General features: G+C 51.2%; 63 protein-coding genes and 4 pseudogenes (1 of these 67 cut by a window edge). 47 read left to right on the top strand and 20 right to left on the bottom strand.

Features of this window, described 5'->3' with window-relative positions:
* From pgpB to yciH, 5 genes are all read left to right on the top strand, one after another.
* Positions 1-202, top strand: the 3' portion of a protein-coding gene (gene pgpB / locus VF709_RS00335; protein ID WP_038420925.1) for a phosphatidylglycerophosphatase B. 566 nt of this gene lie to the left of the window's left edge; the window shows 202 of its 768 coding nt (coding positions 567-768); its start codon lies beyond the left edge, outside the window; it ends in the stop codon at positions 200-202.
* A gap of 148 nt (positions 203-350) precedes the next feature.
* Positions 351-659: a LapA family protein gene (locus tag VF709_RS00330; RefSeq protein WP_013096374.1), complete on the top strand. Its 309-nt coding sequence runs from the start codon at positions 351-353 to the stop codon at positions 657-659.
* A gap of 6 nt (positions 660-665) precedes the next feature.
* Complete coding sequence (lapB, locus tag VF709_RS00325) at positions 666-1,835, top strand: lipopolysaccharide assembly protein LapB (protein WP_013096375.1); 1,170 nt, start codon at positions 666-668, stop codon at positions 1,833-1,835.
* Between the two features lie 186 nt (positions 1,836-2,021).
* Complete coding sequence (pyrF, locus tag VF709_RS00320) at positions 2,022-2,759, top strand: orotidine-5'-phosphate decarboxylase (protein WP_028027957.1); 738 nt, start codon at positions 2,022-2,024, stop codon at positions 2,757-2,759.
* Positions 2,759-3,085 (top strand): stress response translation initiation inhibitor YciH, encoded by a 327-nt coding sequence (yciH, locus tag VF709_RS00315; protein ID WP_013096377.1) that lies wholly within the window; start codon positions 2,759-2,761, stop codon positions 3,083-3,085. Before pyrF ends, yciH begins: the two co-directional genes overlap by 1 nt.
* Before the next feature lie 102 nt (positions 3,086-3,187).
* On the opposite strand, the gene osmB is transcribed toward yciH, so the two are convergent.
* The 3 genes from osmB to VF709_RS00300 form a co-directional block, all read right to left on the bottom strand.
* Complete coding sequence (gene osmB, locus VF709_RS00310) at positions 3,188-3,406, bottom strand: osmotically-inducible lipoprotein OsmB (RefSeq protein WP_008501216.1); 219 nt, start codon at positions 3,404-3,406, stop codon at positions 3,188-3,190.
* Positions 3,407-3,667: 261 nt separating this feature from the next.
* Positions 3,668-4,420, bottom strand: coding sequence for a DNA-binding transcriptional regulator YciT (gene yciT, locus VF709_RS00305; protein ID WP_038419677.1), 753 nt, complete (start codon positions 4,418-4,420; stop codon positions 3,668-3,670).
* Between the two features lie 43 nt (positions 4,421-4,463).
* Positions 4,464-4,646, bottom strand: coding sequence for a YciZ family protein (locus VF709_RS00300; protein ID WP_020690946.1), 183 nt, complete (start codon positions 4,644-4,646; stop codon positions 4,464-4,466).
* 193 nt (positions 4,647-4,839) lie between these two features.
* On the opposite strand from VF709_RS00300, the gene VF709_RS00295 reads away from it, so the two are divergent.
* Positions 4,840-5,709 (top strand): crotonase/enoyl-CoA hydratase family protein, encoded by an 870-nt coding sequence (locus tag VF709_RS00295; protein WP_045903104.1) that lies wholly within the window; start codon positions 4,840-4,842, stop codon positions 5,707-5,709.
* Here the strand turns inward: VF709_RS00295 and pdeR are convergent.
* From pdeR to crrC, 7 genes are all read right to left on the bottom strand, one after another.
* Entirely contained in the window at positions 5,706-7,697 is a 1,992-nt protein-coding gene (gene pdeR, locus VF709_RS00290; protein ID WP_013096381.1) for a cyclic di-GMP phosphodiesterase, read from the bottom strand. The genes VF709_RS00295 and pdeR overlap by 4 nt on opposite strands.
* Positions 7,698-8,022: 325 nt before the next feature.
* Entirely contained in the window at positions 8,023-9,957 is a 1,935-nt protein-coding gene (locus tag VF709_RS00285; RefSeq protein ID WP_038419676.1) for an exoribonuclease II, read from the bottom strand.
* 88 nt (positions 9,958-10,045) lie between these two features.
* Positions 10,046-11,032 (bottom strand): CMD domain-containing protein, encoded by a 987-nt coding sequence (locus VF709_RS00280; protein ID WP_149896342.1) that lies wholly within the window; start codon positions 11,030-11,032, stop codon positions 10,046-10,048.
* Between the two features lie 154 nt (positions 11,033-11,186).
* Positions 11,187-11,975, bottom strand: a complete 789-nt coding sequence (gene fabI, locus VF709_RS00275) for an enoyl-ACP reductase FabI (protein ID WP_013096384.1) — start codon at positions 11,973-11,975, stop codon at positions 11,187-11,189.
* Positions 11,976-12,246: 271 nt separating this feature from the next.
* The gene (locus tag VF709_RS00270; RefSeq protein ID WP_149896343.1) at positions 12,247-15,342 is read right to left on the bottom strand and encodes a multidrug efflux RND transporter permease subunit; all 3,096 of its coding nucleotides are present in this window, start codon (positions 15,340-15,342) and stop codon (positions 12,247-12,249) included.
* Positions 15,343-15,377: 35 nt separating this feature from the next.
* The gene (locus VF709_RS00265) at positions 15,378-16,280 is read right to left on the bottom strand and encodes an ABC transporter six-transmembrane domain-containing protein (RefSeq protein WP_149896344.1); all 903 of its coding nucleotides are present in this window, start codon (positions 16,278-16,280) and stop codon (positions 15,378-15,380) included.
* Positions 16,281-16,408: 128 nt separating this feature from the next.
* A complete protein-coding gene (gene crrC / locus VF709_RS00260; protein ID WP_044158342.1) occupies positions 16,409-16,795 on the bottom strand; it encodes a colistin resistant protein CrrC in 387 nt (128 codons plus the stop codon).
* A gap of 314 nt (positions 16,796-17,109) precedes the next feature.
* Between crrC and VF709_RS00255 the strand changes: the two genes are divergently transcribed.
* Both VF709_RS00255 and VF709_RS00250 read left to right on the top strand, forming a co-directional pair.
* Positions 17,110-17,814, top strand: coding sequence for a response regulator (locus tag VF709_RS00255; protein WP_020690953.1), 705 nt, complete (start codon positions 17,110-17,112; stop codon positions 17,812-17,814).
* Positions 17,811-18,878, top strand: a complete 1,068-nt coding sequence (locus VF709_RS00250; RefSeq protein WP_029883563.1) for an ATP-binding protein — start codon at positions 17,811-17,813, stop codon at positions 18,876-18,878. The genes VF709_RS00255 and VF709_RS00250 overlap by 4 nt, the downstream gene beginning before the upstream one ends.
* Positions 18,879-18,890: 12 nt before the next feature.
* Here the strand turns inward: VF709_RS00250 and VF709_RS00245 are convergent, their stop codons facing one another.
* From VF709_RS00245 to sapC, 4 genes are all read right to left on the bottom strand, one after another.
* On the bottom strand, positions 18,891-19,805 hold the full coding sequence (locus VF709_RS00245; protein ID WP_149896345.1) for an ATP-grasp fold amidoligase family protein: 915 nt from the start codon (positions 19,803-19,805) through the stop codon (positions 18,891-18,893).
* A gap of 197 nt (positions 19,806-20,002) precedes the next feature.
* A complete protein-coding gene (gene sapF / locus VF709_RS00240) occupies positions 20,003-20,809 on the bottom strand; it encodes a putrescine export ABC transporter ATP-binding protein SapF (RefSeq protein ID WP_013096393.1) in 807 nt (268 codons plus the stop codon).
* 1 nt (position 20,810) lies between these two features.
* Entirely contained in the window at positions 20,811-21,803 is a 993-nt protein-coding gene (gene sapD, locus VF709_RS00235; RefSeq protein WP_013096394.1) for a peptide ABC transporter ATP-binding protein SapD, read from the bottom strand.
* On the bottom strand, positions 21,803-22,693 hold the full coding sequence (gene sapC, locus VF709_RS00230) for a putrescine export ABC transporter permease SapC (protein ID WP_038419668.1): 891 nt from the start codon (positions 22,691-22,693) through the stop codon (positions 21,803-21,805). Before sapC ends, sapD begins: the two co-directional genes overlap by 1 nt.
* A 134-nt stretch (positions 22,694-22,827) precedes the next feature.
* Between sapC and VF709_RS00225 the strand changes: the two genes are divergently transcribed.
* Positions 22,828-24,057: a tyrosine-type recombinase/integrase gene (locus tag VF709_RS00225; protein WP_440231014.1), complete on the top strand. Its 1,230-nt coding sequence runs from the start codon at positions 22,828-22,830 to the stop codon at positions 24,055-24,057.
* A gap of 221 nt (positions 24,058-24,278) precedes the next feature.
* Here VF709_RS00225 and VF709_RS00220 read toward each other — a convergent pair whose 3' ends face one another.
* From VF709_RS00220 to VF709_RS00200, 5 genes and pseudogenes are all read right to left on the bottom strand, one after another.
* The gene (locus VF709_RS00220; protein WP_323283236.1) at positions 24,279-24,521 is read right to left on the bottom strand and encodes a DUF4060 family protein; all 243 of its coding nucleotides are present in this window, start codon (positions 24,519-24,521) and stop codon (positions 24,279-24,281) included.
* A gap of 49 nt (positions 24,522-24,570) precedes the next feature.
* Positions 24,571-24,657: pseudogene (locus VF709_RS00215) on the bottom strand (hypothetical protein); the annotation flags it as partial.
* Between the two features lie 333 nt (positions 24,658-24,990).
* Positions 24,991-25,368 carry an ASCH domain-containing protein gene (locus VF709_RS00210; protein ID WP_046887732.1) on the bottom strand — a complete coding sequence of 126 codons (378 nt, stop codon included), beginning with the start codon at positions 25,366-25,368 and terminating at the stop codon, positions 24,991-24,993.
* Entirely contained in the window at positions 25,346-26,407 is a 1,062-nt protein-coding gene (locus VF709_RS00205) for an N-acetyltransferase (protein ID WP_440230624.1), read from the bottom strand. The genes VF709_RS00210 and VF709_RS00205 overlap by 23 nt, the downstream gene beginning before the upstream one ends.
* A gap of 67 nt (positions 26,408-26,474) precedes the next feature.
* The gene (locus VF709_RS00200; RefSeq protein WP_063149580.1) at positions 26,475-26,885 is read right to left on the bottom strand and encodes a helix-turn-helix domain-containing protein; all 411 of its coding nucleotides are present in this window, start codon (positions 26,883-26,885) and stop codon (positions 26,475-26,477) included.
* Between the two features lie 72 nt (positions 26,886-26,957).
* Here VF709_RS00200 and VF709_RS00195 point away from each other — a divergent pair, with 72 nt between their 5' ends.
* The 37 genes and pseudogenes from VF709_RS00195 to VF709_RS00015 all read left to right on the top strand — a co-directional run bounded on the left by VF709_RS00195 (position 26,958) and on the right by VF709_RS00015 (position 54,738).
* Complete coding sequence (locus VF709_RS00195; RefSeq protein ID WP_046887735.1) at positions 26,958-27,185, top strand: transcriptional regulator; 228 nt, start codon at positions 26,958-26,960, stop codon at positions 27,183-27,185.
* A 2-nt stretch (positions 27,186-27,187) separates the two neighbouring features.
* A complete protein-coding gene (locus tag VF709_RS00190; RefSeq protein ID WP_440230623.1) occupies positions 27,188-27,739 on the top strand; it encodes a toxin YdaT family protein in 552 nt (183 codons plus the stop codon).
* Positions 27,740-27,823: 84 nt separating this feature from the next.
* Entirely contained in the window at positions 27,824-28,741 is a 918-nt protein-coding gene (locus VF709_RS00185) for a replication protein (protein WP_440230622.1), read from the top strand.
* Positions 28,738-29,424, top strand: coding sequence for a replication protein P (locus VF709_RS00180; protein WP_440230621.1), 687 nt, complete (start codon positions 28,738-28,740; stop codon positions 29,422-29,424). Before VF709_RS00185 ends, VF709_RS00180 begins: the two co-directional genes overlap by 4 nt.
* 276 nt (positions 29,425-29,700) lie before the next feature.
* Complete coding sequence (locus tag VF709_RS00175; RefSeq protein WP_440230620.1) at positions 29,701-30,150, top strand: carboxymuconolactone decarboxylase family protein; 450 nt, start codon at positions 29,701-29,703, stop codon at positions 30,148-30,150.
* A 303-nt stretch (positions 30,151-30,453) separates the two neighbouring features.
* Complete coding sequence (locus tag VF709_RS00170; protein ID WP_014832178.1) at positions 30,454-30,672, top strand: hypothetical protein; 219 nt, start codon at positions 30,454-30,456, stop codon at positions 30,670-30,672.
* Positions 30,673-31,055: 383 nt separating this feature from the next.
* The gene (locus VF709_RS00165) at positions 31,056-31,505 is read left to right on the top strand and encodes a VOC family protein (protein WP_048254464.1); all 450 of its coding nucleotides are present in this window, start codon (positions 31,056-31,058) and stop codon (positions 31,503-31,505) included.
* A gap of 366 nt (positions 31,506-31,871) precedes the next feature.
* Entirely contained in the window at positions 31,872-32,096 is a 225-nt protein-coding gene (locus VF709_RS00160; protein WP_014832176.1) for a DinI family protein, read from the top strand.
* A 106-nt stretch (positions 32,097-32,202) separates the two neighbouring features.
* Positions 32,203-32,445, top strand: a complete 243-nt coding sequence (locus tag VF709_RS00155) for a hypothetical protein (RefSeq protein WP_224065701.1) — start codon at positions 32,203-32,205, stop codon at positions 32,443-32,445.
* 39 nt (positions 32,446-32,484) lie between these two features.
* A complete protein-coding gene (locus VF709_RS00150) occupies positions 32,485-33,087 on the top strand; it encodes a DUF1367 family protein (protein WP_440230619.1) in 603 nt (200 codons plus the stop codon).
* A 4-nt stretch (positions 33,088-33,091) separates the two neighbouring features.
* On the top strand, positions 33,092-33,292 hold the full coding sequence (locus tag VF709_RS00145; protein ID WP_194302151.1) for a hypothetical protein: 201 nt from the start codon (positions 33,092-33,094) through the stop codon (positions 33,290-33,292).
* Between the two features lie 2 nt (positions 33,293-33,294).
* Positions 33,295-33,657, top strand: coding sequence for a crossover junction endodeoxyribonuclease RusA (gene rusA / locus VF709_RS00140; RefSeq protein WP_127732789.1), 363 nt, complete (start codon positions 33,295-33,297; stop codon positions 33,655-33,657).
* Positions 33,654-34,487 (top strand): antitermination protein Q, encoded by an 834-nt coding sequence (locus tag VF709_RS00135; RefSeq protein WP_440230617.1) that lies wholly within the window; start codon positions 33,654-33,656, stop codon positions 34,485-34,487. Before rusA ends, VF709_RS00135 begins: the two co-directional genes overlap by 4 nt.
* 525 nt (positions 34,488-35,012) lie before the next feature.
* Positions 35,013-35,204, top strand: a complete 192-nt coding sequence (locus VF709_RS00130; RefSeq protein WP_440230615.1) for a hypothetical protein — start codon at positions 35,013-35,015, stop codon at positions 35,202-35,204.
* A gap of 1,073 nt (positions 35,205-36,277) precedes the next feature.
* Complete coding sequence (locus tag VF709_RS00125; RefSeq protein WP_014832171.1) at positions 36,278-36,580, top strand: hypothetical protein; 303 nt, start codon at positions 36,278-36,280, stop codon at positions 36,578-36,580.
* The gene (locus VF709_RS00120) at positions 36,580-37,116 is read left to right on the top strand and encodes a lysozyme (protein ID WP_029882063.1); all 537 of its coding nucleotides are present in this window, start codon (positions 36,580-36,582) and stop codon (positions 37,114-37,116) included. The genes VF709_RS00125 and VF709_RS00120 overlap by 1 nt, the downstream gene beginning before the upstream one ends.
* A complete protein-coding gene (locus VF709_RS00115) occupies positions 37,113-37,631 on the top strand; it encodes a hypothetical protein (RefSeq protein ID WP_014832169.1) in 519 nt (172 codons plus the stop codon). The genes VF709_RS00120 and VF709_RS00115 overlap by 4 nt, the downstream gene beginning before the upstream one ends.
* Positions 37,632-38,021: 390 nt before the next feature.
* Complete coding sequence (locus tag VF709_RS00110) at positions 38,022-38,435, top strand: Ivy family c-type lysozyme inhibitor (RefSeq protein ID WP_014832168.1); 414 nt, start codon at positions 38,022-38,024, stop codon at positions 38,433-38,435.
* Between the two features lie 451 nt (positions 38,436-38,886).
* Positions 38,887-39,873: a terminase small subunit gene (locus tag VF709_RS00105; RefSeq protein ID WP_440230612.1), complete on the top strand. Its 987-nt coding sequence runs from the start codon at positions 38,887-38,889 to the stop codon at positions 39,871-39,873.
* Entirely contained in the window at positions 39,851-41,158 is a 1,308-nt protein-coding gene (locus VF709_RS00100) for a terminase large subunit domain-containing protein (protein WP_440230611.1), read from the top strand. The genes VF709_RS00105 and VF709_RS00100 overlap by 23 nt, the downstream gene beginning before the upstream one ends.
* A 1-nt stretch (position 41,159) precedes the next feature.
* On the top strand, positions 41,160-42,548 hold the full coding sequence (locus VF709_RS00095; protein WP_148790996.1) for a DUF4055 domain-containing protein: 1,389 nt from the start codon (positions 41,160-41,162) through the stop codon (positions 42,546-42,548).
* A 1-nt stretch (position 42,549) separates the two neighbouring features.
* Entirely contained in the window at positions 42,550-43,647 is a 1,098-nt protein-coding gene (locus tag VF709_RS00090) for a phage minor head protein (RefSeq protein WP_148790995.1), read from the top strand.
* Between the two features lie 80 nt (positions 43,648-43,727).
* Positions 43,728-44,498, top strand: coding sequence for a hypothetical protein (locus VF709_RS00085; RefSeq protein WP_038419635.1), 771 nt, complete (start codon positions 43,728-43,730; stop codon positions 44,496-44,498).
* A gap of 11 nt (positions 44,499-44,509) precedes the next feature.
* Positions 44,510-45,463 (top strand): major capsid protein, encoded by a 954-nt coding sequence (locus tag VF709_RS00080; RefSeq protein ID WP_440230609.1) that lies wholly within the window; start codon positions 44,510-44,512, stop codon positions 45,461-45,463.
* On the top strand, positions 45,445-45,744 hold the full coding sequence (locus tag VF709_RS00075; RefSeq protein ID WP_440231012.1) for an Ig-like domain-containing protein: 300 nt from the start codon (positions 45,445-45,447) through the stop codon (positions 45,742-45,744). The genes VF709_RS00080 and VF709_RS00075 overlap by 19 nt, the downstream gene beginning before the upstream one ends.
* A 36-nt stretch (positions 45,745-45,780) precedes the next feature.
* Positions 45,781-46,242: a DnaT-like ssDNA-binding protein gene (locus tag VF709_RS00070; protein WP_440230608.1), complete on the top strand. Its 462-nt coding sequence runs from the start codon at positions 45,781-45,783 to the stop codon at positions 46,240-46,242.
* Between the two features lie 69 nt (positions 46,243-46,311).
* On the top strand, positions 46,312-46,983 hold the full coding sequence (locus tag VF709_RS00065) for a phage tail protein (RefSeq protein WP_440230607.1): 672 nt from the start codon (positions 46,312-46,314) through the stop codon (positions 46,981-46,983).
* A 65-nt stretch (positions 46,984-47,048) separates the two neighbouring features.
* Positions 47,049-47,360, top strand: a complete 312-nt coding sequence (locus VF709_RS00060) for a phage tail assembly chaperone (protein WP_023344275.1) — start codon at positions 47,049-47,051, stop codon at positions 47,358-47,360.
* Positions 47,357-47,671, top strand: a complete 315-nt coding sequence (locus VF709_RS00055) for a DUF1799 domain-containing protein (protein ID WP_440231010.1) — start codon at positions 47,357-47,359, stop codon at positions 47,669-47,671. The genes VF709_RS00060 and VF709_RS00055 overlap by 4 nt, the downstream gene beginning before the upstream one ends.
* Positions 47,668-50,595 carry a phage tail tape measure protein gene (locus tag VF709_RS00050; RefSeq protein ID WP_040022266.1) on the top strand — a complete coding sequence of 976 codons (2,928 nt, stop codon included), beginning with the start codon at positions 47,668-47,670 and terminating at the stop codon, positions 50,593-50,595. The genes VF709_RS00055 and VF709_RS00050 overlap by 4 nt, the downstream gene beginning before the upstream one ends.
* A gap of 35 nt (positions 50,596-50,630) precedes the next feature.
* Entirely contained in the window at positions 50,631-50,978 is a 348-nt protein-coding gene (locus VF709_RS00045) for a phage tail protein (protein WP_025913012.1), read from the top strand.
* Positions 50,975-51,730 carry a phage minor tail protein L gene (locus VF709_RS00040; protein ID WP_038419616.1) on the top strand — a complete coding sequence of 252 codons (756 nt, stop codon included), beginning with the start codon at positions 50,975-50,977 and terminating at the stop codon, positions 51,728-51,730. Before VF709_RS00045 ends, VF709_RS00040 begins: the two co-directional genes overlap by 4 nt.
* A gap of 1 nt (position 51,731) precedes the next feature.
* Positions 51,732-52,442: a C40 family peptidase gene (locus VF709_RS00035; protein WP_029882041.1), complete on the top strand. Its 711-nt coding sequence runs from the start codon at positions 51,732-51,734 to the stop codon at positions 52,440-52,442.
* A 32-nt stretch (positions 52,443-52,474) separates the two neighbouring features.
* Positions 52,475-52,615, top strand: a pseudogene (locus VF709_RS00030) (tail assembly protein); the annotation flags it as partial.
* A pseudogene (locus VF709_RS00025) lies at positions 52,614-53,804 on the top strand (phage tail tip fiber protein); the annotation flags it as partial. The pseudogenes VF709_RS00030 and VF709_RS00025, both read left to right, overlap by 2 nt.
* Positions 53,798-54,100 carry a hypothetical protein gene (locus tag VF709_RS00020; protein WP_038419704.1) on the top strand — a complete coding sequence of 101 codons (303 nt, stop codon included), beginning with the start codon at positions 53,798-53,800 and terminating at the stop codon, positions 54,098-54,100. The pseudogene VF709_RS00025 and the gene VF709_RS00020, both read left to right, overlap by 7 nt.
* A gap of 38 nt (positions 54,101-54,138) precedes the next feature.
* A complete protein-coding gene (locus VF709_RS00015; RefSeq protein WP_248062011.1) occupies positions 54,139-54,738 on the top strand; it encodes a hypothetical protein in 600 nt (199 codons plus the stop codon).
* Here the strand turns inward: VF709_RS00015 and VF709_RS00010 are convergent.
* Entirely contained in the window at positions 54,703-55,065 is a 363-nt protein-coding gene (locus tag VF709_RS00010; protein ID WP_038985492.1) for a hypothetical protein, read from the bottom strand. The genes VF709_RS00015 and VF709_RS00010 overlap by 36 nt on opposite strands.
* 126 nt (positions 55,066-55,191) lie before the next feature.
* Between VF709_RS00010 and VF709_RS00005 the strand changes: the two are divergent.
* Positions 55,192-55,678 (top strand): annotated as a pseudogene (locus VF709_RS00005) (tail fiber protein); the annotation flags it as partial.

The raw sequence follows: 55,678 nt of genomic DNA, 5'->3' as shown, positions 1-55,678 counted from the left end.
TTTACTTCTCTGGGCGACGGGGGTGATGGGGAGCCGTCTACTGCTGGGCATGCACTGGCCACGCGATTTAGTGGTGGCGACGCTCATTTCATGGCTGCTTGTTACCCTTGCCACCTGGCTGGCTGAACGACTCTGCGGTCCGTTAACGCCGCCGCCGGAAGAGAAAGAAGAGATCGCCGAAAGGGAGCACAGTGGCGTCTGAAGGTTGATTTTGCGCATTTAGCCCATAAATCCATGACGGGCGCGTCACTTTTTCCGTTTCGCGCCCGTCGCTAAAATGGTAGTTTATAAGGCTGATTGCGGTAAGTTGAACACACTTTATTCGCTTGAACCACATAACGGGAAGTAATGTGAAATATTTACTCATTTTCTTACTGGTATTGGCGATTTTTGTCATTTCAGTCACATTGGGTGCACAAAACGATCAACAGGTGACGTTTAACTATCTGCTGGCGCAGGGCGAGTATCGGGTTTCGAGCCTGCTGGCGGTCTTGTTCGCAGCGGGTTTCGCCATCGGCTGGCTGGTTTGCGGTCTGTTCTGGTTAAAAGTACGTGTTTCGCTTGCGCGCGCTGAACGTAAAATTAAACGCCTCGAACATCAAATTGCGCCTGCGTCCGACATCCCGGAAAGCTCTGGTGTGCCGGTCGTCAAGGAATAATCGAATATGCTGGAGTTGTTGTTTCTGCTTTTGCCTGTAGCCGCTGCCTATGGCTGGTATATGGGCCGCAGAAGTGCGCAACAAACAAAACAGGATGAGGCGAACCGACTCTCCCGCGACTACGTTGCAGGGGTGAACTTCCTCCTGAGCAATCAACAGGATAAAGCGGTCGACCTGTTCCTCGACATGTTAAAAGAGGACACAGGGACCGTTGAAGCACACCTGACCCTGGGCAACCTGTTCCGCTCGCGCGGCGAAGTTGACCGTGCCATTCGTATTCACCAGACCCTCATGGAAAGCGCCTCGTTAACTTACGATCAGCGCCTGCTGGCAGTACAACAGCTGGGCCGCGACTACATGGCGGCAGGGTTGTATGACCGTGCGGAGGACATGTTCTCGCAACTGGTGGATGAAACAGATTTCCGCATAGGTGCGCTGCAGCAGCTGCTGCAGATTTACCAGGCCACCAGCGACTGGCAGAAAGCCATTGATACCGCTGAACGTCTGGTTAAGTTGGGTAAAGACAAACAGCGCGTCGAGATAGCCCATTTTTACTGCGAACTGGCCCTGCAGCAGATGGGGAACGACGACATGGACAAAGCCATGGCGTTGCTGAAAAAAGGGGCCGCCGCAGACCGCAATAGTGCGCGTATTTCCATCATGATGGGGCGCGTGTTTATGGCAAGTGGCGACTATGCCAAAGCCGTTGAAAGCCTGCTGCGCGTCATTGATCAGGACAAAGAGCTGGTCAGTGAAACCCTTGAAATGCTGCAGACCTGTTATCAACAGCTGGGTAAACAGGATGAGTGGGTAGCGTTCCTGCGCCGCTGCGTGGAAGAGAACACCGGAGCCACTGCGGAGCTGATGCTTTCCGATGTGGTTGAGCAGCATGAGGGCAGCGACACGGCGCAGGTTTATATTACGCGTCAGCTGCAGCGTCATCCTACCATGCGGGTTTTCCATAAGCTCATGGATTACCACCTGAACGACGCAGAAGAAGGGCGTGCTAAAGAGAGCCTGATGGTGCTGCGTGACATGGTGGGCGAACAGGTGCGTAGCAAGCCGCGCTACCGCTGTCAGAAGTGTGGTTTTACCGCGTATACGCTGTACTGGCACTGTCCTTCGTGCCGGGCCTGGTCAACCATCAAGCCCATTCGCGGTCTCGATGGGCAGTAATTTTTTTAAAACACCTCACTTTAGTTACAACATACTTATCACTTTTATAATCCCGTTCAGTATCGTGCGGCTTGCCAGCCTGGCAGGGAATAAAACGATCCTGTCAATTTGTGGCGCTGGCAGGTAGAATGCACGCCGTTTATCTGTTCCGCGCCGCTGCGCGCCCATAGACGAAAAGGGCTGGTCATGACGTCTGTTACTTCCTCCACTTCCCGCGTAGTTACTGATTCTCCTGTTGTTGTTGCTCTTGATTACAATAAACGTGACGCTGCTCTGGCTTTTGTCGACGGTATTGATCCTCGCGACTGTCGCCTTAAAGTGGGCAAAGAGATGTTTACGTTATTTGGACCGCAAATCGTTCGCGATCTGCAACAGCGCGGTTTTGACGTTTTCCTCGACCTTAAATTCCATGATATTCCAAACACCACGGCGCATGCCGTTGCCGCGGCTGCCGAATTGGGTGTATGGATGGTTAACGTGCATGCATCGGGTGGGGCGAGAATGATGACAGCCGCGCGTGAAGCGCTTCTGCCGTTTGGCAGCGACGCCCCCTTGTTGATTGCGGTAACGGTGCTGACCAGCATGGACGAAAATGACCTGCGTGACCTCGGTGTGACGTTGTCACCGGCTGAACATGCAGAGCGTCTTGCGCGACTGACGCAGAATTGCGGCCTGGACGGTGTTGTCTGTTCCGCGCAGGAAGCGGTGCGTTTCAAAACGGAGCTGGGCCAGAATTTCAAACTGGTCACGCCGGGTATTCGCCCAGCGGGTAGCGAGGCTGGCGATCAACGCCGTATTATGACTCCTGAGCAGGCGCTGGCGGCAGGCGTGGATTACATGGTCATCGGCCGTCCGGTGACACAATCTGCCAATCCGGCAGAGACGCTTAAGGCTATCAACGCATCACTGAAAAAGGGGGCGTAATGACCGACTCAAACAGCCGTCTGGTCTATTCAACCGAAACCGGGCGCATTGATGAACCGAAAGCGAAAGCAGAGCGCCCGAAAGGCGACGGTATTGTCCGTATCCAGCGCCAGACCAGCGGGCGTAAAGGTAAGGGTGTTTGCCTTATCACGGGTATCGATCTGGATGATGCAGAACTGGCGAAACTGGCGGCTGAACTGAAAAAGAAATGTGGCTGTGGCGGTGCCGTCAAAGACGGGATAATCGAAATCCAGGGTGATAAACGCGATGTCATTAAATCGCATCTCGAAGCCAAAGGGATGAAAGTAAAACTGGCGGGCGGCTAAAATAAATGAGCCACGGTATTTACCGTGGCTCTTGTTTTATACGTGCGTAAGTCAGACCTGAAATGCGATAAATATCGCGATGCCCATCAGGGCGTATAATAATTATTTGCCGACCTGGTGACCGATAATACCACCAACAGCAGCACCACCTAATGTACCCAGCGTACTACCGTCTGTTAATACTGCACCACCCAGTGCACCAGCACCGGCACCAATAGCGGTGTTACGGTCACGTTTAGACCAGTTAGAGCATGCGCTCAGGGACATTGCTACAGTGATTGCCAGAACAGCGGCGGCTAATTTTTTGCTGGTTAAGGTCATAATACTTTCTCCTGAATTATCGATTCACGGAAAGATGCACGCTTTAAGTATAGACTAAACGAATACTTAAATTCTGTTCTCCGTGAAAGCTGGTCGCGCAGGTGTTACGTCATCACGCAGGTGATAGTCACTTCCTGTTATATCGCTAACATTAATTTTACGTCTTCAGGGTCAGTTAAACAGGTAAAAACTCTTAAAGGGGGGTTAGGATTCCTCTCAGAGAGAGGTTAAGAGGCGCCTGAAATTCAGGCGCTCGCGGTATCAGGCGGGTTTTTTAATAATGTCGACGATAAGTCCGTCTTCCTGGAGTTTATTCCGATGCGATTCGCTCAGACGGTCATCAGTAATTACGCGGCTGAACCGGGATATTGGCCCCATCGTATAAGGATGGACCGCGCCAAATTTTGAACTGTCGGTCAGCACGATTGCCTCACACTCTTTTTCCAGTACCGCGTTCACAACGTCTGAACGCATCATATCCCGACCGGTAAAGCCGGTTTCGGGCTGCCAGCCGTCAATACCGATGAAGGCCTTGCTGAAATGCACCTGCTGCACGTACTGACGCGTCAGTGGGCCGACCATGCTCTCACTTTTTTTCTGATAGATACCGCCCAGCAGGATGACCTCGCAGCGTGTCTCCTTCAACAAGTGAGCGATATAGCTACTGACGGTAATGATGGTGATGTCTTTTTGCTCGGCCAGGGTGCGGGCCAGCAGGGCGTTGCTACTGCCGTTCTCAATAAAGACCGTTTCGCCATTGTTCACTAAGGACGCGGCAAACTCAGCCAGCTCACGTTTGAGGGCATAGTTATTCATCATGCGGGTTTCTACGTCCTCGCTGTCCAGCGGGACCGCATACCCATGCGCACGACGCAGGTAGCTCTGTTTTTCGAGTAGATTCAGATCCTGACGGATGGTGACTTCAGAAACGCCTGTCGTTTTAGCGAGATCGACGACGCTCACGCGCCCCTGATCGATGACCATCTGCAAAATGATTTGTTGTCGGGAATTCATAGCATCCATTTAAAAAAGCGAAACGAGGGCGGATAGGGCGTGGTTAAACTTCCCACGGGGCTTTTGGCTGTCTGTTTTCTGACGCGGTTTCGGCGCCATTCTGAGCCAGAAGTTCAGACTTCAGGATCTCAAGGTTACGGATCGCAGAGTGATAATCGCCCGCCACCAGTATATCCAGCACGGTATCAATTCGTTGGGCTACGGCCTGCGCATCAATGTTAGACATAATCTCATCCCGGGTACGAAAAGTTAATATTTTCAATGATGCAGAAAATGGATTCAAAAGAGAAGGGAAAAAATGCAATAACTAAATTACATAAATGAAAGTAATAAATTTATTCCCCCGCATGCAGCGTGATGAATGAGTGGATTAGTCTAAAACTGCGCGCAAGGCGCTTTTTTATATGAGGAATTAGACTATGACAGTTATCAATCAGACTACCTGCACACTGTTTACCGATACTGAACGTTTCACTCAGTTGTCCGGGTATTATGAGGAGGAGCGCCGCACAGTCTGGATGATGTTGCGGGCGCAGCCACGACCTTGCTTCAACCATGCGTTAATCGAAGAGATCATGAACCTCTCCTGGCTTGTTCGCCAGTCCGGGTTTGCGGTCGATTTTTGGGTAACCGGTTCGCTGGTACCCGAGATGTACAATGCGGGAGGTGATTTACAGTTCTTTGTCGAATGTATCCAAAACGGACGCCGCGAAGCGTTAAGAGCCTATGCCCGTGCCTGCGTGGACTGCGTTCATGCGGCGTCACGAGGGTTTGATACGGGGGCTATTACCCTGGCGATGGTCGAAGGCAGTGCGTTAGGGGGCGGATTCGAAGCCGCGCTGGCGCACCACTTTGTGCTGTCCCAGCGCGATGCCCGCTTAGGCTTCCCTGAGATCGCCTTCAACCTTTTCCCCGGCATGGGGGGGTACTCGCTGGTTGCTCGCCGCTCAGGCATGAAGCTGGCGGAGGAGCTCATCTACAAAGGGGAGTCTCATACGGCAGAATGGTATGAACAGCATGGGTTAGTGGATGTCCTGTTCGAACCCGGGCAAAGTTACGTCTCCGTCAGAACGTTCATTGACACGCTGCGGCCGAAGATGAACGGCGTAAAGGCGATGTTACGCGCCCGTACCCGCGTGCTGCAGCTGCCTCGCAGTGAGCTGATGGATATCACGGAAGATTGGGTTGACGCTGCGTTCTGCCTTGAACCAAAAGATATCGCTTATATGGAGCGTCTGGTCATGCTGCAAAACCGCCACCAGGCGGCGGGTTTACGCAAAGCCAGTTAGTGCTGTTTACGCGCCTGATATCGCTTTAGCCATCGCTCGAATGCGGCAGCGGGCATGGGCTTAGCAAAGAGAAAACCCTGCCGTTCGTTGACGCCGTTCTTAGTCAGAAAGGCGTCTTCTTTTGCGTTCTCCACACCTTCGGCAATGACCTGCAAATTCAGTGCCTGCGCCACCGCGACGATGGCCCGCACCAGCGACTGGGAAATAGACTGTTTATGAATATCCCGGACAAATGACTGATCGAGTTTTATCGCATCGATGGGGAAGCGTGCCAGCTGCGACAAAGACGAGTAGCCGGTACCAAAATCGTCCAGATGGATTTGCGCACCAAGCTGGCTGAACTGCTGGATCACCGACAGCGCCAGCTCTTCGTTTTCAATGAGGCAGCTTTCCGTTAACTCAACGTCGATAGGGCAGTATTCAAAATCCAGATCCTTCAGGGCCTGTTTTAAGTCGCTGAAAATGGTTTGATCTGCCAGCTGACGGGCCGAGACGTTCACCGCCACGCGCAGGTTAATGCCTTTGTCGCGCCATTTCGCCACCTGGCGAACCACATCAAGCATGACCCAGCGGCCAAGCGGCACAATCAGCCCTGACTCCTCAGCATACGAGATAAACTCCAGCGGAGGAATCAACCCGCGTTCTGGTGATTGCCAGCGCACCAGCGCTTCAAGGCTTCTGACTTCACCGCGCCAGGTGACTTTAGGCTGGTAGTGGATCAGCAACTGATCGTTATCCAGCGCTTTGCGCAGGTTGGTATCCAGCCAGAGATACTCAAACACGCGCTGGTTCATTTCCGGCGAGAAGACGCAGAACTTACCCCGGCCGTTCTCTTTTGCGGTGTACATGGCGGTATCGGCATTGCGGATGACGCTTTCCCGATCGTTACCGTGCTGCGGGGCGAGGGCGATACCTAACGAGCAACCGGTATAAATTTCAATCAAACCAATTCTGAACGGCTGGCGCAGACGGGTCAGAATGCGTGATGCCATCGCTTCCAGAGAACCCTGAGAGGTATTGGTGGCCATGACAATAAATTCATCGCCGCCGAGTCGCGCCAGCACCTGGCCTTCTTCCAGACAGCTCAGAATGGCCAGTGCGACCGCCTGTAATAACTGATCGCCAAACATGTGCCCGTAGGCGTCGTTCACCTTTTTGAAGTTATCGAGATCGAGATACACCACGCCAACCTGCGTCTCACCGCGGCTGTCGATGGCGTCTGAAATCAGTTCGTGGATCGCGTTGCGGTTCGGCAACCCGGTGATGGTGTCGGTATTGGCCAGCACCCGCAGGCGCTCCTGGGCGCGGCGCTCCTCCGTAATATCGGTGCCGGAACAGATAAGAAAAATTTCATTTTTACCGCTACCGCTGTGGACAAATTTGTTTCTGAACAGAAACAATCGTTGTCCTTTTCGCGTTTTGATCCAGCGCTCGACTTCGTAAGAGCTGCCGTTGCGAAAGAAGCCGGTGATGTTGCGCTTAGAGGCTGCCGCTTCACTGCGGCTCATAAACAACTTAAACACGTTCTGGCCGATAACTTCTTGTTCTTTCAGGCCGGTGTACTCCTCGCTCAGGCGGTTAAACCGCTGAATATTGCCGTTCTGATCGAGGATTACGATAACGGAGTTGGCTTCCGAAACCACTTGTTCCGCAAAGGACAGCCCCTGAGCCAGGTCCCGGGCTACGGAAGGCGTATCGTTCCACGCAGAGGCTGTTCCGGCCCACTCATTACGGGTTATTTTGCGTCCGACAAGGTGTACAGGAACATCTTCGCCGTACAACGAGAGCGTCATAGAGATACTGGACGTAATGACGGTTAACTGGCGAATAAGTTCGGCCTGTTCATCGTCCAGCGCCACCACCTGAGTGACATCGGCATTTTCGCTGGTAGAAAGGTGCAGAGCATTGCTGTCTGCTGTCAGTCGCCACCAGGGGCTGTGAGTTCCCATGTAACGAAACAGCAAATTCTGCTCCAGATCGTCCATCATGTTTTCTCCTGCAGCTACCTGTTAGCGCACAATTTATTCCGTTGCAATCGGCTTTTTCGAGGTAAGACCACGGCCAGACCGATGTGAACTTATTGTTTTTTCCCGGGTTTCTTATAATAAAACGAGTCAGGTAAAAAAGGATACTTAGCAAATAAAAATTCACGTAACCGAATATAACGGCACTCTTTTACTGTAGATAATTCTGGCGAATTTGGGCGGGGGAAGTCTGAAAATAGTAAGAAAAAATGAAGAATTTGCAGCGTGGCGTAAAAGAAAAAATTGTCGGCCCGTCCGGTAAGGAAAGGGCCGACAATTGAACAGCTTATCAGGCGGCAGGGCGCGCGATGATGCTGCGGGTTTCCATGCGGACTTCGGCGATAGTTACGTCAATCACGTCGGTGACCTTGTAAACCGTTTCACCTTTGATTTGCACAGTCCCGTTTTCCTGGCTACAGACAAGTTCATCGCGAACGGCATGCAGGAACGGCGCAGGGATAAAGGCCACCGCCCCGTTATCCACCAGACGCACGCGCATCCCCCCACGGCTGATATCAATGATTTCTGCGGCGAAGCGAGTGTCTGTGCCGGCTTTGTCCTGCAGGAAGCGGGCGTACAGCCAGTCACCTACATCACGTTCCGCCATGCGGTTCAGGCGCCGACGATCTGCCATCTGCAGGGTCGTGTCATCCTGAGGACGCGCAATTGATTCGCCCTTAATGATCGCTTTCAGCAGGCGATGGTTAACCATATCGCCATACTTACGAATTGGAGATGTCCAGGTGGCGTAGGCTTCAAGACCGAGGCCGAAGTGTGGGCCAGGCTCAGTGCTGATCTCGGCAAAGGACTGGAAACGACGAATACGGCTGTCGAGGAAACCAGAAGGCTGTGCGTCCAGCTCGCGGCGCAGCTTGCAGAAGCCCTGCAAGGTTAGCACTTCTTCCGGGTCAACATGCACATCATGATTCTTCAGTAAGGCGGCCAGCGCTTCGGTGTTCGCCGGATCAAACCCGGTATGAACGTTATAAATGCCGAAGCCAAGCTTGTCGCGCAGCACACGTGCGGCACAAATATTGGCGGAAATCATCGCTTCTTCGACGATGCGGTTCGCAATACGTCGTGGTTCGGCCACGATATCCAGCACTTCACCTTTTTCGCCCAGAACAAAGCGATAGTCCGGACGATCCTTGAACACCAGCGCATGGGTTTGACGCCACTCGCTGCGGCTCAGACAGATGCGGTGCAGCAGACGAATCTGTGCGGCAATGGCCTCAGAGGCCGGTTCCCAGCTGCCCGTGTTCTCCAGCCAGTCAGAGACGTCGTCGTAAGCCAGCTTGGCTTTAGATTCAATGGTGGCCGCGAAGAATTCGATATCGTCTTCAATTGTGCCGTCCGCAGCAATGGTCATGCGGCAGGCGAGCACCGGACGCACTTCGTTCGGCCGCAGCGAACAGAGATCGTCGGAGAGTTCACGAGGCAGCATCGGGATGTTAAAGCCCGGCAGATAGTTGGTGAACGCACGGATTTTCGCGATATCGTCCAGCTTGCTGCCTTCAGCAATCCAGGCGGTAGGATCGGCAATGGCCACGGTTAACAGCCGTTTGCCGTCGGCAAGTTCTTCAGCGTACAGCGCATCATCCATATCTTGCGTACTGGCGCTGTCGATAGTAACAAACTCCAGGGCAGTCAGATCGCGACGCTCAAGACCTTCGTCCTGCATCTCGGTGGCGACGCCGTTCGGGGCTTCTTTCTCAAGATTATGGCGCGCAAGCGTAACCCACCACGGTACAAAATGGTCATCACCGAACGTGATGAACTGGGTCAGTTCCGCATAGAAACCGCGATCGCCTTTCAGTGGATGACGGCGCATTTCGGCAACGGCCCAGTCACCTTCTTTAAAATCATGCTCAACGCCGCGAGCGGCACGGCAGGGGATGGCGTCTTTCAGCAGAGGATGATCCGGCACGATGGAGAGACGATCGTCTTTTCTCTGCACCTTGCCCACAAAACGGGTCAGAAACGGCTCGATCAGTTCTTCCGGCTCGGCAGATTCACGCTCTTTTTCGGTATGAATAACCGCCATGACGCGGTCGCCGTGCATCACTTTCTTCATCTGCGGTGGCGGAATGAAGTAGCTTTTCTGCGCGTCGACTTCAAGGAAACCAAAGCCTTTTTCCGTGGCTTTTACGACCCCTTCTGCACGCGGCGTCTGGGAATGCAGTTGCTGTTTAAGCTGCGCTAGCAGCGGGTTGTCCTGAAACATAATGTTCTATTTTCGTAGCCATTGAGCGGCTGACAGTTTTACGCGATTCTCACTGCCACAGCAAGCGCTCTTTGGGTAAATAGTATGGTTATTCCGCTTTGCCAAGCGCCACTTTCAGGCGCTCCAGCCAGCCGTCTAACGCGCTTCGCGTAAGCAGTGCAATCGCCCGGCCAGCGGGAAGTCCTTCTTCCGTGAGCGGGTTAAACTGTGCTGCACTGAAACGGTCCGGTGAACGTGTCAACAACACCACGGCCGCTAAGAGCGCTGGCGACGCGGCCCGGTCTTCTACGCGGCAATGGTTCAGGATTTCTCCCGTCAGATCGAGCAGCGTGGGTTCGTGGCAGAGCACAGGCGTCAGCGCCTGAAGAGCGGGCTCGGCTTGCCAGCGTGAAAGCGACTCAAGTTGATGCGCACTGGCATAGCGCAGTTCCACGACAGGCAGTAGAGCGATCCAGGCGCCAGGCCTGGCGGGCAGCGTGTGCGGTTGAATATGGTGTCCCGGCAGCCAGCGTACGGGGTGGCCCAGCAGCGCCTGAAATACTGCTACCACGCGGGCCTGAAAACCGATAAAGCCAATAATCTGGCTGATGAGCACAATGTCATACGTTGTCAGACCCACCTCATCAAGCTGGTTCTGCGCTTTATCATCGATGACATCCGGTGAACTGGCAAGCTGGCGGGCATACTGCGTGATCTGGGCCAGACGGCGGTTACTTTCGCGAGAGGAGTCCGGGCCGGGAAGGGGGGCGAGAAGGGCGGCGTAGTGGTTACAGAGCCTTTGAACCCCGCAGGCCTGCGCCACCGTCAGCGCGGTACTCAGCCTGTCGTAGGCACTCAGCGTATACAGACGGTTGACGGCGATATCGAGTGGAAACAGCCGGTGACATAACGCCCGGGCAGGAGTAAGCCAGCCAGCACAGGCAGTAACAATCTCATCCGGTAAGGCTAAATCGAGCAAAAAACGATCGTCGACGTTAGCGGCTTCGGGCACCAGAGGCAGGACATCCGTCTGCGCGTGGTTTGACTGGGTTTCGTGGTACCAGTGGCCTTTGCCGGAAAAACGGCGTTGTTCCATGGGCGTTCCTTGATCTCAAAATGGCGATCAATATCCTGGCGTAAGGCGGATGAGGGGAAAAATATTGTTAGGTGATAACAAATAGCAGAACGGAATAACGAGAGAGGGCGGGGCGGGAAAAACTCTCTTCCCGGGCGGGAAGAGAGTCACAAACTTATTTAATTTCCAGCTCGTTCATTGCAGCGATGTTGAAGCCGCCGTCAACGTGAACCACTTCGCCGGAGATACCCGCGGAAAGGTCAGAGCACAGGAATGCTGCAGAGTTACCCACATCTTCAATGGTAACGGTACGACGAATCGGGGTAACCGCTTCGCAGTGTGCCAGCATTTTACGGAAATCTTTGATACCGGAAGCCGCCAGGGTACGGATTGGACCTGCAGAGATGGCGTTAACGCGCACGCCTTCAGGGCCCATTGCGTTCGCCATGTAGCGGACGTTTGCTTCCAGAGACGCTTTAGCCAGACCCATCACGTTGTAGTTAGGGATTGCGCGCTCTGCGCCCAGGTAGGACAGGGTCAGCAGGGCGGAGCCCGGGTTCAGCATGGCACGACAAGATTTCGCCATCGCAACAAAGCTGTAAGAGCTAATGTCGTGAGCGATTTTAAAGCCATCGCGGGTTACCGCGTTCACGTAGTCACCGTCCAGCTGGTCGCCAGGTGCGAAGCCGATGGAGTGAACGAAACCGTCAAATTTATCCCACGATTTTGCCAGTTCAGCAAACATGCCATCGATGCTTTCATCTTGTGCAACGTCACATTCCAGAACAATGCTGGAACCCAGCTGCGCGGCAAATTCTTCAACACGGCCTTTCAGCTTGTCGTTCTGGTAGGTGAACGCCAGCTCAGCGCCTTCGCGATGCATTGCCTGTGCGATGCCGTATGCGATGGACAGTTTGCTGGCAACGCCGGTTACCAGAATGCGCTTACCGGAAAGAAAACCCATAGCTTTAATCCTTATATTCATTGCTTATTTTGCCTTGTAATTCATAGCGTTACAGGCAGTATTTCAAAATTATTCGAAATCAGCTCGAAATTATAGCCCACTCACTGCCCCTTGTGTCACGCTATTTCTCGCGAATCTCCCGGGAATGAACGCGCGTAAGGGGCTGATATGGGAAACGCGGCTGTGAAAATTTCGGCATTCGTCCAGTATATCACCCGGCGTCAGGTTCACCTCATCCAACCAGCATCGAAGCGTGATCCCGTAAAGCGTTTCACCTTTTTCTGGCGTGCTCGATGAAACGCGCGACGACAATAAAGAAAACCGGGACGAAGAAAATGGCGAGAAATGTACCGCTAATCATACCGCCGAAAACCCCGGTGCCAATGGCATGCTGCGTGCTGTCACTTGCGCCACGGGCCAGCATTAACGGGACAACCCCTAGCGTAAAGGCCAGTGAGGTCATCAGAATGGGGCGCAAGCGTTGCCGGGCAGCCTGTAGCGTTGCTGCCACGATTGTTTCCCCCTCCCGCTGCAGCTGCCTGGCAAACTCGACAATCAGAATGGCGTTTTTTGCAGACAGCCCGATCAGGGTGATCATCCCCACCTTGAAGAAAACATCATTTGTCATGCCGGCAATGTGTACGGCCGCTACCGCGCCAATAAGACCCAATGGCACGACCAGCATAACCGCGAAGGGTATAGACCAGCTCTCATAGAGCGCGGCAAGAACCATAAACACAACGAGGATTGACAGCACAATAAGGCCGGGAAGCTGTGACTCAGACGCTTTCTCCTGCAATGAACTCCCGGCCCATTCCCCTGCGATACCCGCAGGCATCTCTCTTGTCAGCGCTTCCATGGTTTTTATTGCCGTACCGCTGGATTCACCCGAGGCGGCACTTCCCGTAATGCGTATCGCAGGATAACCCTGATAGCGGTTCAACTGCTGGGGCGCAACGTTCCATGAAAGGGTGGCAAACGTAGAGACCGGCACCATCTGTCCCGTCCGATTTTTTACCGATAAGGCTAACAATTGTTCGGGCTGCATGCGGTAGGGCGCATCGGCCTGAACAATCACCTGTTGAACGCGGCCGTTATTGGTATAGTCATTAACGTAACTGGAGCCCGTGGTCACAGACAAGGTTTGATTAATTTCGTCAAACGAGACGCCCATGGACTCGGCTTTTTCCCGGTCGATCTGAATTGCCAGGCTGGTGCCATCCGGCAGGCCATCTATGTAGACATCATTCAGTTCAGGCCGTTGATTTGCCTGCTGAACAAGGTCATCCGCAGCCTTTTTTAGAGCCTGATATCCCAGTCCTGCTCGGTCCTGCAGATAGTAAGTAAATCCGGATGAGGTCCACATATCCGAAATCGCCGGAGGGAGCAGGCTCATCGTCACGGCATCAGAAACGCTCTCCATGCGCGACTGGATAGCGTTTGCTTCATCCTGGGCGGTGATCCCTTGTCGGTTTTTCCAGTCCTTAAGCGTGGTAAAGGCCATGGCCGAGTTGGGGCCAGAACCTGAAAAGCCAAAGCCCAGGATCATAATGTTGCTCTCAATCGCCGGTCGCGATGCAATTTCCTCTTCAAATTTTTCAACCACTTTAAGGGTACGCTGCATGGTCGCATCAGACGGCAGTTGCAGGGAAGACATAAAGTAGCCCTGATCTTCATCCGGCAGAAACGAGGAGGGCAAAGACGACAGGCCAGCAAACAGGGCAGCGCAAAGGGCAATATACAGCAGCAGCATGCGGCCCGTTCGTTTTAATACGGCACCCAGGCTGGAGGCATACACTGCCGTGAGGGCGTAAAAATGCGCGTTAAACCAGATCGCAAATTTCCCGGCGCCTTTCTTGTTCGCCTCATGGGGCTTGAGTAACGTGGCACAAAGCGCGGGTGTCAGCGTCAGCGCCAGAAAGGCCGATAACAAAATGGAAATGGCCATTGAAATACAGAATTGTCGATAGATGATCCCCACCGATCCCTCAGCAAAGCCCATCGGGATAAACACCGCCGTGAGCACAAGCGTGATACCCGCGATGGCAGGGGTGATTTCCTGCATGGCCTGCCGCGTGGCTTCGCGCGGTGAAAGCGCTTTTTCTTCCATCAGTCTTTCGACGTTTTCAACCACGACGATGGCATCATCAACGATAATACCGATTGCCAGCACCATGCCGAACATGGTCAGGATGTTGATGGAATAACCGCTGAGCAGCATGATCGTAAAGGTGCCCAGGAGCGCCACGGGGGCGACAATCGCCGGAATAAGCGTGCAGCGTATCTTGTGCAGAAAAAGCAGCATGACCAGAAACACTAGCACCATCGCTTCAACAAACGTCTGTACCACCTTCATAATTGAAAGCTTTACGAAGGGCGCCGTATCAAAAGGGACGGTGAAGGTCATTCCCTCCGGAAGCACATGAGAGAGCTCATCAATGCGCGCCCGCATGCCTGAGGCGGTACTGATGGCATTCGCTCCCGGCGACAGCTGGATTGCGGCTGCCGTCGCCGGAACGCCGTTTTCGCGAATACCGTACGCATAGCTTTGCAGGCCGGATTCAATGCGGGCAACGTCCGACAACTGCAGGCGGGCCCCTGTGATATCGGATTTAAGGGTAATATGGCGAAATGCCTCGACCGAAGAAAGTTGTCCTTTAACCGTAATCGGATAAGTCACTCCCTGGCCTTCTGTTGCCGGTTCATCGCCCGTTCTGCCGGGGGAAACAATGGTGTTCTGCTGGCTGACTGCCGTAAGCACATCGCTCACCGACAGCCCATAGCTGTGAAGCTTCATCGGATCGAGCCAGATACGTAGCGCTTTCTCACCACCAAAAAGCTGGACTTTGCCAACCCCCGGCACGCGGCGAAGCTCATCGCTAATATTTCTGGCAAAATAATCGCTCAAATCCGCTTCCTGAAATTTCCCGGAGGTGGATTTTAACCCCACCATCATCAGAAAACTGGCGTTCGCCGCCTCGACGTTAATGCCGTTTTGCCGGACCGACTGAGGTAGACGCGGCTCGACAATTTTTATCTGATTCTGGAGATCCATCTGCGCAAGTTTAATATCTGTGCCTGGCTTAAACGTCACCGTAATTGAGGCTGAACCGGTGGTGTCACTCGAGGATTCAAAATAGAGCAAATTATCCACGCCGGATATTTCACGTTCGATAAGAGAGACGACCGATGTATTCATTACATCAGGGCTGGCGCCGGGATACGAGACAGTAATGATAATACCCGGCGGTGCAACGGCCGGATATTGCGCAACCGGCAGCCGGGGAATAGACAATACGCCCGTCAAAACAATAAAAAGTGCGACGACCCAGGCGAAAACAGGACGATCAATAAAAAATTGCGGCATGAGGATTACTTCCAGTCAACTAACAGTGAAACGCATTACGGGTGCAGTGCCTCGTCATCGGTCGATACCCGTTTACCGATGTCTCTGAGCTGTGAAAATTTCTCAAGGAGTTGCGGGGCGTCATCCAGGCTTGTCGCAAACATCCACATATAGGTCATCACGGAGTAGATATGACCCGCCGTAATACCCGTCGAGTGGGTCATCAGGATAATGGTCAGCGTAAAAAGCAGGGCAATCAGCGAACCAATCAGTAAATATCCCCACGCTTCGCGGTCAGAGAGCGCAATACGCAAGTGTGCAAGCGTAGAATAATGACGTTTAAGGGTCGCAGAGCTCGCTTTATGTACATAATCCACCTCTTTCTCGAGGCGGTTATTGAGGCGTCTGAACAGCAATTCATTCTTATGGGTGAAACCGGAAACAAATCCCATCAGGATTAAGACGATGATGGCGCAGACGATGCCAGCCCAGAATTCAATGATCAGCAGCATAATGGCTGCACCAAAAAGCGAACTCATTGAGGTAATGAGCATGGGCAGATGCATTTCAAAGAAATCCACGAACTCACGCGATAAGGTAACTCTCGCCGCGATTGTCGAATGATTAAGCTGATATTTTCGCTGAGCCAGCACCACAGAGACCGCAAGCCCGGCGTAAATCCGTGCGAAGGTGCGCGTGTCCACGCTGCGCCTGGCGGCACCAATGCACCAGATAAACAGGACCATTAGCCCATACAGTGCAGCGCTCACGGTATCCCCGGCGAGAATGGCATTTATCGCGATCCCCGCAAGTACGGGATAGAGTAAAAAGGTCACATTTTCGGCAATAACCAGAAAGAAGGTAATAAACAGCTTCTTGCTGTGCCGCACGGCAAGTGCCTTGAGCGAGCCAACAACCCCGGAAACGACCGGAGGACGATGAGTATTTTTAAGGATCATATTTTTCGAGTTATTAATGCCAGAGAGCAGGGGAATTCCGTCAGGAATTTATCCATTAACCGTTACTTTATACAGCGCATGTTTAGTACTGATGTGCGATTTGTGGAGGTTATATGGAGACAGTAAACTTAAATCATCCTTAACATGAGATAAATGGGTGAGCCAACAAAAAATATAATGAGAAAACATTCGCAGTAAAACACCAGATCGGCAATATCAGGTGCGATGTTTAACAAAATACTGAAAATGATGATCAGGTAGATAAAAATCAATGCCAGGCACAGGGCCATGACAAGGAGTTCCGTCAATCCGCCTCCTTTATGTTGAATCGCAAGAAAAAACGATGTCGCTGCGATACAACCATAAATAACAGGTGAGGAGATAATGGTTGCCGCCACTTTTTCATCGACTTCATGTATCAGGATCATCCAAAGATGCAATAATCCCCACGATACAATAAGAAACAAACATGACGTGCCAATGTTAGCAGGTGAGACATATCTATTAATATTCATGGTGAGTGTCTTCGGGTATTAATGAAAGCAATTGATAGACCGGGGTGCGTGCGAGAAGTTCAACGGTTTATTCTCTTTGGTCGTTTTTTTTCTGAATAAAAAAGATTACGTCTGTATATGGAGTATTTATTTCCGAAATGTGGAGGAAGTGTGGAGAAAATAACCTAAGGGGTTCGGTTGTGGCAGAAATGTTTATAAAAAGTCGTCGCCCAACGGCACTTTTTTGTCGTGCGTGGGTCTTAGACTTTTATAAAATGACGTATAGCGTATTTTCTCAACATAATAGAGACGCTTTCAGTTCCTGTGGAGATAAAATGTACAAAAATAATTTAATCCTTGTCGCCGAAGATGAAGATGAAATCGCCGATATACTGATGAGCTACCTGCAGCGGGCTGGGATGAAAACGTTAAGGGCAACTGATGGTGAGCAGGCGATAAACCTGACGCGTCTGCATAAACCGGATCTCATTTTGCTGGATATCCAGTTGCCGGTATTTGATGGTTGGAGCGTTCTTACCACGCTGCGCCGGGAGAGTACGGTGCCTGTTATTATGGTCACCGCCCTCGATCAGGATGTTGATAAACTGATGGGATTGCGCCTGGGCGCTGACGACTACGTGATCAAGCCTTTCAATCCCTCTGAAGTTGTCGCGCGAGTCGAAGCCGTACTGCGCAGGACGAAGGCTCACGTTCAACAGGTGGCTGCAATGCCGCTCAGGACGCCCTTCATCACAGTCTACCCGGATGATTTCTATATAGAAGTTACGGTGGGGGAAGAGGTGGTTTGCCCGGTATTGACCACCACAGAATTTAAATTGCTGACTTACCTGGTCAGGAACCCAAGAAAGGTCTGCTCTCGTGAGGAATTACTCAACGCCTGCCTGCCGGAAGGCGATACCTTAGACAGAACGGTCGACAGCCACATGAGCAAACTGCGTAAAAAACTGGAGCTTGCAGGTCTTCATGGTGTGCCAGAAAGCATTAGAGGAATGGGCTACCGGCTGGGAGAAAAGAAATGAGCAGAGAATCTGTTCTGAGCCGCCAGATTCTGACCTACATGTTAACGCTGGCATTGATGATTATCGCCATCGCTATCCTGGGGTCCTGGCTGTTTTACAGCTTCGTACTCGATTACCTTCCGGGCGGCGTAGCGGCCGGTAACGATGAAAATATGACGATGTGGGACTGGGTGTGGATCGTGACGGTCTCTGCAATCAGTGTGATGATTTCCCTCTTTTTAACCGTAAAGCTGTCATCGCGCATCCTCACGCCATTAAACGCGGTTGCCACAAGCCTGAAACGCATCTCGCAGGGCGAGTTGGATGCCAGGGCCTGGTGCGCCAGTTCCCGGCTTGGCGAGATAAATCATCTCGTCAACGACTTCAACGAAATGGCTGAAAAATTACAGACGCTGGACAGTCAACGTAAATCCTGGAATGCGGCGATTGCGCATGAGCTGAGAACACCCGTCACGATTTTACGCGGGCGGCTTCAGGGGCTCGTCGACGGTGTTTTTACGCCTGAACCCGTTCTGTTTAATAACCTGCTTAAACAAACCGAAGGGTTGGCGCGGCTGATAGAAGATCTCCGGGTTGTCAGCTCAGACGGCGGTGCCGGTTATACGTTATACAAGAGTGAAATCGATCTGAAGGAAACCCTCGAAACGGCGCTGGAAACCTTCAGACCCGAGTTTGAGCGTAAGCAATTTACTCTTCGTACCGAACTTAAAGCCCAGCGGTGTCTCTGCGATCCGCTACGTATTAATCAGTGCTTAACCGTGCTGTTCGACAATGCGCTGCATTATTCGACATCACGCAAACTCATCGTAAAAAATGGCGTGTTTGGCAGAGAAAATTACATTCTGATTCAGGACGAAGGGCCGGGCATTCCGCGCGAATTTCATGATTTTCTCTTCCAGCCCTTTCAGCGGGATAAAGGGGCAAGACAATTGAATCCTGAAGGGTGTGGTTTAGGGCTGTCGGTGGTCAAAGCCATCATGTCTGCGCACGGTGGCGATGTCACCTATGTATTGACGAAGCAAAACCACTCCCTCTTCAAATTAACCTGGCCGAACGCGTCGTAACTGCGTACAGGCTCAAATGAGCCTGTTTGCGACGGGCGTCATTTGCCACATTTCACCTAACCTGGCATCCCATTCCGGCGGCGTGATAGCCAGTTTGCCCCGTTTCGGGCTTAACGTTATCTCGCTGAAGTAGATCTCGTCCCGGGTTAGCATGAGGTCGACACGGCAATAGTCAATCCCCAGGGCCAGCTCTTGCGCCGCCAGCAGCGCTTCCTGATAAGAGGCGGGCTTGGGTATGTCCTGCGGAGTGTTGGGATATTCCATCTGGAAAGGCAGCAACTGCCAGTGGCGATCGTAAACGTTGATAAAACCATTGCCGTTTTCATCAGTGAAATCAGCTTCCATAAACTGCGCGACACCGTGGAAACAATGAATCCTCAACATTTCGGGTGTTGTGTTTTTGTCCGCGTCATTAAAGAGATCGATATACTTCTCGCACAGAATAACAGGAGGGATGTTTTTATATTGCCATTCCCGTGTGGTGTAATATAGATTTCTCTTTAATGCCAGCCGAAGCTTGTTTTGCGATTTTTTAAGGTCAAATTCAGCTTTGTTTGTGCATATGATCGCGCTTCCACTGTCATGGTTGCACTTTAACACAAATTTATGCGGCAGTTTCGTCATGTCGATGTGCTCAACGCGACGGTATACGCCAATCAATGGAACGATTTTTAGACGTTGCGTTCTCGACAGGACATATTCCCGCACAGCCAGTTTATCCGCCAGCATCGTATAATGCGCATTATGGTCATAGACCAGACGATGACAAATTTTTTCGTTCAGGGTAGCAGGTGATTTTATATCAAATGTGTCGCCGTGGGTTGCTTTGAGACGGGACAGATGAAAGTTAATGTCTGATATTAAATAAGACCGACACTTCCTGAACAGATACTCAAGGTGTTTTAAATAATATGTGGTTTTGTTCATTCTTTCCTCCGAAATATCTGCATATTCTGAAGGAGAAGGATTGATTCTTATTGCCTGGAGTATGGAGGAAAAATGGAGAGCCGCTTATAAAGCGGATGGCGATGTGCAACGCAAAATAAAAGGATTAAACGACCTGTTTAATCCTTTGAAGTCCTGAGTCGAAATATTCGCTGTCGCGTGAGACGCCTGACGGGCGGTTACCGATCCTTTCTCCATGCATCAGCAGTTAGCGCTTCACCAAAATGTCCGGCAATCAGGCGTTTTGTTAAATCGTGGAGTGGGGAAGCCAGCACATCCGCCGTGCTGCCGCGCTCGACAACTTCTCCCTGATGCATGACCATCACCTGGTCGCTGATGTGTTTCATCATGCCAAGATGTTGGGTCACGTAGATATAAGAGATCCCCTGTTTTTCCTGCAGTTCCAGCATCAGGTTAATTAACTGCGAACGCATCGACATATCCAGTGAGGCGAGGGCTTCGTCAGCAATAATCACCTTCGGGCGCAAAATCAGGGCGCGCGCCAGCCCCAGACGCTGCTTTTGTCCCGGAGCCAGCATATGCGGATAGTAACTTTCGTGATCGGGCAGCAGTCCGACCATACGCAGGGTCTCAAAGATACGTTTACGGCGAGCGTCAGGCTCCAGATCGGTATTCAGCCGCAGCGGGAAATCCAGGATCTGCGAAATACGCTGGCGCGGATTGAGCGAGGTGGAGGGATCCTGGAAGATCATACGGATGCGCTGGCTGCGGAAGGAGTAATCGCCGAATGCCAGCGGATGATCGTCAATCAGCACTTCACCGCCGCTTGGCTCAACCATGCCCGCCAGCATCTTAGCCAGCGTGGATTTGCCGGAACCATTCTCGCCAATAATTGCCAGCGTCTGCTTTTCGCGCAGCGTAAAGCTCAGCGGTTTCACCGCTTCCACGGTCTGGCGATGGAACAGCCCGGTGCGGTAGCGAAAGGTCTTACTCAGGTTGCGTACTTCCAGTAAGGTTTCGACCATTTCACTCTCTCTCCATGTTCAGCGGGAAATGACAGGCGTAAAGATGGTTTTTCGCCCCCGTCAGACGCGGCGTTTCAATACACTTACGCTGAGCATACGGGCAACGTGGCCCAAGACGACAGCCTATCGGCAATGATTCCAGAAGCGGGATCGCACCCGGCAGCGTGTTCAGACGGCTCTTGTGCGGCATGGCGCTGCCAAAATCCGGGATCGCACGAATCAGCGCCTGCGTATAGGGGTGGTGCGGCGTGGTGATCAGATCTTCACTGGGGGCGGTTTCCACCGTTTGCCCACAGTACATCACATCAATTTTATCCGCCCATTTGCTGAGCATTTGCAGGTCGTGACTGATCAGCAAAATGGTGGTGTTGTTATTCTGATTCAGCCGCGTCAGCAGACGAAATATCTGCGCCTGCGTGGTCGGCTCCATCGCGTTTGTTGGTTCATCCGCAATCAACAGACGCGGCTGATTGGCCAGCGCGATAGCGATCATCACTTTCTGGCATTCACCGTCGGTGAGTTCGTAGGGGAAACTGCGCATTGCGTCTTTATGATCTTTGATCCCGACGCGGTGCAGCAACTCAATAGCGCGGCGTTTGCGCCAGCCGAAACGCTGCCACCAGCGGCCTTTATAGGTCCAGCCGGGGATATTCTGCATCAGCTGCTTACCTACGCGCTCGGACGGGTCAAGGCAGGATTGTGGCTCCTGGAAAATCATCGAGACGTTATGGCCCACCAGCTTGCGACGCTCGCGCGGAGAGAGGCGCAGCAGGTCAATATCATCAAACCGCATGCGGTCGGCGGTGACGCGCCAGTTGTCTTTCGCTACACCACAAATGGCTTTGGCGATGAGGCTTTTCCCGGAGCCGGATTCGCCCACCAGCCCGCGAATTTCACCTTCAGCAAGGGTAATGCTGATTCGATCGACAGCCTTAACCCAGCCCTCACCGGTTTTAAACTCGATGGTGAGGTTGCGGATATCAAGAAGCGGCATTATTGCACCCCCGCATTAATTGCGCGGCGAATACCGTCGCCCAGCAGGTTAATCAGCAACACGCTGACCATAATGGCCGCACCCGGTAACATAACTGTCCACGGGGCGACGTAGATAAGCTCCAGCGCATCGCCCAGCATCGCACCCCATTCCGGTGACGGCAGTTGGGCACCCAAATCGAGGAAACCCAGCGCAGCGATATCCAGTATCGCCATCGACAGGGCGCGGGTGATCTCGGTGACCAGCCCGGCTGCGATATTCGGCAGGACGGCAAACCAGAGAATATTCAGCGTGGTGGCGCCGTCCAGACGGGCAGCAACAACATACTCTTTCTCCAGTTCGTCATGCACCATGCTGTACACAGAGCGAACGATACGGGGCAGGATTGCCAGCCACACGGCAAACATGGCATGCATCAGGTGCGGCCCGGCAAAGGCCACCACAATGATCGCCAGCAGCAGCGACGGGATAGAGAGCAGGGTGTCCAGAATGTGATTCAGCACCGCCGAGCGCAGACCGTGGGTGGAGCCAGCAAAAATGCCCAGCGCCAGACCGCAAGCTGTGGCGGCAAGCGTCACCACAAACGCGCCACCCACCGTTGGGGCGGCACCGCTCAGCAGGCGGCTCAGCACATCACGGCCCAGATCGTCGGTGCCCAGGAAGAAGGAAACTTCCCCATAGCGCGACCACGACGGGGGCAACAGTTGATAGCCGAGGAACTGCTGGTCGATACCGTACGGCGCAAACCACGATCCAAATACGCACAGCAAGACCAGACCGGCACAGCCGTACAGACCGATCATTGCCGTGGTGTCACCATAGAATTTACGCCACACGGTACGTAGCGCACCGGGCGTGCGCTTTTCACTGTATACGCTATCGTAGGGCATATGAATCCGTTTTAAGTTTGTTTGTCATGCTTTATGTCTTTTGAAAAATTCCGCCATTATCAACATCTTGCCTACTCTAAGTGCTTTATTTTTGTATATCGCGCATTAATTTGAAGGTTATCAATTTACGCAAAATGTGTACACTATTGTGTATATCTTTTCCCGGAGTGTACACATTGCTAACCGATACAAAACTGAGAAAAGCTCTTGGCAAAAAGAGAGACAAAATCGAGGTCATTTCAGACGCTCACGGCTTGAATGTCAGATTGTCTACATCCGGCAGTATAACATTCTTTTACCGCTACAGATGGAACGGAAAAGCGGCTCAATTGACGATCGGCGATTATCCGACCATATCCTTAGCTCAGGCGCGAGAGCGTAGACAGCAGTTCAGAATCTGGCTTAAAGAGGGGTTCGATCCGAGACGACAGACCGTACTGGAGAAACAGAAAAGAACTGATGCGATTACCGTAAAAGAAGCCTTTGATTACTGGGAAAAGCATTACTGCGTTCCTGAAGGCCTGGTAAAAATCCACGTGAACCGCCGGGACTTCAACAACCATATCAATCCTGTGCTGGGGAATATGATCATAGATCAGACCACAAAGGCGCATTGGCTTAGCCTGTTCGACGGTATGGGAAGAAGGGTGGTTACAGGGCAAATGTTAGGGTTGATGCAGCGTGTTTTTCGTTTCTGCTCTAACAGAGGAATAATCAACCTAAACCCAATTGAGAGTCTCAGGCGATCTGATGTGGGGCTCACCGCGGCAGTTAAAGACCGAAGATTGAGCGACGAGGAGATCAAAACTGTCTGGAATGCTTTGCCTGAGATGAAAGAACGACAACAGCTGATCATGAAATTTCTCATTCTGACCGGTTGTAGGAGTACGGAAATAAGAACGGCAAAGTGGGAATGGTTCGATTTTATGGACCAAACATGGACCATTCCAGCAAGTGATTATAAAACAGGTAAATCCGTCAGGAGAGCGTTGCCGGATGCTGTTATAAAGCTAATGAAATCTCATAAAGAAACATCAATGTCAAAGCATGTAGTTACGTTGTCACGCTATAAGGGGCCAGAGGATGACAGGCCGCCTCTTCAGCCTAACGTTGCGTTATTTTCTGCCCAAATAATCTCCAAGACAGGAATGAAGCCGTGGTCCCTCCATGACCTTCGACGAACCGTGGCGACGCGACTTTCTGAATTAGGTGCGCCGCCACATGTTGTTGAGAAACTGCTTGGCCATCATATGGCAGGTGTCATGGCGAGGTATAACCTGCATGACTACATTGATGATCAGCGCCATTGGCTTGCGGTATGGCAGAACCATTTGGAGAAACTGGTTGGTCATCCTCTGGTTTGATGCCCACTTTTTCTTCCCACTCCAGGAGGTCTGAAAGTCTCCAGCGCTTCGGGCTTCCATTTATCTTCGGCTTCGGAAATGGTTGTGAAAAATATGCCGGCATTCTGGAAGGGGTGCTCCAAAAGTACAGCGTGCTCCGCGAAATTTTGTATCTTGATAAAACTTCACTGGTGATCAAGATATCAACATTCGTATAAGTTGTTTCATTCATATTGCACCTCTCAGTTGCATTGTCCCGGCAGATTGCGCAGCCTGCGGGCACCATTCATGGCTGTCGCAACGTAGCTGGCCCGGCGGTTAACGACTTCCACTGTTACCTTTATTCCATCAACCACTACGGTGTATGTGGTCTTGGTTTTCTGTCTGGCGAATTCACCGTAAGTTTCGACGTGCTTCGCGAGAGCGGCATCACATGCCTGGCGAGCCAAAGGGGATTGCTTACTGCCTCGATTAATCAGTCGCATTTCTTCTCCTTGAGGGAGGGCTTCCCCTCCCGATCTCGTTAGTCCACGTATTCCGGTTTACAGCCTGCTGCCGTCCTGGTTTGCGTGCGAAATCAATCATTCTCACCCTCGTTTGCCTTATCGCCGGCCAGCGGAACATTTACACCTGATGCGCGTTAATCTCTCCACCTCATCCGACTCTTCGTATGCCGTCGGCGGCTACTTCGTGGGCGTCCTGCCTTGGTGGTTCGTAGTGCGTCTTGGTGAGTTAGATTAAATCACTGGTTTATATTGATGTCAACTCATGGTTAATGTTGATTGTAAATCTTAGGTTTATATAGCTGGATTTTGTGGCGCGCCTCCCGAATCGCAGGCAAAAAAAAACCGACGCCAAGGTCGGGACGGGGGAGTTCTGGGCGTTAGTTTGGCGGATGAGCTGGTGGGTGAGGGTATAAAAATCCCGGCGCGGTGGCCGGGTTACTTGGAATGTTCACGCAGGTAGATAAAGATAGGATTGCGGTGGTTTGATGTTACACCCTAAATCTGAAATCGGAATGGGCTCTTGATAGCGCTCAACTTCTCCGATTTTTATTGCGTACGCCTTGTCTCTTCCTGAGTAGTAGCTATCAAAAAACTGCTTCGAAATGCCGGCATATTTTTTTGTTTCTTTCCAAAGCGACTCAGGCTCACCGGAAAGTATCGATTCAATCTGGAATTGGCCTACTACTTTACCAAGGGGCATTGTCGCATAGATCACAACAATACTGATTTCTTGATTTTTGAAGATCCCTTTGCGAAATTCAAATCGCTTGGTCCCGTCCAAAATTTTTTCAGCGAATTCTGGTTTAATGGACAATAAAACTTTCATTTACGTGACCTAACTGTATGATCTTGGAAAACTGCTCTTCGGTAAGTTCAAAATGACTCCATCTAAAACCACGAGTTCCATTTAAACCAACCTGATCTATTAGGGTAGCACGATTAGGGCGTTTCGGTAAAGATATGTTATAAGAAAAGCGGATTACATATGGATAGCGCTTATCCCTATAATAACCTCTAAGTTCTTCTTCGGAAAAGACGCTAAAGCGAAGGCAATATTCTACAAAACTATCTTCATCTCTAAAGTCATTTATATTTCTTACTGATTCGACGACGCAAATTGTTGTGGCAACGGCGCGATAATGTGCAGGTCCATTGCCATCACCAGTGCGGTAAATTACGATGATGTCACCTTTGGCCATGCGATTTACGGTCGGCATCCCGCAAATATAGATCTTATGAATACTGTTTGCGTGAGAGATATCCTTAACGATATCAGGGGACTCATTTATTAATTTTGAATCTGGAAATAACCTAGTATGGTATTCAGGATAAATGGCTAACAAGTATTTATTGGAGTCGCCGATTAATATCCTTGGATAATCTAAAAGTATATCGCCGTACACGTCATGTAAAGAACGAGCATATACATATTCTTTACCATTTTGAGTTTCTTTTTCACCATGTACGTAAAATCCGTACGTCTGAAATAATTTTATAAGATGAGCGTGTTTATCAAAAACAGTAACATACATATCATCAGAACCTGATGAGAAGGCATGGTCAAAAGCCTTTTTTAAGAATCTCTGGCCTCTGAGCGTACCTTTTGACTCAAACTTAAAAGTCCCAATCTTTAAGTGGCGTCCTTCAGGCAGTTTGGGTTTAATATCTTCGGCATCGTCATTCTCTTTGAGATACATAAATCCTTCAATTTTGCGATGCTCATCATAAAGAACATATGCGGATTCATTTGCATCAGCTTTCTTCCTGAGCCAGTCAGGAAACTCCTTATAATCCTCTTTTAAGGAGTCAAAGAAAGGGTCGTTGTGATCAAAATCAGAAAATTTCTCATACTTTAAGCTGTCCATGTTTACTCCATGTGTAATCGGAAAACGTAAGCCAATAACGATCTATGAGTTATGTCGATTTAGAACGTTAATCATCACCCTTGATACGCCGGCCCATGTACTTAGCATACAATTCGTCAAGTTCCTTCAAGCGTAGCGATACAATCCGCAACATATTTTTCTGTTCTTCTTCTGGTAACTGACGGTAAAGCTCCAGCAAGCGTTTTTCGTCAGGCTTCAGACCATCTTTCTCGCCAACGTCCTCACCGAGTAACCAGGCGACAGAGATGCCTACAGCGTCGGCTATGGCCAGTGCCGATCTCTTACTAATCACGCCCTTTTTGAACCAGCCATTTACGGCCTGAGGGGTGACTCCAGCTATCCGTGCCATGTCTGCTTTGGTAACGCCGCGATCATTGATCTCAGTAAGGCGTTCAACCAGAACGAGGTTGGGTTCTTCTTTTTTCATAGAGTCATTGTAAATATTTGGTTTATACACACAATAAATCCAAGATTTGCATGTAATATAAATCTGTGGTTTACTTCTGCTGCCAATTAGCAGGAGAAGCACATGTCCGCACTCGATAAAGCAATTAAAGCCGCTGGCTCTGCCAGAAAGCTCAGCATCGCGCTTGGTGTGACGAGTATGTCTGTAAGTCATTGGAAAAATCGTGACCAAGGGATCGTCCCGCCAAGCTATATCTTCCCAATTTTCAAAATGACAGGCGTAACCCCCCATGAACTGCGCCCAGATCTCTACCCAAACCCAAGTGACGGTTTACCTAAACAGGAGCCTTAACAATGCAAACTGTTTCATTTCAACAGAGTAACAGAGCTTCCTCTAATCCAATGATATTCCCGTGTCATCAAAGCGAATCTACAGCGCAGGATATTGCTCATCGTGATCTCTGCTCTGCGGTCCGGGCGTGGGCGGCAGCAGAAGGGCGCGTAGCTGTAGCACTTCAAATCCAAGAAGCGGCGGAAGAACTTCAAATTGATGGCGTGGATTTCTCAGGCCAGGCCGATGTCTGGAACGTGAAGCTGTTCCGCTGGCTCGACAACAAAGAAGACTCCGCATCCTACCGTAGAAACGTCGAGCAGTTGGTGCCCGCGATCATGTCTGTATTGCCGCTTAGATACCGCGACCGCGTCGTAAAGAACGACTCGTTTGCGTATCGCATGGCCAGATTAGAAAAAGAGGTGAGTGAGGCGAAACAAGCTCTGATGCTCGATGCACCGAAGAAGGAAAAACTGAAGGAGTTAGGCGAGGGGATTTTCGAAATGTTCAGAGTCGATCCGGACCTTACGGCGCCGCTGTTGGCGATGGTCACAACCATGCTGGGGGCAATGTGAAGACTTCAGAAAAGGCGAAAGTCGGTCTGCGCGAACAGAACCGACTTTCAGGTGCAAAAACGGAGTGTAATTGCGGAGCTAAGTATGTCAAACACAGCTGAAATTATCAATTTCCCCAACAGAACCGAACAACCGGGAGGTCGTATGGCCGACCTGTCGAACGGGTATACCAAGGTCGCTAACGAGATCCAACAGCTCAAGCCTCGTCTGAGAATGTCAGGCCGGGAGTGGCAGTGTTTTGAAGCGGTGATCTGGCTTACCTACGGCTGGAACAAGAAGCAGGACCGCGTTACGAACACGGTGATCGCCGAGCTTACAGGATTGAGTGATTCGCATGTTTCTGATGTGCTCAAATCACTCGCAGAACGCAAAATTATCTTCAGTCAGAAGCAGGGCGTTATGAAAACGGTCGGTATAAATACTGACCTTTCCGCCTGGATTTTAGACAAACCGAAAACGGGAAAAGCCTTCCCGAAATCGGGAAAAGTGTTACCGAAAACGGGAAAAACCTTCCCGGAAACGGTAGACACCCAAGACTATAACAAGAACAATATTAAAATATCCTCGTCTCGGAATTCTGACGAATCCCGAAACCAGAAAACTCAAAAGTTTCTCTCACGTCATCCAGAAGCTGCCGCCGGGATATACACCCCGGCAGGTAAATCATGGGGATCCGCTGACGACCTCAAGGCCGCGCGCTGGATTTACGACAGGCTTCTCACCGTCAACGCATCGCTATCTGAACCCAACTGGGCTGAATGGGCAAACACAATCAGGCTGATGCGTGTCCAGGACAAGCGTACTCACTACGAAATCTGTGACCTGTTCCAGTGGGCCAACCGGGACGAGTTCTGGAAAGACAACATCCTGAGCCCTTCGAGTCTCCGCAAGCAGTGGGATCAGCTCACTACGAAGCGGCTGCGTGCAACCGGAACGGCAAAGCCATCCCGGAGCGGCATCAACCTGCATAACACCGACTGGATTGACGGGGTGCTGGAATGAAAAATCTTGCCGAGAGCATTCGCAATTTTGACCGGGAACAGGCTCGCCGTGTGGCGCACAACCTGCCTGAGCAGTACACCGAACGCGAACAAACGCAGCAGGTGGCTCAGATTATCAACAGGCTGTTCGTACAGCTGGCAGCCGCGTTCCCGGCAAGCTTGGTTAATCGCAGCCAGGAAGACGTGAACGAGATCCGCCGTCAGTGGGTGCTGGCCTTCAAAGAAAACGGGATCACCACTCTGGAGCAGGTTGAAGCCGGCATGCGCATGGTGCGCCGTCAGGAACGCCCATTCCTGCCTTCGCCAGGCCAGTTCATCAAGTGGTGCAGGGAAGGGCGCTGCGTGCTGGGGATCACCGTCGCTGATGTGATGGCCGAATACTGGAAGTGGCGCAAGCTGGTGTTTCGGTACCCGAGCAGCGAGCAATATCCGTGGCCGAAGCCGGTTTATTACCACATCTGCCTTGAGCTGCGTCGCCGCGGAACTGATGGCCAACTGAGCAACAAAGAGCTTGAGCGTGAAGCTGGAGAAATACTGGGTATGTGGGAAAAGCGGGTGCTGGCCGGAAAGCCGATTCCGCCTATTCGTCGGGCGTTGGCTGCGCCAGTTGATCCGAAAGGGCCGACACCGGCGGAGCTTTTGAAAGCTAAATATCAGCGGATGAAAGCAGATGGCAGGGCATAGTGAGGAAATGGTCTGTTATGAGCGAGAAGCGGACTCTACCGTGGATTTTATCAACACTCAGGGATTGCTTTTAAAAATTGTTATCCAGTTTTACTGCATGAGGTATCCCATAATTGTCCTACCGTTTTACTCATTTTTTGTCTCTTTTATCTATGACATCAATGGTTAAGATTACAACGTCTGAGCAGACGTACTAATTTAAATTCTGTCATTCAGTCGTAGCGATTCTGTGAGGCATCTTTTTATTTTAAACAACTCAAAAAGGTGGAAATAACGATGAAGCGTCCAAACTGGTTTCAAGTTTCCGATAAAGGTGGCAAGGCTATAGCAGCGCTCCATCATTACGCCACTACTGGTACAGGTTTACCTGCCGAGCTGATCCATTTAATTTTTTTAAGAGTTTCCCAGATCAATGGTTGTGCGCACTGCATAGATATACATACTCGCGATCTTATCAAGAGTGGCATGTCCGTCGAAAAGATTGTATTGGTGCCTGTCTGGCGAGAAGCTACCTATTTATTCTCGGATATAGAGCAAGCTGCCCTCTCATGGGCGGAAGAAGTTACCCGTGTTAGTGAAACACATGCTTCCGATGAAGCATATTCCGTAGCGCTTTCTGTATTCGGTGAAAAAGATTTGGTTGAACTTACCATTGTTATTGCCACCATGAATGCCATTAATCGTATGGGTATTAGTTTTCGAATGAAGCCGCTTGCTAAAGCTTGACAGATGTAAATAGCTCCCATAAGGGACTCTGGAGCTATATTAAAGTCTGCTTCTGGCACACAAATGACATCCCAGCCTGTGCATGACCGTAAAAACTACCTTCACTTGATAAGCCGCATCGGGTTATGACGAGGCGCTTGTGTGACATGCTGGAAAACCAATTTAGGCGTTTACTGAAAGCCTGGTTGTCCTCAAGTGAAACGACCCTTAGAAATTTCTATGGCGAAATAATCACATAAGTCTTCTCCACGTGTGTTATAAGCGAGTTTGAAATCGCCACCACTGGCGGTTAAGAGGCATCTCATGAAACTACGCATCACAAGAGCAATCGGCCTCAGCAAGTTCTCGCCACGTTGGGTTAAGGTTATCTGTTTACGGTTGACTAAAAACGATATTGAGCGCTCCCTCAACGCTCTTCTGGCCACAATCGATGAATCTGAACTTACCCCTGAGCAAGTCAAAGCATTAAGGGAATGCATTGACAGAATTAACATCGCAAGGGGGAAGGGTATGCAGGCGTGAGCACGTTTGATAAAAGGTAAGCCAGCACTGTATATGCGCGGCACGTTTGCTGCGCAAGTATCGCTGACTGCTCGATACCAGCTGAGCTTTAAAAGCCAAATATGATTGGATGAAAGCTGGTAGGAGGGTATGGGGATGTGTGAGCGAAAATGAGACCAACTATTTAAGCCTGCTCCGTTTACCGCATCTCAACTGAGTTCTTTCTTCTTTGCGTAGCAGGCTAAATCTTCATTTAGCTGGAGTTAGCATACGCCGCAACCCTGAACGGCATTGAACAATACGTGCAAGAAATCCAGCAAAAGCATAGATTGAAAGGCTCTTGACCTCAAGTTAACTTGAGTTTTTAAGATGGCGACTCTGGAGATAGTCAAAGGATTAGCCTAATGAAAGATATTGATGTAGGTTTTACGCACGTTGCGTTTGTTGTTAGAAATTTGGAAAAAAGTATTGATTTCTATAGCCGTTATGCTGGCATGGAAATCGTACACAGGCGAGAGCCTGATCTTCCGGAGGTACGTAAAGTCGCGTGGTTAAGTGACCGAACTCGCCCTTTTGCACTTGTCCTTGTCCAGGTTGATGCTGTGACTGACACCCCTCTGGGTAATTTCGGTCACTTGGGAGTAGCTTGTTCAAGCATTGAAGAAATCGACAATAAGGTAGCGATGGCCAGAATGGAAGGCATCTTGCGAAAAGAACCGGTTCAGGCAGGCGAACCGGTAGGTTATTATGTCTTCTTCGCTGATCCTGATGGTAACACACTTGAACTTTCTTATGGTCAGAAAGTCGGGATCGAGGCTTTCCGTCAGGATGATAAAGTGCCTGCATCTCAGTAAATTTCGATAACCGGTTGGATTACATTACGCACTGGTAATGTTTCATGTCGTTTTAGAGCTTGCTGACAAATTTGTTGCTTAGTAACAGCAAGCTCCATAATAGCCTTTACGAATTTTCATTTTATAAATCTCATATCGAAACCACAATTTAGTAGTGAAACTGCACTAAACTCCTCTGAAATCTATTCAACATAACTATTGTGTAGACCACCAAATCTGAGATCTGTCCCAAATCGTTCTTAAAACCGATACCTGCAAGCTTGGAAGCGCTCCATCCTTCTAACACTCTTTAATCGTTGCAAAATCCGTAAGATACGTTTATAAATATACTGTATATGCATACAGGTGTTCATTGCGGAGGGAAAAATGAAAATCGAGTTAGCCATTGATCGCATGAAGAAACTTCCTGATGGAGCTATACCTGCACTAGAGTCAGAACTGCTCAAAAGGCTCAGCAAGCAGTTTGATAATTGTCAGCTAACGATCAAGCGTGCCAGCAATGATGGTCTGAGTGTTTTCGGGGGCGACAAGAAAGAGGTTGAGCAAATCGTGCAGGAGACCTGGGAAAGCGCCGACGAGTGGTTTTATTAATCGCGTGAATTTCACTGGAGCAGTTTCAAAGAGTATCGCTGTTTGCGTTCCCCTGGCTGTTCCCGATTACTGTTTACCGCGTCAATAAGTCGCTCTGGGGGAAATAGTGTGTAGTGCAGATGCCTTTAATGCAGATGATCAATGGTACGACGTGGTCAGAAGGGCCGATAAAGCAGTTATCTATAGCTTCCCGGCTGAGGGCAGATATCTGGTTTATCGAGTAAATGGAATAGTTTCATTACGACCGTTGCTCGAAGAGGAAGAAATATTCACTCTCAACGGGTTTATGCAATTTGCAAAACGACTGGGGTACCGAGTTACACCACCGTCTGATATTATTCTTTCATAGGCCTGAACAACCTATACCTGATGCGCCACGGAGAGAACCATGGCGCTAGAATTACAACTTATCAAACACCATTCAGGAATACTGATCCCGGCTACGCCCGAGACCAGGGATATCCTGCAATCAAAAACCCGGCTCGGCGATATTCTTGTTGCCGAGTTCAGGCGGGTACGAAACCCGGCATTTCATCGGCGCTTTTTCGCGCTTCTCAATCTCGGTTTTGAATACTGGGAACCAACCGGCGGGGCTATCTCGAGTAACGAGAGGAAGCTGATTACTGGCTACGCCAAGTTCTTAGCTTCGTATGCCGGCAATGAGGGCGCGCTGATCGATGCTGCTGAGCATTATCTTGAGCAGGTTGCATACCGCCGGGTCACAAATGGCATTAGCCTGTGCAAATCCTTTGACGCTTACCGCTCCTGGGTGATCGTCGAAGCAGGGCACTTTGATGCCATTCAGCTGCCTGACGGCACACTCAAAAAGCATCCTCGTAGCATCTCGTTTGCCAACATGGACGAACTCGAGTTTCAGCAACTCTATAAAGCTGCGCTCGATGTTCTCTGGCGCTGGGTCCTGTCCCGTTCATTCTGCAGTCGCGATGAGGCCGAAAATGTCGCCGCTCAGCTGCTTGGCTTTGCGGGGTGATGGAATGAAGTTTACATGGTTCCATCACACCGATTGCAGCACCGAACAGGCCGACGAACTGGTTAAGCGTTACAAAGCGCGCGGCGTGCGAGTAGAGCGCAGCCTAAACCAGGATTATGTGACCTGGACTGTCAGTGCATTCCTTCCGACCTCAAATACTCCAGCGCGCCCGGATAGCCGCTGGCGAAACCGGATGTGGGGGTAAACGTGAAGACATATCAAATCACTTTGCCCTGGCCGCCGAGCAATAACCGGTATTACCGGCACAACCGCGGGCGCACGCACATTAGCGCTGATGGCGTAGCGTACCGCTACGCGGTTGCCAGTGTCATTCGAAGCGCCCGGCTTAATATCCGGACGGCCGCACCACTCAAAATCCGTATCGATTGTCACATGCCCGACCGCCGGCGCCGTGATCTGGATAACCTGCAGAAGGCTGCATTCGACGCTTTAACCAAGGCGGGGTTCTGGCTGGACGACTGCCAGGTTATTGACTACCGCGTTGTGAAAATGCCTGTCGTTAAGGGCGGAAAGTTAGAACTCACCATTACCGAGCTGGAGACCGCATGAATCTTGAAAACACCCTCAAATATCACTTCGCCAAATCGACGATGATTAGCGACTCTCCTCGTGCTACGGCATCAGATGCATTAACCGGTTCGGATATTATGGCTGCGATGGGCATGACGCAGGAACGGGCCGCCATGGGTTACAGCGCTTTTCTCGGGAAGATGGGTATCAGCAACAATGACCGGGAGAGGGCGATTGAGTTGCTGGCCCAGTACGCGCTGACTAAGTGCGATCGGGTTGCGGCATTACGGAAGCTTGATGCAGAGATTAAACCACTGGTGATGCATCGGTTGGCCAGCTTCGCTTTCGAGGATTATTCCCGCAGCGCCGCCAGCGTGAAGCAGTGTGATGGCTGCAATGGGGAAGGGTTTGTAGACGCTGAGGTTTTCAGCACGAAGTCTCACACTCTGGCAAAAGAGAAAAGATTCGTGAAGATGTCTCTGAATATGGGCGTCGAAGATTTTCGACCTTCTGAGCATGAGGTACGGAGGCAGGTTAGGGAGGTAGCGCGCGTTCTCTGCCCTCAGTGTAAGGGTAAGAGGGTCGTTAGTTGTGCCTGTAAAGATTGCCATGGACGCGGGAAAGCCGTCAATCAGGCCCTTACAGAACAGCAGGGTGTTCCGGTTATGGCCGATTGCAAGCGTTGCAGCGGGCGGGGGTATGAACGAATCCCATCAACTGAGGCTTACGCCGCGGTATGCCAGATAACGGATGAAATCAGCCTCGATACCTGGAAGAAGTCAGTTAAGCCCCTTTACGATCAACTCATCACCAAGTTTGATATCGAAGAGGCATGGGCAGAGGAGCAACTTAATCAGATAACAAAATAGGGCGTTATTTTATCGTGAGCTATTTACTTTTCCCGAATCTGTGGTAGTTTTGCTCTAACGATGGGTTATTGCCTTCGTTTAAAGCCCTGCGGTTAACACCGCGGGGCTTTTTTATAAGCTAAGCATGGCATTACCCAAATGTTCTCGTCACTCTCAAAAATCAACCTGAATAGACGTAAAAAAGCATAGCTATACGAATAAGTATCTAGATTCAAAATGAGACAATGACTACCTCTTAACTACCATCGAGGTTAGTGTCATGCAAAAACGAGGATTTGTACTCTATCTGGTCGCCATTATTGTTTTTGGATTGTTTATACAAATCGCACCAGGAGAGCTTCTTACTGGTTTCAAAAACGCCTTCGGGGATGCCTTAGTGGGCATAATTGGGCCCAACAGATAAAATGTAGCTTAACGCTCCTCGTTATCAGGCGGGATGTTTGACTTAATCCATTTTGAAGCATTTCTAACGCCATACTTCTCGCCGCTGCTATAAACTGAACTAATAACAGTGAGGAGATGGCAATGACAGAAGGTTTCTACTGGATTCAGCACAACGGCAGAGTGCAGGTTGCTTACTACACCAATGAGGTTACTGATGATCTTGAAACGGGACTTACTTTTAATGGTATTTGGCACCTGACACAGGGTGACGACATCTGCGATAACGGAGAGGCCGAGGTGATTGAAGGCCCTCTGCCTGTACCATTTAAATGAATATATTCATCTGATTACGTGGCAGATTCTTCATACTGCACATAAGCTTCTTATGCATCCTGCAGAATGGATGTTTCTGAAAGCGTTTTTGTGGTGGATCCCCCTAAGCGGAGGGGCGATTCAGCAGGACATTTCTCCAGAGTGTCCAACCAGCGCGCGGGAATGAGTGCTGTGATCATTTCCACCGGGAGGCACCCGGCACCACACCCTCAATTATTTCCAACTTAGCGATCTATGCCTGCTTTTCCGAGCAGGCTTTTTTTTGCCAATGATGAACAGTATTGACCGAGTGAATATTTCATGCGTAATTTATGCGTGTGGTGAATCCTTTCTAAGCGAAAGGGCGTTCCAGTCAACTGCGCTCTGCAGGTATGCACGCGGCCTTGCTCACTGGGGTAGGGTCACCGGGAGGCACCCGGCACCATGACAATAACAATACAGTTTCAATTTCCTTGAGAGCCTGCCGTAAAAAAGCAGGCCTTTTTTTATGAAATTTTAAACTGCTGCTACGCTTGAAAAGTGGGTCGAAGATAACTGCCTGATGGTTCTCCAGAACCAAACGTGAATAAGCCGATACAGTTTCACTACTGAGCATAGGTACTACTCGCACCTACCTTACCAATAGTCAACTCATTAGCCCGCCTTCAAAAGCGGGCTTTTTTTATTCACTCAAATCTTCTGAATGGGGTGGGCATAATTAGAGGTGGATGAATGTCTCAATGCGTTTCTGGCACTAATGTCTTGACTAGTGGCATTGGTAGCCAGATGTAAGCACTAAAAAGTGCGGAGAACGACATCAATCCTCTCCGCATTAATAAAGCCAGTGCATGCCCGCTTGTATGTCTTATATCCCTAAGAAGATTTTCTTTAACTTAACCCAAATGATAACAATAGATAACTATTTGAATAGTTAATTATTTTAATGGGTTAAATAGCTCTCTTAAGGATTATTTAATTTATTGCACTCCTCATGAGAAGGGCGCTCAAGCAGGTTTAGATCATCATAAGGTTGCCGTTTGGCAGCCTTTTTTTATTTCTAGCAACAGCACCCGCACTTAGCGAGGTGAGAGACCATGAAAATGAATGATTCAGGGAACATCTTCACGCAGTTCTTCGCGTGGGTAGCAGCTCTGGCGTCAGCCATTGGATTTACCACTCAGGATCTGGTGTTCATGTTCTTTGGCGCTGCTGGTCTGCTTATCTCGCTTGCCTCCTACATTAACGGGCGGGTAGATGCAAACCGCAGGCGTAGAGAGGATGAGAAGCGAACAAAAATGGTCAATGACTATCTGAAAGGTGTTGGTGATAAACCCCTTCACGAGCGTCCTGCTGCTGCAAGCGTGGTCGTTGAGGCCTTACAAAAGGAAGGTGAGTGATGGGATCCAGAGCAAAGTTGAGTACCGCAGTTCTGGGGCTGATACTAGCTGGTGCTCCTGCATCCGTAATCCTCGACCAGTTTCTGAATGAGAAAGAGGGTAACAGCCTCACGTCCTATAAAGATGGTGGCGGTATCTGGACTATTTGCCGCGGCGCAACGATGGTTGATGGTAAACCGGTTGTGCAGGGCATGAAATTGACTCAGGCCAAATGCAATCAAGTGAACGCCATCGAACGCAATAAGGCTCTGGCGTGGGTTGACCGCAATATTGCGGTACCGCTTACCGAACCGCAGAAAGCTGGGATCGCATCCTTCTGCCCGTACAACATCGGGCCGAGTAAGTGCTTCCCGTCCACGTTCTATAAGCGCATTAATGCCGGTGACCGCCGCGGGGCATGCGAGGCAATCCGCTGGTGGATTAAAGACGGTGGTCGCGATTGCCGCATGACTAAAGGTCAGAAGAACGGCTGCTACGGTCAGGTGGAACGGAGAGACCAGGAAAGCGCGCTGGCGTGCTGGGGGATAGACCAGTGAAAATTAATCCGGGTATTATCGGCGTTGTCATTATTGCTGGCCTTTCGGTCGCCCTCGTTAAGAGCTGCTTGGAGGCCAGTAATCTTCAAAGCGAAAACGACGTTCTGCGAAGTGACAATTCTCTGCAGGGGCAGGTTATCGCTACCCAGGCATTCAACTTCAATCGATTCAATCAGGTTGCAGAACATGCCAATAGGCTCAACTCCCTGATTGACACCAGCACCGAAGAAACCGTAATCGAATACCGGGAGATTCTCCGCCGTGAAAAAACCTGTGATCTGCCTGTTCCTGCTGACATTGCTGGTGGGCTGCTCAAATACGCGCACCGTTTACGTGCCAGCGCCATGCACACCGATTCCAATGGACCTGACACAGCCGATGATCGTGCCGTTGCCACCAGCTCCATGACGTACTGCCAGGCAGTATTGTGGATTAAGCCGCTATTGGCTGTAATTGAAAAGGGAAACAATAATTTCGCTGGCATAAGGCAGATCGAGTTGGAAAGAAAGAATTAGGGATGGCTCGTCCTTGAGCACACGGGTATTTCTGAACGACGGCTTTACCTGACATAGCAAAGCCACCTTTTAACTTTAGAAAACACACAATATTTAGCAAGCGAAGCGCCACTATCCAAAAAAAAAGCCCTCGCAAGGAGAGCTAAAGGAGTCTCAGTTTCACATGCTCTTTTTATCGATGATTCCCTGGAGTTGGCATTCTCCGCATCAGAGTCCTGAACAGTTTGGCAGTCAGGCAGTAATCAACAAGCATAAGCGCTAGTGATTAAGATAATCCTTACCTAATCATTTGGGCCGGGCAGTAACATCAAATGCTCTGATTATCCATAGGGCTGACATAGCTACTGTAAAGGTATAGAGTTGAGGTGTCTTTATGGAATGAGGATTAACATGAAAGGTAAAGTGATTATCGCTGCTATGGCTTTGGTTTCGTTCAGCGCTGTTGCTGAGGAAGGGCAGTATCTTTCTGACTTCGCCAGTGCAAAAAGCACGTCTAAGAGCTACTCCCAACTGATAAGTCAAAATAAACTACCTGCATGGGTAAAAAGTGGTGGCACAAGCACACCATCAACCGAAGTAACAGTTGCGGGCAAAAAGTATATTGCTCTGTCAGGGTGTAAACCACACAGTTGCCCAGAACAGAATATTGCTGTTCTCTACTCACCTGATAACGGTGATATCCATGGTGTGTTTTCTGATTTCAATGCAGAAAAGAACCAAGAGACATTGACCTGGTTAAACGTGGATCCGATTGATTCTGATGCGATGAAAAATGCGCTTTTCAATCGACTGTACGGCAATTAAATAACCCATGCTTCAAACTGTAATCCACCAGTTTGAAGCTTCAATACACGAATCAATCGTCTCACAGTGTGTTGGTCGCTCACATCGCACCTTCATTCCGCTTAACTTTAGCAATGAATTCCTCTGTGATTGATAGACCCGCTATGATTTCCGAGTTTAAGACGGAAGCACCAAATTTGCTTACAAGGTCAAGAAGAGTTTCATATGTCTGAATCAGTTCCATTAGATCGGAAATCACTAATTGATCATGCTCAGTGCGCAAATGAGACCAGGAAGAGGCTTGATGCACTATCCACTCGAGATTGGCCTTGATTTTCTGTACGTCATCGTAGTTATACATATTTCATAAGCTTAAATCCTCATTTCAAGATTTCTTTGAGAAAAATACTTCATTGCTTCAAATACTGAAGCTGTGAGTGACGTCTAAAGTTCATTCAGTTTAGAGGTAACAATGGCTAAGCCGGACTGGGGCGAGCTGCAGAAGCGGTTCCTGTCTGATCACGCTGCTACTGGCATATCCCCTAAGGAATGGTGCGAGGCACATAACCTTAATTATGTAACTGCTCGCCGCTATATCAAGAAAACTACTGCGCAAAATACAAAAATTTACCCGCGAAAGATAGCGCGCGCTGCGCAGAAAGATAAATGCGCAGATGAGCTGGTGGACACAATGCTAAGCGCGAAGGTAAAGCGCTTTATTGCTGAATACCTGAAGGACAATAACGCCACGGCCGCCGCTGCGCGTGCTGGTTATAGTGACCCAAACTACGGTCGTCAGCTCATAGCGAATCCTAACGTTGCGCAGTCTATTGCGCAGCAGCAAAAAGCATCCATTATGCGTACGCTTGGCAGTGCCGATGAAGTCCTCGCGCAGATGTGGCAGCTCGCCACCTTCGATGCAAACCAACTCTCACAATACCGCCGCGGCGCGTGCCGTTACTGCTGGGGCTTCGGTCACCAGTATCAGTGGCGTGATGCCGTGGAGTTCGAAGAGAAAAGGCTCGAGGCAGTTGAGCGTGACAGACGTGAACCCGAAGATTCCGGTGGTTACGGCTACGACCACAATAAAGAGCCCAATCCAGAATGCCCGCGCTGCAACGGCGATGGTATTGGCCAGCCTTACTTCCCCGATACGCGCAAACTCCCGGCAGCTTCTCGTCTCGCTTACTCCGGCGTGAAGGTCGGCAAAAATGGCGTCGAAATCACAGCGATAAGCCGCGAACGAATGTTCGAAGCGGTAATGAAGCGCCTTGGCCTGGCTGATAGCGAGTTCGCGCTGCGCCTGCAGCAGATTGAAATCGAACGTCGGCAGCTGGAGGTTGAGAAGCTCCGTAAAGAGCTGGCGGGTGATAGTGACGACGACGAACCAACCCCAGTTCAAATCAATATCAACGTAGTGGACGCGAGGGCGGAAGATGGGGATCAGCCCGACACTTAACATTCCTCAGGCGCGTTTCCTCGCGATGCAGCACAAATTCAAAGCCTATGTTGCCGGGTTCGGTTCTGGTAAGACGTGGGTGGGTTGTGGCGGCATCTGCAAAGGGATGTGGGAGCACCCTAAAATCAACCAGGGTTATTTCGCGCCAACATATCCGCAGATCCGTGACATTTTTTACCCGACGATTGAAGAGGTGGCCTTTGACTGGGGCTTGAATGTCAAAATCAACGAGGGGAACAAAGAGGTTCACTTCTACGAGGGGCGACGATACCGCGGGACAACCATTTGCCGCTCGATGGAGAAGCCCGGTTCGATAGTTGGTTTCAAAATCGGTAACGCGATGGTGGATGAGCTGGACGTCATGGCGGCTGCCAAAGCGCAGCAGGCGTGGCGAAAAATCATTGCTCGTATGCGTTACAAGGTTGATGGTCTGCGTAACGGTATTGACGTCACGACCACGCCAGAAGGGTTCAAGTTCGTCTACCAGCAGTTCGTGAAGGCGGTGCGTGAAAAGCCAGAGCTTGCGGCGCTGTATGGACTGATTCAGGCCAGCACGTTCGACAATGCGAAGAATCTACCGCCTGATTACATCCCGTCGCTGCTGAGTTCTTACCCAGACGAACTGATTCAGGCATACCTGCGAGGGAAGTTCACCAACCTTAACAGCGGGACTATTTACCACACCTTCAACCGCAAGCTGAATAACTGTTCTGACGAGATTCAGGACGGGGATCCGCTGTTTATCGGTATGGACTTCAACGTAGGGAAAATGGCCGCGATTGTTCACGTAAAGCGTAACGGCTTGCCGCGTGCGGTGCGTGAGCTGGTGAAGGTCTACGACACACCGGCAATGATTAAGCGCATTCAGGAAGAGTTCTGGCGCTACGAGGAGGGGCGATATGTGAAGAGCCGAGAGATTTACATCTATCCGGATGCCTCTGGTGACTCACGCAAGTCGCAGAATGCCAGCAAGACCGATATTGCTCAGCTCAACGATGCCGGATTCAGCGTCATTGTTGATGATGCCAACCCGCCGGTTAAGGACCGTATCAACTCGATGAACGCCATGTTCTGTAACGCCAACGGCGAACGCCGCTATCTGGTGAACGTCCAGAACTGCCCGGTTTATACCGAAAGCCTCGAACAGCAAATCTGGGCGGCCAATGGCGAACCGGACAAATCAGCTGATAACGATCACCCCAATGATGCTGGTGGGTACTTCATCGTGAAGGATTACCCGATTGTGAAACCGGCATACTCAATCACCATGGACACCACTTTCTGATATGGCAAACGACGACATCACCTGGGTTCGACCAGAACACCGGGCGGCTTCTGCTGCCTGGCGGAAATACAGGGACTTTTGCAAAGGGGCCGAGGCCGTAAAAGCGGCAGGTAATAAGTATCTGCCGTATCTCGACCCAACCGATAAATCATTACGCAATAAAAAGCGTAATGAGGACTATCTGAGCCGCGCTGTGTTCTACGCCATTGCCGGCAATACGAAGATCGGCATGCTTGGGATGGCGTATCGTAAGGACCCTACGTTTAACGGTCCTGAAAAGCTGAAATACCTGTTGGACAATGCTGACGGGGCCGGTACCAGCATCTATCAGCAGTCGCAACTGGTGACCGAGAACGTGCTGGAGGTGGCACGAGAGGGGCTTTATGTCGACTACGCAGAAGCATCCGATGAGGCGATCATCCTCCGTTATCCGGCAGAGAACATTATCAACTGGCGAACAAAGCGAATTAACGGACGCGATCAGCTGGTGCTGGTGGTCCTGCGCGAATGCGTTGAAGAGCCGGATGGTTACGCTTACAAGGATGAAATCCAGTATCGCGAGCTGGCGCTTGAAGAAGGGCGGTTCATATGCCGCGTATGGCGCCGGGCTGGTGGCACAGCAAGCGGAACCTACACCGTTGACAGTGAGTACCACCCTAAGCCGAAAGGAAAGGACTTCTGGGACGAAATCCCTTTCACCTTTGTCGGTGCTCAGAACAACGATCCCACTATCGATGATTCACCGTTGGCTGCGCTGGTGGAGATAAACCACGGTCATTACCGAAACAGCGCTGACTATGAGGATAGCGTGTGGTTCTGTGGCCAGGTGCAGCCTTATATGACTGGGCTTGATACCAACTGGCGCGATCACCTTGAGAAGACCGGGGTGAAAATTGGTTCCCGTTCACCACTGATGCTTCCCAGAGATGGGTCGTTTGGTTATGCCCAGGCACAGCCGAACATGCTGGCTAAAGAGGCCATGGACAGCAAGCGCGATTACATGGTGCAGCTGGGCGCCCGACTGATTGAGCAGAACGCCACGGCGAAGACGGCAACCCAGGCGAGTGGTGAGCAGACATCATCAACATCGGTGCTCGGTATCTGCGTTTCAAACGTTTCTGAGGCCTATACGCTGGCGCTGGGATGGTGTGCGAAATACCTCGGCATCAAGGGAGAATCGACGAGCTACACCATCAATCAGGAATTCATCGCGAAGGTTGCTGAGTCGGGCATGGTGACGGCAATCGTCAACGCCTGGCAGTCCGGTGCGCTGCGCGACAGCGATATGATTCGAGCACTGCAGAAGCTTGACCTTATCGACCCGGCAGACAGCCCGGACGAAGTGATTGATGCACTTCGCAACCAAGCCCCCACATTGACCGGTGGCTGATATGGCAACAGTAAACGAAAGCTTGCGCGATGAATCAATCGCACATTCCATCTGGTTAAGCCGCTACGCCACCGGCGTGGCAAACCGGATGGTGAAGTTGCTTAACGAGACGGATGCTGACCTGTCGGCACGTCTACTGGATGCGCTGGACAGATTGCCTCCTGAGAGCTTCACCGTTAGCCGTCTGCAGAGTTTACTGGGCAGCGTGCGCGAGCTTAACCATCAGGCCATAGCCACCATGCAGGCAGGGCTCGAGAATGAGCTGGTGGCGCTGGCAAAGAACGAAGCCAGTTATCAGCTGAGCCTGTTCGATTCCCTTCTGCCATCACAGGTCCTGTCTCACTATCCGCTGCAGGGCATCACCGCCGATATGGTGTATGCAGCAGCAATGGCGCAACCCTTTCAGGGACGACTTTTGAGTGAATGGGCGGAGAATCTGGAATCGGACAGGCTGGCGCGTATCGTGAACGCTGTCCGCAGGGGTTATCTTGCCGGCGACACGGTAGAAACAATCGCACGCAGTGTTCGCGGCCACGCCAACAAAGACTATCGCGACGGCGCGCTGCAGATGAGCAGGGCAAATGCCGCCAGCATCGCTAAAACAGCCGTAAATCATCTGGCTGCCACAGCACGCAACAGCTTCACCAGTGCCAACAGCGATATCGTGAAAGGCAAACAGTGGCTGTCTACGCTGGACAATAAAACAAGTCATGACTGCATTATTCGTGACCTGCTGCGCTACACCCTTGATAACAAACCGGTTGGGCATAAGGTGCCTTACCTGCAGGGACCTGGGAAGATTCATTTCTGCTGCCGTTCTACTGAAACCCTGATCCTCAAGTCATGGCGAGAACTCGGCATCGATATCGACGAGATGGACGAGGGGACTCGTGCCAGCATGGATGGACAGGTACCGGGGAAAACCTCGTATCTGGAATGGCTCGCACGCCAGCCAGCACAACGCCAGGATCAAGTTCTGGGTGCCGAGCGTGGCCGTTTGTTCCGCGCGGGTGAAATCGACCTGGCGGATATGTTCACTGACAAAGGCGAATGGATCAGCCTGGAACGTCTGAAACAGCTCTCAGGTACTGACTACTAACAACCATTACTTTCTTCACGCCCTGGCATCCGCCGGGGCTTTTTTATGGGCGAGGCCCGGCAAAATCCCAAGGGGAAATTATGTTAATTCGAAACATGCTCTTGAAATTTTACGCACCAGAAAGCGGCGGAGAGGGCAGCGGTGGCGGTGGTATCGAAATCACGCCAGAAATCCAGAAGCTGATTGATGAGCGTGTGACCAGCGAAGTCACAGGCCTGAAATCAAAAAACTCTGAGCTGCTGGGCACCATCAAGCAGCAAAAAGAAACCCTGTCACGCTTCGATGGTATCGATCCTGATGCTGTACGTGGGATCCTCCAGCGTTTTTCCGACGACGAAGAGGCAAAGCTGATTGCCGCCGGGAAAATTGATGAGGTGCTCGATAAGCGCACCGAGCGTCTGCGTGCTGATGTGGAGAAGCAGATTAAAGCCGCAAATGAACGCGCGGACAAAGCTGAAGCGTTCTCCAACAAATTCCGGGATCGAGTTCTGGGGGATGCAATCCGTGCAGCAGCGTCCAAAGCTGGTGCGCTGCCGGAAGCATCCGACGATCTGATTCTGCGTGCCAAAGGCACATTCCAGCTCAACGACGAAGGCGAGGCCGTAGCAGTTGATGCAAATGGCGATGTTCTGTTCGGTAAAGACGGCAAAACGCCACTGAGTCCACTCGAATGGGCGGAGTCTCTTAAGGAGACGGCTCCGCATCTGTTTCCACGCGCAGAAGGTACCGGCGCGGGCGGACATAAACCAAACGGCGGTGGCAGCCTGAAACGTTCCGAAATGAGCGCCAGCGACAAAGCGGACTACATCCGCAAGCATGGCCAGCAGGCCTTCCTCAAACTTCCGAAATAAGGGATTAACCCATGCCTACCACTGTTAATAGTGACCTGATTATTTATGACGACCTGGCGCAGACCGCTTTCCTCGAGCGCCGCCAGGACAACCTAGCTATTTTCAACGCGTCCTCCAACGGAGCGATCCTGTTGGATAACGAGCTGATTGAAGGCGACTTCCGCAAGCGGGCCTTCTACAAGGTTGGCGGCTCTATCGAATCGCGTGACGTTAATTCCACCGAAAAAGTGACGGGTAAGAAGATTGGTGCCGGTGAAGCCGTATCCGTCAAAGCGCCGTGGAAATACGGTCCATACGAAACAACAGAAGAAGCGTTCAAACGCCGCGGCCGCTCGGTTGACGAGTTCTCCGAAGTGATCGGCACTGATGTGGCTGACGCGACGCTGGAAGGCTACGTGAAATATGGCCTGAAAGCGCTGACTGCGGCGATTGGTGCTAACGCCGACATGGTGGTCACCGCCGATATCGAAACAGACGGTAAGAAGACCCTGACGCGCGGCCTGCGTAAGTACGGCGACAAGTTCAACCGTGTTGTGCTCTTCGTTATGCACTCCGCCACTTACTTCGACATCGTGGATGAGGCGATCGCCAACAAAATCTACGAAGAAGCAGGCGTGGTGGTCTACGGTGGCCAACCAGGCACCCTGGGTAAACCTGTGCTGGTTACCGACACCATGGACGCTGATGCGATCCTTGGGCTGGTGGCCGGAGCGGTTACCGTCACCGAGTCTCAGGCGCCGGGCTTTCGTTCCTACGACATCAACGACCAGGAAAACTTGGCTATCGGATACCGCGCTGAAGGCGTGGTGAATGTCGACCTGCTGGGTTACAGCTGGGATACCTCCAAAGGCGATAACCCAGACCTGACCAAAATCGGCACTGCAGGTAACTGGAAGAAGCACTTCACCAGCAACAAATCTACGGCAGGCGTGCTGATTAAACTGGAATCCGCACTGGGGGAGTAACGCTGTCAGCGGATAAAACCTCCGCAACTGCTGACAGCACAGACGCGGTAACTGTTTCTCTGAAGTACACGCTGAATGGCTCCGGTGTATCCGGTAAAACCGTAGCGTGGACGTCCACAGGTGGCACGCTCAGCACGGCCAGTTCTCAAACAGGCTCTGCTGGTGGTGCAACGGTGAAACTCACATCAGACGTTGCTGGCACCTTCACGGTAACCGGCACGGTTGAAGGAGTGGCGAAAACCACTGATGAGATTACCTTCACTGCGCCTGCCGGAGAATAACGAATGGGGCGAAAGCCCCATAAACAGGATGATTCGATGATCAATACCGATATCACCTCTCCTGATGCCAACAGCTACGCCAGTGAAGAGGATCTTGTCTCATTTGCGGAAATACGCGGCATTGAACTGCCTGACAAGCTCACACCTTTGCTGATTAAGGCAATGGATTACCTGGAGGGGCTGGACTGGGTTGGCTCAAAAACAGACCCACGCCAGCCGCTGGCATGGCCACGCGTGAATGTCGTTCTGGATGAACATGATTGCCCGCCGGATGAAGTTCCACGGCAGGTTATAACCGCGCAGTGCATGCTGGCGGTAGAGGCAATCGACGGCGATTTACTCTCAAGCGTGCGCGAAGCCGCTGTGAAAACTGAACGTGTGGAAGGTGCTGTAGCCATTACCTATGCGGTCGCAGATGGCATATTCCGCGGTGTCCCTACACCTGTGTCCTACTCCGTTCCTGTCAGCCTGAATTATCGGGCAGACATTACCAAGTGATTCCCTCTGTGATGTCCCGCAACTGACCGGCCTTGAGCCGGTTTTCCCGTTTCAAAAGGAGAAACCATTATGGGCTTTGCACTGCCTAACGGCGCTCATGTTTATCTGGCGTCGGGCTACGGCCCGGCCATTACTTTCACCGGCGCGACGAATGCTGAGCACGCGGTGATCACCGTTAGCGCCGCAGACGATATAGCGGTCGGCGATATCGTTCACGTGGACTGCAACTGGTCGGGTATTGATAACGTTATCGCGAAAATCGACGCGATTGCGGAGAATGCAGTAACTCTTCGCAACATCAACACCACCAACAAAAACAAATACGCGGCGGGCGGCGGTTCCGGCTCTATTCGCAAAATTGAAGAATGGACCGAGCTGCCACAAATCACTGAGGTATCGAAATCTGGTGGTGATCAGAACACCACGCAGATTCAGTTCCTCAGCGATGATCGCCAGCGCAACCTGAATACCTATAAATCTGCTGTCTCTCAGACCTACTCGATTGCACATGACTCCGCGCTCCCGGTTTATCCACTACTGCGCGAATTGGATGAAGATGAAGAGACAGTTGCAGCGTACATGTACGTGCCAAAGGCGAAGGAAAATCGGTACTGGGCGGCCACGGTATCCTTTGATGACACGCCGACCACAGCGGTTAACGAGGTAGAGACAGTGAGCGTGGTGCTGAACCTGCAGTCACCGGCGATGACGTTCTATAAGTTGACCGACGCTGCCGCCTGACCCGTCAAAACTTTCATTTTTCTTTGCCTCCCTTTGCGGAGGCATTTTTTTCGTAAGAGGTATCAATGGCTACCAAATTCACCCTCCAGCCCAAACCAACATTTAAGGCCAACGTCTCGATCCCGCGCGCCGGCGATGAGGATGGCGTGCTGACCTTCACGTTCAATCATAAGCCACTTAAAGAGCTGGCTGATCTAGAAAAACTGGAAGGCAAAACCGCCACTGATTTTCTGATGGAAATCATTTCTGGCTGGGCACTTCCCGATGCTTTCAACGCAGAAAACCTGTCGGTGCTGCTGGAAAACTATCCGGCGGCAATGAAGGCTATCCCTGAAACCTACTATCGCGAACTGATGGGGCAGCGCGAAAAAAACTGATATCGGTTGCCTCTGCATTCTATACGCCTGAACCCACAGCGGCAGACCTGGCGCCCTATGGTCTTTCGCCGGATGACTACGACGATCAATACATCGACGTCTGGCCAGATGTATGGCCTGCATTCCTGGTGTTTCAGGCTGTCAGTACGCAGTGGCGCACGGGGATGGGAGGCGCATCAGGGCTTGATTACAACGTGCTGCCTTGGGTAATGCGCCTGCACCACGTCGAGGACGAGGCAACCGCGCTTTCGGACATCCGAATCATGGAGAGCGCCGCACTAAAAGTTATGCATAAAGAGAGGGCGGAATGAGTAACGATATCGCCACGATTTCCTTACGCGTAAATACCAGTGAACTGGAGCGTGGTAACCAGGCACTGGATCGCTTTCAGGAGACCGCGTCCGCCGCGGCAGATAAAGCGGATGACCTGAACAGCACGTTCCGTACCGGTGTCGATAACCAGAAGAAAAACAGCGAAAGCCTGAAGCAGCAGCGTCAGGAACTGCAGAACCTGCTGAATAAAATCAGCCCGGTAAACAAGGCGCTGGATGAACTGGACACTATCCAGGAGAGCCTGGCGAAATTTCGCGGTAAAGGGCTGGTGGGAGACGAGGATTTTACTCGTTACAACAGCGTGCTTGAGACGACGCGGGCAAAACTGGCACAGGTAATGGAGTCTGAGACCGCAGAGGGCCGGGCTCGCATTGAGCAGGCTCAGGCAGCGCAGCGTGCAGTTGCGGCGGGCAAAACCTTTATCGATTCGCTGGAAGAGCAGGTCACAGCAATCGGAAAAACGCGCGCAGAACTGTTAGAGCTAAAAGCTGCCCAACTCGGCGTATCTGACCGTGCTGCACCAATGATCGCAAAGCTGAAAGAGCAGGAGGAAGCGTGGAAGTCTGGGGCTATCAACGCGGGGCAATACCGCAATGCTATGCGTTATCTCCCGATGCAAATTACCGACATTGTGACCTCACTGGCTTCCGGTATGCCGGTTTATATGGTTGCTATTCAGCAGGGCGGTCAGCTCCGTGACTCGTTTGGCGGTGTTGGCAATGCTCTGAAAGCGATGTTGTCGATTGTGACCCCTGCCCGAATGGCCATTGGTGGCCTGGCTGGTGCCGTTCTGGTTGCGGCAAAAGCGGGGTCGGACTACTTCACAGCCTACGACGAAATTAACCAGGCCATTATCAGGACTGGCAACATTGCCGGCACGTCAGCGCTCCAGATCATGGCTTCCTCCCAGTCTATTGCTGCATCTACTGGCGCTACTGTAGGAACCGTTCAGAGTTTGATGACTGAGCTGGTTGGCATGGGATCGCTGACACAGCAGCAACTTGAAAAAGCAGCGAGCTCTACGGCACTGGCAGTTCAAACCGGTATAGTCTCGGCGCAGGACATTACCAAAGCTTATAAGGACATCGAAAAAGACCCTGTTAAAGCGCTGCAGAGTCTCAACGAACAATATAATTTCCTGACAGTTTCACAACTTAAGCATGTTGACGATCTGATCAAGCAAAAGGACCAGACCGCGGCCGTTACGCAGGCTATGGACCTGTTTGGCGATACGATGGCAAAACGTGGGGAGCAGGCTTACGACTCGCTGACACCGTTTGGTCGCCTGTGGCTGGATATCAAGGGCTGGGCGTCTGAGGCCATGCAGAGTATCGGTCAGTGGGTAGCTGAACTGGCATCAAACACCCTGAAGGAATTCAACGCAATTTATTACAGCGTTGCGATCGTTTTCCAGAAGCTGAACCAGATCATTTCTTCCTCTATCGCTGCCGCGATTAACCTCGTTCCCGACTGGGCGAAAACAGATACTTTGCAGGGATGGCAGGACTACAACGAAAAAATGGCCGGTGCTTATGGCGACAGCATCTCTCAGCTGAAAAAAGACTGGGATGCCGCTGATATCAGTGCAGGTAAATACCTCGATACGACCAGAAAGATAAGTACCGCAACCACCCAGAAGGATCGGGAAGGAGTCGCTGCTTTTGGCAAAAAGACCAAAACCGGGAAGCAGGGCACTTTATCTGCTGGCGATCGCAGCACAGATGCTGCCCAGGCCGAGTTACTGGCGCTTCAGGCACAGTTACGCGCGCTGCAGCAGCATAAAGGGCTGAACGATACTATCAGCCAGCAGCGCAAAGATCTGTGGACGACTGAAGCGAAATTTCAGGTGCTGGAGGAGGCCTCACGTTCACGTTCACTGACAAAGCAGGAACAATCCCTGCTGGCGAGTAAAGACCAGGTGCTTCAGTTGGCACGGCAGAAAGCCCTGTTAGGTGATCAGATTACCGCACAGGAACAGCTGAACAAGCGAATGGATACCTCGCAGAAATACGTCACGCAGATGGCAGAGAAGCAGGCTGCATTAGTGAACGGTGCAGGGATGAGTGACCGTCAGGCACAACGTGAGCTGGCAAAGAGTCAGCTTGCCGCTGGCTGGACGAATGCTGGCGGTTCGCTTGACGACGAGGGTTATCAGAAGCAGCTTAAAGCGGCGAATGATTACTATGAGGCAGAGGACAGGTTACGTGGAGACTGGCTGACTGGCGCGAAAAAGGGCTGGGCTGAATTTGAAGACAGCGCGACCGATGTTTACTCGCAGGTTCAGACGATTACCAGCAATACGTTCACCGGGATGGCCAGCACGCTCACTGACTTTTTTACTACTGGTAAATCTAACTTCTCTGATTTCCTGTCTACTTTCCTGAAGGGCATCGCCCAGATGCTGACGCAACTGGCTCTGGTTAATGGAATGAAGTCAGCCTTTGGTGGCACGGCAATAGGTAATTTCTTTGGAATACAGGCATGGTCTGGCGGCTTTATTCCTGAGTACGCTAATGGCGGCGCTGTTGGCTATACCGGGGATGGAGGAAAATATCAGCCAAAAGGTGTGGTTCATGGTGGTGAATTCGTATTCACCAAGAAGGCTACCAGTGCGCTGGGTGTCGGTAATCTCTACACGCTTATGCGGAGCGCTCAGGGGTATGCAAACGGCGGCTACGTCGGAAACGCACCGATGTACGGATTACAGGCTGCTGGTTCAGGGAATGTGACGGTCCAAACGTCTGTTGTTGTGCAGAACCAGAACCCGCAACAGCAAACAAACGCTGGTAGTGATGCGATGTCCCGAGCCTTTAAGCAAACTATTGATCAGTCAGTGCGCGAAGGTATTGCGAAGCAATTGAGGCCTGGAGGGCTCATCTGGAATGCTTCCAAATCACGATAACCCGCTCAGGCGGTTTTTTTATGCTTGGAGAAAGCATGACAATCGAAACATTCACGTGGCGAACACAGATACAGGCGGGAATGGAAGGATCGTTCAGCCTTAAAACGCGCTCTGCAACATTTGGAGACGGCTATGAGCAGATCGCCGGGGAAGGCATTAATCCTGAAAAGCAGTCTTGGCCTGTAACACTCACGGGGAAAAAAGCGGACATGCTTCAGGCCCTGAAGTTCTTTCGTTCTCACGTCACCAAATCATTCATCTGGACATCTCCAGTTGGCGAAACAGGGCTGTATCGTATCGAGGCCGAATCAATCAAGTCACAGCCCTTATCCAGCAAAGTCATAACCATTTCCGCAACATTCAAACAGGCGTACGCACCATGATCACAGCAGACTATCAAAGCCTTGAGCCCGGAAACAAAGTCCAGCTTATCGAAGTTGATGGCTCTACTTTCGGCGTGGATGATGTACTGCGATTTCACGCGTACAACCTCCCGCACACGGAAGAGGAAATCGCCGCCGCTGGTGGTGATGAATCAAAGCTGAAGGCGAAAAGCATCTGGTGGCAGGGGGAAGAATATGCCGCCTGGCCGTATCAAATTGAAGGGCTTGAAGCATCCACAGAAGGCAACAGCGCCCAGCCAACGCTGACGGTTGCAGATATCGAAAGCAAGATTACAGCGCTGTGCCTTGCCTATGACGATATGCTACAGGCGAAAGTCACTATCCATGACACCTATTCGCACTATCTCGATGCGAAAAACTTCCCTGCAGGTAACGCAACAGCTGATCCGCAACAGGTCAGAAAACGAGTTTTTTACATTGATAGCAAAAGCAGCGAAATTCCGGGCGAAAGTATCGAATTCGTACTCGATAGCCCGATGTCGTTACAGGGAAAGATGATCCCTACACGTCAACTTCATTCTCTGTGTACCTGGTGTATCCGGAATAAATATCGTACCGGCGACGGCTGCGACTATGCCGGAACCCGCTATTTCGATAAAAACAACAACCCGGTGAGTGACCCCTCTCTGGACGAATGCAACGGCACGCTCACGGCCTGTAAGCTCCGGCATGGAGACGGCAACGAACTGCCGTTCGGTGGGTTCCCGGGCACGTCTTTGATCAGGAGCTGATATGCGTCAGAAAACCATCGATGCGATTATGGCCCATGCTGCAGCTGAGTATCCTCGCGAGTGTTGCGGCGTGGTGGCGCAGAAAAGCCGTGTTGAACGTTATTTCCCGTGCCGGAATCTTGCCGCGGCGCCGGAGGACAATTTTGTCCTTTGCCCCGAAGACTATGCAGCTGCTGAGGACTGGGGGAAGGTCATAGCTATCGCTCACAGTCACCCTGATGCCTCGACGCAACCGAGCGAACTGGATAAAGCGCAATGCGATGCAACCCTTTTACCTTGGCATATCGTGAGCTGGCCGGAGGGGGATTTACGGACCATCCAGCCGCGTGGAGAACTGCCGTTGCTCGAGCGTCCGTTTGTGCTTGGTCACTTTGACTGCTGGGGGCTGGTGATGAGCTATTACCGGCAAACGTACGGGATAGAGCTTCACGATTACCGGGTCGATTATCCCTGGTGGGAAAACGACTATCCGGACAACTTCTATCAGGATTGCTGGTATGAGTGCGGATTCCGTGAATTCGACGGGCCGCCAAAACCTGGCGATATGGTGATCATGCAGGTTCAGGCTGATAAGTGGAATCATGCGGGGATTCTGCTGGAAGGCAACATGCTACTGCATCACCTTTATGGGCATCTGAGCCAGCGCGTGCCGTATGGCGGCTACTGGCGTGAGCGCACAATGAAAATACTGCGCTTTAAAGACTGTTTCTGATAACTGCCTGTGACAGTTTTTATGGAGGAAAAATGGTTGCATTACTTAATGCTGAGCCGGTCCGCACAATTCGATTGTACGGCGTGCTAGGTGCCACATTCGGGCGTGAATATCGTTTATCAGTAGCTTCACCAAAAGAGGCCATCCGCGCCCTGAGCGTTATCGTGCCGGGTTAAGGCTGGGCAGATTTTCTGGTACCGCGCGCAGCTGGTGGACCGCAGCGGTAACGAATCAGGTTACACAGAATGGGTGTGCGGTCAGGCCAGTATCGATGTGTCCGACATCACCGATGTGATCTTGGAGGAGATTAGAGACTCGGATACCTTCAAGTACCTGATCGAGAACGCGGTGGACAGCAATGAAAAAATTGCTGGTATGGCTGACGACATCAAACAGACCAACGACGAACTGGAGCAGCAGGCGAAGGATATCGCCAAAAATGCTCAGGACGTCGGGAAGGTTCAGACCAGCGTTAATGAGCTTTCGAGTACGGTCGGTGAAGTGTCGTCTTCCCTCTCAGAGCTTGAGCAGACCGTTGCGACGGCTGATACCGCGCTGGGCCAGCGAATTGACAGCATCAGTGTGTCTATGGACGGCATGACGGGCGGGGTGAAGAACTCAGCCATTGCCATTATCCAGAATGGGCTGGCGCAGGTGGCTACACGCAAAAGGCTTTCCGCGACGGTCGCCGGTAACAGTGCGCAGCTGGATCGTATTGATGAGGTAATCGTTAACGAGAAGGAGGCAACGGCGCGCTCGCTGCTGAGCCTGCAGACGGACGTTAACGGCAACAAGGCATCCATCAACAGCCTGAACCAGACGTTCTCAGACTATCAGCAGGCTACGGCCACGCAGATAAACGGCATAACGGCGACCGTCAATGGCCACACTTCTGCGATCACCACCAACGCTCAGGCGATAGCGAACGTTAATGGCGACCTGAAAGCGATGTACAACATCAAAGTGGGCCTCTCCAGCAACGGGCAGTATTACGCCGCAGGGATGGGGATCGGCGTTGAAAATACACCAGGAGGTATGCAGTCACAGGTTATCTTCCTGGCTGACCGCTTCGCAGTCACCACGGCAGCCGGTAATAGCGTGGCTCTACCTTTCGTGATCCAGAACGGGCAGACATTCATCCGGGCCAGCTTCATCCAGGACGGCACCATTGAGAACGCCAAAATCGGCAACTATATCCAGTCGAATAACTATGTGGCTGGTTCTGCAGGCTGGAAGCTTGATAAGGGAGGGACGTTCGAAATTAACGGCGTGGCCGGGGGCGGGAGGATGCTGATAACCAGCACTCTCATTCGTATCTATGACAGCAATAATGTGCTGCGTGTCAGAATGGGGTTATGGTAATGCCACAGGGGTTGCAATGCTGGGACAGTGCAGGGCGGATAGCGGTTGATTTAAGTGATTATGCCATCCGATATATCGGAAGCACCTCGGTAACATTCGCTGCGGGGGAAACGTCGAAAAATGTTTCCTTCGCCGGGATAACCCAGGATGGTTCATTTATTTCAATTGTATCGACTGGTGTCACGGTCAATGAATATCACTGCCGCGCATATAATGGCGGCTTTACTGCTTACTATTTGCCGTCTACCGGTAGTCCTGCGATCACTCTCAATGTGGAGGTGTATAACTTTCAATGAGCGGATTCGAAGTTTACAACAGCGATGGAAAATTACTGGTGGACTCGCAAAACAGGTCCACCCTTTTTTATGATCAGCGTATGCTCGGCGCAGTGAACAACAAAGGTTTTTACCAGATAGACAGCCCATTTGGGAATGGCAGTACCCTGGGATTCACTCCGCAGTCATTCTGGAATGATGGGAGATTAAGGTGGCTGCAGCTTGGCGCAAACAGATACGGGATGCCTGGTGCAGACCTGCTTGAAGATAATGCGGGGAGCATGATCCGCACTGCGCGTAACATTGGAATACAAAGCGGGTATCTGGATGTCTTCGACAGTGCCGGATATCTCATCTGGAGCGCGGCTTCAGCCTCAAAAATGCCCCGCGTTGTCGGGTTCTTTGATGTGCCGACGAACTATGACCTGCAGAACAACACACTATCGGTGAGCCTCAGTTTTAACCCGTGGATTCTGGTAAACAACTGCCCTGGAAATCTCAGCGATGACGGGGAGGTGGTCGGTTATTCAGGGATAGTGCTGAAGTGGACGGGCTCACAGCTGCAGGGGAGGTATATTTCTAAAAATCAGCGCAGCTGGAGCCAGACGATGCAGGGGCGAGGATTAAGAATCCCTGTCGCTCAGTTTGTCGGTATTTGAAACAGGCGGGACACGTGGATATTGCGTGGCAATCATATCTTGCCTGACTCCCTTCGCAGCATTGAAGCGATAAATGACATCGAGTTTATCGGTTTTTTTATAGCAAATATTACTCAGACGTTTATTAACATGGCGGCTGAATATTCCATTGCTGCTGTCTGAAATAACCTTCATTTCCCTCGTGGCACAGTCGATATTTACATGAATATCGCCACCGAGAGAAAGTCGCGCAGCCTCCACCGGATAATCCATTTTAAATGTATAATCTGTGTGTTTATTGGCACAGCCAGCCAGCAGCAAAAGAGCTGCAGCAAATAATCGTTTCATTTCTACATTCCTGTAAGAGCGGGAATATCCATTTTATTTAAGTTAAAAAAATAGTCAGATTGCTATAAACGATCAATTTTACATTATTGATCGTTTCAAACGATCGTTATTATCGTGAGGTAGTTCATGCTTTATAACACCGGCACCATAGCCATTAACGGAAATACCGCAACCGGCACCGGAACTAACTGGACAGCACCCGCCAGCCAGGTCCGCGCTGGTCAGACGCTTATTGTCATGTCTAACCCGGTTCAGATGTTCCAGATTTCCTCCGTGAACAGCGCCACGTCAATGACGGTAACGCCTGCTGCATCACCGGCGCTGAGCGGCCAGAAGTACGGCATTCTGGTATCAGACAATATCTCGGTCGACGGGCTGGCACAGGCCATGTCTCAGCTCATCAAAGAGTATGACGAGAATATTGGCGCATGGGAGACGTTCGCTACTACCTCAGCAAACCAGAGCATCACGGTAACTATAAACGGCACCCCCGTGACTATCCCCGGCATCGGTAAGCTGGCACAGAAAGGGACCAACGGTGCTCTCCCGATTGACCAGGGCGGGACTGGTGCAACTAACGCTGCAGACGTTCGCACAAACCTCGGTTTGGGAA

Source organism: Enterobacter sp. Lyrl_3, from assembly GCF_051948675.1.
Classification (GTDB): Bacteria; Pseudomonadota; Gammaproteobacteria; order Enterobacterales; family Enterobacteriaceae; genus Enterobacter; species Enterobacter cloacae.
This window is presented reverse-complemented; position numbering and strand designations above follow the sequence as displayed.

What these genes read in the sequence shown, in the direction of transcription:
- lapB (WP_013096375.1), top strand. Translation starts at nt 666, where the DNA reads ATGCTGGAGTTGTTGTTTCTGCTTTTGCCTGTAGCCGCTGCCTATGGC.
- pyrF (WP_028027957.1), top strand. Translation starts at nt 2,022, where the DNA reads ATGACGTCTGTTACTTCCTCCACTTCCCGCGTAGTTACTGATTCTCCT.
- yciH (WP_013096377.1), top strand. Translation starts at nt 2,759, where the DNA reads ATGACCGACTCAAACAGCCGTCTGGTCTATTCAACCGAAACCGGGCGC.
- osmB (WP_008501216.1), bottom strand. Translation starts at nt 3,406, where the DNA reads ATGACCTTAACCAGCAAAAAATTAGCCGCCGCTGTTCTGGCAATCACT.
- yciT (WP_038419677.1), bottom strand. Translation starts at nt 4,420, where the DNA reads ATGAATTCCCGACAACAAATCATTTTGCAGATGGTCATCGATCAGGGG.
- VF709_RS00300 (WP_020690946.1), bottom strand. Translation starts at nt 4,646, where the DNA reads ATGTCTAACATTGATGCGCAGGCCGTAGCCCAACGAATTGATACCGTG.
- VF709_RS00295 (WP_045903104.1), top strand. Translation starts at nt 4,840, where the DNA reads ATGACAGTTATCAATCAGACTACCTGCACACTGTTTACCGATACTGAA.
- pdeR (WP_013096381.1), bottom strand. Translation starts at nt 7,697, where the DNA reads ATGATGGACGATCTGGAGCAGAATTTGCTGTTTCGTTACATGGGAACT.
- VF709_RS00285 (WP_038419676.1), bottom strand. Translation starts at nt 9,957, where the DNA reads ATGTTTCAGGACAACCCGCTGCTAGCGCAGCTTAAACAGCAACTGCAT.
- VF709_RS00280 (WP_149896342.1), bottom strand. Translation starts at nt 11,032, where the DNA reads ATGGAACAACGCCGTTTTTCCGGCAAAGGCCACTGGTACCACGAAACC.
- fabI (WP_013096384.1), bottom strand. Translation starts at nt 11,975, where the DNA reads ATGGGTTTTCTTTCCGGTAAGCGCATTCTGGTAACCGGCGTTGCCAGC.
- VF709_RS00270 (WP_149896343.1), bottom strand. Translation starts at nt 15,342, where the DNA reads ATGCCGCAATTTTTTATTGATCGTCCTGTTTTCGCCTGGGTCGTCGCA.
- VF709_RS00265 (WP_149896344.1), bottom strand. Translation starts at nt 16,280, where the DNA reads ATGATCCTTAAAAATACTCATCGTCCTCCGGTCGTTTCCGGGGTTGTT.
- crrC (WP_044158342.1), bottom strand. Translation starts at nt 16,795, where the DNA reads ATGAATATTAATAGATATGTCTCACCTGCTAACATTGGCACGTCATGT.
- VF709_RS00255 (WP_020690953.1), top strand. Translation starts at nt 17,110, where the DNA reads ATGTACAAAAATAATTTAATCCTTGTCGCCGAAGATGAAGATGAAATC.
- VF709_RS00250 (WP_029883563.1), top strand. Translation starts at nt 17,811, where the DNA reads ATGAGCAGAGAATCTGTTCTGAGCCGCCAGATTCTGACCTACATGTTA.
- VF709_RS00245 (WP_149896345.1), bottom strand. Translation starts at nt 19,805, where the DNA reads ATGAACAAAACCACATATTATTTAAAACACCTTGAGTATCTGTTCAGG.
- sapF (WP_013096393.1), bottom strand. Translation starts at nt 20,809, where the DNA reads ATGGTCGAAACCTTACTGGAAGTACGCAACCTGAGTAAGACCTTTCGC.
- sapD (WP_013096394.1), bottom strand. Translation starts at nt 21,803, where the DNA reads ATGCCGCTTCTTGATATCCGCAACCTCACCATCGAGTTTAAAACCGGT.
- sapC (WP_038419668.1), bottom strand. Translation starts at nt 22,693, where the DNA reads ATGCCCTACGATAGCGTATACAGTGAAAAGCGCACGCCCGGTGCGCTA.
- VF709_RS00225 (WP_440231014.1), top strand. Translation starts at nt 22,828, where the DNA reads ATGTGTACACTATTGTGTATATCTTTTCCCGGAGTGTACACATTGCTA.
- VF709_RS00220 (WP_323283236.1), bottom strand. Translation starts at nt 24,521, where the DNA reads ATGCGACTGATTAATCGAGGCAGTAAGCAATCCCCTTTGGCTCGCCAG.
- VF709_RS00210 (WP_046887732.1), bottom strand. Translation starts at nt 25,368, where the DNA reads ATGAAAGTTTTATTGTCCATTAAACCAGAATTCGCTGAAAAAATTTTG.
- VF709_RS00205 (WP_440230624.1), bottom strand. Translation starts at nt 26,407, where the DNA reads ATGGACAGCTTAAAGTATGAGAAATTTTCTGATTTTGATCACAACGAC.
- VF709_RS00195 (WP_046887735.1), top strand. Translation starts at nt 26,958, where the DNA reads ATGTCCGCACTCGATAAAGCAATTAAAGCCGCTGGCTCTGCCAGAAAG.
- VF709_RS00190 (WP_440230623.1), top strand. Translation starts at nt 27,188, where the DNA reads ATGCAAACTGTTTCATTTCAACAGAGTAACAGAGCTTCCTCTAATCCA.
- VF709_RS00185 (WP_440230622.1), top strand. Translation starts at nt 27,824, where the DNA reads ATGTCAAACACAGCTGAAATTATCAATTTCCCCAACAGAACCGAACAA.
- VF709_RS00180 (WP_440230621.1), top strand. Translation starts at nt 28,738, where the DNA reads ATGAAAAATCTTGCCGAGAGCATTCGCAATTTTGACCGGGAACAGGCT.
- VF709_RS00175 (WP_440230620.1), top strand. Translation starts at nt 29,701, where the DNA reads ATGAAGCGTCCAAACTGGTTTCAAGTTTCCGATAAAGGTGGCAAGGCT.
- VF709_RS00170 (WP_014832178.1), top strand. Translation starts at nt 30,454, where the DNA reads ATGAAACTACGCATCACAAGAGCAATCGGCCTCAGCAAGTTCTCGCCA.
- VF709_RS00165 (WP_048254464.1), top strand. Translation starts at nt 31,056, where the DNA reads ATGAAAGATATTGATGTAGGTTTTACGCACGTTGCGTTTGTTGTTAGA.
- VF709_RS00160 (WP_014832176.1), top strand. Translation starts at nt 31,872, where the DNA reads ATGAAAATCGAGTTAGCCATTGATCGCATGAAGAAACTTCCTGATGGA.
- VF709_RS00150 (WP_440230619.1), top strand. Translation starts at nt 32,485, where the DNA reads ATGGCGCTAGAATTACAACTTATCAAACACCATTCAGGAATACTGATC.
- VF709_RS00145 (WP_194302151.1), top strand. Translation starts at nt 33,092, where the DNA reads ATGAAGTTTACATGGTTCCATCACACCGATTGCAGCACCGAACAGGCC.
- VF709_RS00135 (WP_440230617.1), top strand. Translation starts at nt 33,654, where the DNA reads ATGAATCTTGAAAACACCCTCAAATATCACTTCGCCAAATCGACGATG.
- VF709_RS00130 (WP_440230615.1), top strand. Translation starts at nt 35,013, where the DNA reads ATGACAGAAGGTTTCTACTGGATTCAGCACAACGGCAGAGTGCAGGTT.
- VF709_RS00125 (WP_014832171.1), top strand. Translation starts at nt 36,278, where the DNA reads ATGAAAATGAATGATTCAGGGAACATCTTCACGCAGTTCTTCGCGTGG.
- VF709_RS00120 (WP_029882063.1), top strand. Translation starts at nt 36,580, where the DNA reads ATGGGATCCAGAGCAAAGTTGAGTACCGCAGTTCTGGGGCTGATACTA.
- VF709_RS00110 (WP_014832168.1), top strand. Translation starts at nt 38,022, where the DNA reads ATGAAAGGTAAAGTGATTATCGCTGCTATGGCTTTGGTTTCGTTCAGC.
- VF709_RS00105 (WP_440230612.1), top strand. Translation starts at nt 38,887, where the DNA reads ATGGCTAAGCCGGACTGGGGCGAGCTGCAGAAGCGGTTCCTGTCTGAT.
- VF709_RS00100 (WP_440230611.1), top strand. Translation starts at nt 39,851, where the DNA reads ATGGGGATCAGCCCGACACTTAACATTCCTCAGGCGCGTTTCCTCGCG.
- VF709_RS00095 (WP_148790996.1), top strand. Translation starts at nt 41,160, where the DNA reads ATGGCAAACGACGACATCACCTGGGTTCGACCAGAACACCGGGCGGCT.
- VF709_RS00090 (WP_148790995.1), top strand. Translation starts at nt 42,550, where the DNA reads ATGGCAACAGTAAACGAAAGCTTGCGCGATGAATCAATCGCACATTCC.
- VF709_RS00085 (WP_038419635.1), top strand. Translation starts at nt 43,728, where the DNA reads ATGTTAATTCGAAACATGCTCTTGAAATTTTACGCACCAGAAAGCGGC.
- VF709_RS00080 (WP_440230609.1), top strand. Translation starts at nt 44,510, where the DNA reads ATGCCTACCACTGTTAATAGTGACCTGATTATTTATGACGACCTGGCG.
- VF709_RS00070 (WP_440230608.1), top strand. Translation starts at nt 45,781, where the DNA reads ATGATCAATACCGATATCACCTCTCCTGATGCCAACAGCTACGCCAGT.
- VF709_RS00065 (WP_440230607.1), top strand. Translation starts at nt 46,312, where the DNA reads ATGGGCTTTGCACTGCCTAACGGCGCTCATGTTTATCTGGCGTCGGGC.
- VF709_RS00060 (WP_023344275.1), top strand. Translation starts at nt 47,049, where the DNA reads ATGGCTACCAAATTCACCCTCCAGCCCAAACCAACATTTAAGGCCAAC.
- VF709_RS00050 (WP_040022266.1), top strand. Translation starts at nt 47,668, where the DNA reads ATGAGTAACGATATCGCCACGATTTCCTTACGCGTAAATACCAGTGAA.
- VF709_RS00045 (WP_025913012.1), top strand. Translation starts at nt 50,631, where the DNA reads ATGACAATCGAAACATTCACGTGGCGAACACAGATACAGGCGGGAATG.
- VF709_RS00040 (WP_038419616.1), top strand. Translation starts at nt 50,975, where the DNA reads ATGATCACAGCAGACTATCAAAGCCTTGAGCCCGGAAACAAAGTCCAG.
- VF709_RS00035 (WP_029882041.1), top strand. Translation starts at nt 51,732, where the DNA reads ATGCGTCAGAAAACCATCGATGCGATTATGGCCCATGCTGCAGCTGAG.
- VF709_RS00020 (WP_038419704.1), top strand. Translation starts at nt 53,798, where the DNA reads ATGGTAATGCCACAGGGGTTGCAATGCTGGGACAGTGCAGGGCGGATA.
- VF709_RS00010 (WP_038985492.1), bottom strand. Translation starts at nt 55,065, where the DNA reads ATGAAACGATTATTTGCTGCAGCTCTTTTGCTGCTGGCTGGCTGTGCC.